This is a genomic window from Paenibacillus terrisolis, assembly GCF_056171975.1.
Window position 1 is genome coordinate 57,672 of sequence record NZ_JBKFGG010000020.1, and the last position, 57,671, is coordinate 115,342.

Annotated in this window: 38 protein-coding genes, 2 pseudogenes and 1 CRISPR repeat array (1 of these 41 only partly in view); of the genes and pseudogenes, 25 read left to right on the top strand and 15 right to left on the bottom strand. The window is 49.7% G+C overall.

Translation table 11 applies throughout. The features are described 5' to 3' along the window. Positions 1-450: 450 nt before the first annotated feature. Positions 451-633: pseudogene (locus tag ACI48K_RS16660) on the bottom strand (IS110 family RNA-guided transposase); the annotation flags it as partial. A 547-nt stretch (positions 634-1,180) separates the two neighbouring features. Here ACI48K_RS16660 and ACI48K_RS16665 point away from each other — a divergent pair. The 6 genes from ACI48K_RS16665 to ACI48K_RS16690 all read left to right on the top strand — a co-directional run bounded on the left by ACI48K_RS16665 (position 1,181) and on the right by ACI48K_RS16690 (position 9,115). Next, entirely contained in the window at positions 1,181-2,875 is a 1,695-nt protein-coding gene (locus ACI48K_RS16665) for a sensor histidine kinase (protein ID WP_475028741.1), read from the top strand. Next, a complete protein-coding gene (locus tag ACI48K_RS16670; RefSeq protein ID WP_475028742.1) occupies positions 2,859-4,022 on the top strand; it encodes a response regulator transcription factor in 1,164 nt (387 codons plus the stop codon). Before ACI48K_RS16665 ends, ACI48K_RS16670 begins: the two co-directional genes overlap by 17 nt. Positions 4,023-4,184: 162 nt before the next feature. Then, complete coding sequence (locus ACI48K_RS16675) at positions 4,185-5,504, top strand: ABC transporter substrate-binding protein (protein WP_475028743.1); 1,320 nt, start codon at positions 4,185-4,187, stop codon at positions 5,502-5,504. Positions 5,505-5,535: 31 nt separating this feature from the next. After that, entirely contained in the window at positions 5,536-6,483 is a 948-nt protein-coding gene (locus ACI48K_RS16680) for a carbohydrate ABC transporter permease (protein ID WP_475028744.1), read from the top strand. Positions 6,484-6,501: 18 nt separating this feature from the next. Further along, positions 6,502-7,314 carry a carbohydrate ABC transporter permease gene (locus tag ACI48K_RS16685; protein WP_475028745.1) on the top strand — a complete coding sequence of 271 codons (813 nt, stop codon included), beginning with the start codon at positions 6,502-6,504 and terminating at the stop codon, positions 7,312-7,314. Between the two features lie 73 nt (positions 7,315-7,387). Then, a complete protein-coding gene (locus tag ACI48K_RS16690) occupies positions 7,388-9,115 on the top strand; it encodes an MGH1-like glycoside hydrolase domain-containing protein (RefSeq protein WP_475028746.1) in 1,728 nt (575 codons plus the stop codon). Positions 9,116-9,195: 80 nt separating this feature from the next. Here the strand turns inward: ACI48K_RS16690 and ACI48K_RS16695 are convergent, their stop codons facing one another. Beyond that, complete coding sequence (locus ACI48K_RS16695) at positions 9,196-9,561, bottom strand: GIY-YIG nuclease family protein (protein WP_475028747.1); 366 nt, start codon at positions 9,559-9,561, stop codon at positions 9,196-9,198. A gap of 42 nt (positions 9,562-9,603) precedes the next feature. Beyond that, positions 9,604-10,083: a DUF6530 family protein gene (locus tag ACI48K_RS16700; protein WP_475028748.1), complete on the bottom strand. Its 480-nt coding sequence runs from the start codon at positions 10,081-10,083 to the stop codon at positions 9,604-9,606. A 241-nt stretch (positions 10,084-10,324) separates the two neighbouring features. Between ACI48K_RS16700 and ACI48K_RS16705 the strand changes: the two genes are divergently transcribed. The 5 genes from ACI48K_RS16705 to ACI48K_RS16725 all read left to right on the top strand — a co-directional run bounded on the left by ACI48K_RS16705 (position 10,325) and on the right by ACI48K_RS16725 (position 17,410). Further along, positions 10,325-13,021, top strand: coding sequence for a beta propeller repeat protein (locus tag ACI48K_RS16705; RefSeq protein ID WP_475028749.1), 2,697 nt, complete (start codon positions 10,325-10,327; stop codon positions 13,019-13,021). A gap of 74 nt (positions 13,022-13,095) precedes the next feature. After that, positions 13,096-13,938, top strand: a complete 843-nt coding sequence (locus tag ACI48K_RS16710; RefSeq protein WP_475028750.1) for an aldo/keto reductase — start codon at positions 13,096-13,098, stop codon at positions 13,936-13,938. A 1,072-nt stretch (positions 13,939-15,010) separates the two neighbouring features. Continuing rightward, entirely contained in the window at positions 15,011-15,862 is an 852-nt protein-coding gene (locus tag ACI48K_RS16715) for an AraC family transcriptional regulator (protein WP_475028751.1), read from the top strand. 145 nt (positions 15,863-16,007) lie between these two features. After that, positions 16,008-16,583, top strand: a complete 576-nt coding sequence (locus ACI48K_RS16720) for a GNAT family N-acetyltransferase (protein WP_475028752.1) — start codon at positions 16,008-16,010, stop codon at positions 16,581-16,583. A 347-nt stretch (positions 16,584-16,930) separates the two neighbouring features. After that, entirely contained in the window at positions 16,931-17,410 is a 480-nt protein-coding gene (locus tag ACI48K_RS16725) for a carboxymuconolactone decarboxylase family protein (protein WP_475028753.1), read from the top strand. A gap of 187 nt (positions 17,411-17,597) precedes the next feature. Here the strand turns inward: ACI48K_RS16725 and sigJ are convergent, their stop codons facing one another. Further along, positions 17,598-18,458 carry an RNA polymerase sigma factor SigJ gene (gene sigJ, locus ACI48K_RS16730; RefSeq protein WP_475028754.1) on the bottom strand — a complete coding sequence of 287 codons (861 nt, stop codon included), beginning with the start codon at positions 18,456-18,458 and terminating at the stop codon, positions 17,598-17,600. Between the two features lie 328 nt (positions 18,459-18,786). On the opposite strand from sigJ, the gene ACI48K_RS16735 reads away from it, so the two are divergent. From ACI48K_RS16735 to ACI48K_RS16755, 5 genes are all read left to right on the top strand, one after another. Beyond that, the gene (locus ACI48K_RS16735; RefSeq protein WP_475028755.1) at positions 18,787-19,317 is read left to right on the top strand and encodes an RNA polymerase sigma factor; all 531 of its coding nucleotides are present in this window, start codon (positions 18,787-18,789) and stop codon (positions 19,315-19,317) included. After that, the gene (locus tag ACI48K_RS16740) at positions 19,304-20,047 is read left to right on the top strand and encodes a hypothetical protein (protein WP_475028756.1); all 744 of its coding nucleotides are present in this window, start codon (positions 19,304-19,306) and stop codon (positions 20,045-20,047) included. Before ACI48K_RS16735 ends, ACI48K_RS16740 begins: the two co-directional genes overlap by 14 nt. A gap of 329 nt (positions 20,048-20,376) precedes the next feature. Next, positions 20,377-21,294 carry an ArsR/SmtB family transcription factor gene (locus ACI48K_RS16745; protein WP_475028757.1) on the top strand — a complete coding sequence of 306 codons (918 nt, stop codon included), beginning with the start codon at positions 20,377-20,379 and terminating at the stop codon, positions 21,292-21,294. A 213-nt stretch (positions 21,295-21,507) separates the two neighbouring features. Then, positions 21,508-22,572: a glycoside hydrolase family 130 protein gene (locus tag ACI48K_RS16750; protein ID WP_475028816.1), complete on the top strand. Its 1,065-nt coding sequence runs from the start codon at positions 21,508-21,510 to the stop codon at positions 22,570-22,572. Between the two features lie 16 nt (positions 22,573-22,588). Then, positions 22,589-24,385, top strand: coding sequence for a glycoside hydrolase family 2 protein (locus ACI48K_RS16755; RefSeq protein WP_475028758.1), 1,797 nt, complete (start codon positions 22,589-22,591; stop codon positions 24,383-24,385). Positions 24,386-24,466: 81 nt separating this feature from the next. On the opposite strand, the gene ACI48K_RS16760 is transcribed toward ACI48K_RS16755, so the two are convergent. Beyond that, positions 24,467-27,049, bottom strand: a complete 2,583-nt coding sequence (locus ACI48K_RS16760) for an MGH1-like glycoside hydrolase domain-containing protein (protein ID WP_475028759.1) — start codon at positions 27,047-27,049, stop codon at positions 24,467-24,469. A gap of 498 nt (positions 27,050-27,547) precedes the next feature. Here ACI48K_RS16760 and ACI48K_RS16765 point away from each other — a divergent pair, with 498 nt between their 5' ends. From ACI48K_RS16765 to ACI48K_RS16785, 5 genes are all read left to right on the top strand, one after another. Further along, positions 27,548-28,498, top strand: a complete 951-nt coding sequence (locus ACI48K_RS16765) for an ABC transporter permease (protein WP_475028760.1) — start codon at positions 27,548-27,550, stop codon at positions 28,496-28,498. An 18-nt stretch (positions 28,499-28,516) separates the two neighbouring features. Continuing rightward, a complete protein-coding gene (locus ACI48K_RS16770; RefSeq protein WP_475028817.1) occupies positions 28,517-29,386 on the top strand; it encodes a carbohydrate ABC transporter permease in 870 nt (289 codons plus the stop codon). A gap of 111 nt (positions 29,387-29,497) precedes the next feature. Further along, complete coding sequence (locus ACI48K_RS16775; RefSeq protein WP_475028761.1) at positions 29,498-31,063, top strand: extracellular solute-binding protein; 1,566 nt, start codon at positions 29,498-29,500, stop codon at positions 31,061-31,063. 110 nt (positions 31,064-31,173) lie between these two features. After that, a complete protein-coding gene (locus ACI48K_RS16780) occupies positions 31,174-32,610 on the top strand; it encodes a response regulator transcription factor (protein ID WP_475028762.1) in 1,437 nt (478 codons plus the stop codon). Between the two features lie 49 nt (positions 32,611-32,659). Further along, complete coding sequence (locus ACI48K_RS16785; RefSeq protein ID WP_475028763.1) at positions 32,660-34,444, top strand: sensor histidine kinase; 1,785 nt, start codon at positions 32,660-32,662, stop codon at positions 34,442-34,444. Positions 34,445-34,550: 106 nt separating this feature from the next. On the opposite strand, the gene ACI48K_RS16790 is transcribed toward ACI48K_RS16785, so the two are convergent. Beyond that, entirely contained in the window at positions 34,551-35,669 is a 1,119-nt protein-coding gene (locus ACI48K_RS16790) for a DUF4303 domain-containing protein (protein ID WP_475028764.1), read from the bottom strand. A 150-nt stretch (positions 35,670-35,819) separates the two neighbouring features. On the opposite strand from ACI48K_RS16790, the gene ACI48K_RS16795 reads away from it, so the two are divergent. Continuing rightward, positions 35,820-36,851: a hypothetical protein gene (locus tag ACI48K_RS16795; RefSeq protein WP_475028765.1), complete on the top strand. Its 1,032-nt coding sequence runs from the start codon at positions 35,820-35,822 to the stop codon at positions 36,849-36,851. Between the two features lie 334 nt (positions 36,852-37,185). After that, a complete protein-coding gene (locus ACI48K_RS16800) occupies positions 37,186-38,427 on the top strand; it encodes an MFS transporter (RefSeq protein ID WP_475028766.1) in 1,242 nt (413 codons plus the stop codon). Positions 38,428-38,495: 68 nt separating this feature from the next. Here ACI48K_RS16800 and ACI48K_RS16805 read toward each other — a convergent pair whose 3' ends face one another. Continuing rightward, positions 38,496-39,635 carry a stalk domain-containing protein gene (locus tag ACI48K_RS16805; protein ID WP_475028767.1) on the bottom strand — a complete coding sequence of 380 codons (1,140 nt, stop codon included), beginning with the start codon at positions 39,633-39,635 and terminating at the stop codon, positions 38,496-38,498. A gap of 677 nt (positions 39,636-40,312) precedes the next feature. Beyond that, a pseudogene (locus ACI48K_RS16810) lies at positions 40,313-41,061 on the bottom strand (hypothetical protein). Between the two features lie 254 nt (positions 41,062-41,315). Between ACI48K_RS16810 and ACI48K_RS16815 the strand changes: the two are divergent. Then, positions 41,316-42,398 (top strand): ComEC/Rec2 family competence protein, encoded by a 1,083-nt coding sequence (locus ACI48K_RS16815; RefSeq protein ID WP_475028768.1) that lies wholly within the window; start codon positions 41,316-41,318, stop codon positions 42,396-42,398. Between the two features lie 120 nt (positions 42,399-42,518). Here the strand turns inward: ACI48K_RS16815 and ACI48K_RS16820 are convergent, their stop codons facing one another. The 7 genes from ACI48K_RS16820 to ACI48K_RS16850 all read right to left on the bottom strand — a co-directional run bounded on the left by ACI48K_RS16820 (position 42,519) and on the right by ACI48K_RS16850 (position 54,530). After that, entirely contained in the window at positions 42,519-45,080 is a 2,562-nt protein-coding gene (locus ACI48K_RS16820) for a carbohydrate-binding protein (protein WP_475028769.1), read from the bottom strand. Between the two features lie 393 nt (positions 45,081-45,473). Further along, positions 45,474-47,846 (bottom strand): glycoside hydrolase family 31 protein, encoded by a 2,373-nt coding sequence (locus tag ACI48K_RS16825; protein ID WP_475028770.1) that lies wholly within the window; start codon positions 47,844-47,846, stop codon positions 45,474-45,476. Between the two features lie 9 nt (positions 47,847-47,855). Beyond that, positions 47,856-48,710, bottom strand: coding sequence for a carbohydrate ABC transporter permease (locus tag ACI48K_RS16830; RefSeq protein WP_475028771.1), 855 nt, complete (start codon positions 48,708-48,710; stop codon positions 47,856-47,858). After that, positions 48,707-49,591, bottom strand: a complete 885-nt coding sequence (locus ACI48K_RS16835) for a carbohydrate ABC transporter permease (RefSeq protein ID WP_475028772.1) — start codon at positions 49,589-49,591, stop codon at positions 48,707-48,709. Before ACI48K_RS16835 ends, ACI48K_RS16830 begins: the two co-directional genes overlap by 4 nt. A gap of 67 nt (positions 49,592-49,658) precedes the next feature. Beyond that, positions 49,659-50,963: an ABC transporter substrate-binding protein gene (locus ACI48K_RS16840; protein ID WP_475028773.1), complete on the bottom strand. Its 1,305-nt coding sequence runs from the start codon at positions 50,961-50,963 to the stop codon at positions 49,659-49,661. 112 nt (positions 50,964-51,075) lie between these two features. Continuing rightward, entirely contained in the window at positions 51,076-52,722 is a 1,647-nt protein-coding gene (locus ACI48K_RS16845) for a response regulator (protein ID WP_475028774.1), read from the bottom strand. Beyond that, a complete protein-coding gene (locus tag ACI48K_RS16850) occupies positions 52,719-54,530 on the bottom strand; it encodes a cache domain-containing sensor histidine kinase (protein ID WP_475028775.1) in 1,812 nt (603 codons plus the stop codon). The genes ACI48K_RS16845 and ACI48K_RS16850 overlap by 4 nt, the downstream gene beginning before the upstream one ends. A 457-nt stretch (positions 54,531-54,987) precedes the next feature. After that, positions 54,988-56,558: direct repeats of the CRISPR family, unit length 32 nt; unit sequence GTCGCACCCCACGCGGGTGCGTGGATTGAAAT. 314 nt (positions 56,559-56,872) lie between these two features. Here ACI48K_RS16850 and cas3 point away from each other — a divergent pair. Next, positions 56,873-57,671, top strand: partial view of a CRISPR-associated helicase Cas3' gene (cas3, locus tag ACI48K_RS16855; protein WP_475028776.1) — the beginning only. Its footprint extends 1,640 nt past the window's final position; 799 of the gene's 2,439 nt are visible here — the first part of the coding sequence; its start codon is at positions 56,873-56,875; its stop codon lies off the right edge, out of view.

A 57,671-nucleotide genomic window follows, 5' to 3' on the forward strand; every position in this document is an offset into this window, starting at 1 on the left:
CCCGGTCAGCCGGAGTGAACTCGACACTCAGGATGAGCTGTTCGTGCCCAGTTGGGTTCGAGACGGTCGGTTCGGGCTTGGCATACTTTGCTTTTGCTGAATGGGCCGTCCTGGCCTGGAATCAACAATAAACGGCGATTTCTCGAATAGCGGTATAAAATGGCCTTATTTCACTCCCAAAGCGCATTTCCCTGAAAATAGCGGTGCAAAAGGGTCTTATTTTCGGCAAAGGTCCAAAACCAAGGGAAAAAGGAACCCTTCTGAAGAAATAAGGCCATAAAACGGCGCTATTCATTCAGAATGAGGTATCTCCATTTGAAATAAGGCCATAAAACCAGCTAATACTTGTCAAGCTACCCGTTGTTGGAATGCGACAGGTTAATTGATATACTATTTTATAGGTATGGCAAATAACCTTCATTGGCGTGAAGGTTATGGAAAAATACGTGTTTAGGCTTTGTAGGGTTGGCTTTTACTAAGGATAGCGTATACGTGATGGAGAAGCTTGTTGGCGCAAGCGATTACGGCTACCTTGTAGGGCTTGCCCTCTTTTCTTTTCTTGTCATAGTAATCACGTATTCTGCCATTTGTACTTCGTCGGATCCCGCACTGCACCGCTAAATACAAAGACCGCTATTTTAAGTGTCGGAGGGATGCGGTGTTTGGGGATGCCGTTGCCCGGAGCAGGCCATTTGTTCTGACGCAAATCCTTGAAGTCGATCCGGTATCTGGCAGCGTTCTGGTAGAGGGTGCTCCAAACGTCATCTATGATGACTTTTGGGGCACCCTCTTTTACTTTCCAGCAACAAAGATCAGGAAATATTTGGCCTAGTTCTGAATCTATCGTTTCCATCGCTTTATAATTCGATATTGTATAATTGGATTTAGATAGAGACAGATTAATCCGGGCTTATCAATACCAGAAAGCCATCGTCAACCGGTCGTCGAATCGAACACCATTCCCCTTTGCACCGGACAAATTGGAGACTTATTAGACCTCCGACCCGGCAAATCCAACAGATTGACCCCATTTCCAACACGTTCGCGAGTCTGCCGAAGGAACCGAATCCTCTACACTTGAGATAGAGAGAACGGTAGACACTTTACTGCATGCCTTAAATTGGGGGGACAGCCAAGAATGAAAGGTTTATTGCTCGGGTGGCTAAGACGGAGATTCCAAATGCCATACAGAAGCTTACGCTTCAAGCTGATGGTTTTTTTCCTTCTTGTGGCCATTATTCCGCTGCTTTCGTTGGGGTTTCTATCCTATCGTTCATCATCCAGCCTGGTGCATTACCAATTCGGCAAATACGGACAATATGCGGTTACGCAGATGCAAAGCCAGGTCGATGCGCAGCTGAACCAAATGAAAGTCACGGCGGAAAGCATTTATTCGTACTTGCTGGACCCGAGGAAAAGCGTCATTTCCGAGGAAGTGCCGCGGACGTATGCGCAGATCCAGGAGAAGAACGATTTTGAGGATTTTTTGAAAGCGCTTAAGACAGACGATTACACCAGAATCTATATTATCACGCAATCGGGCTATTATTATGGCGACAATGATCTGTACATGAGTGTGCTGGAGCGGGAAAGCTGGTGGGAACAGTTCTCTTCCGTCCGTACCGACGAATACTGGATCGGCATGCACCCGGCAACCTATTACAAGGAAGGTTCGAAAAACGCCGGCGAGGACGTGATCGGGCTGATCGTGCCGATTCGCAATCAACAAGGACCGCTGGAGAACGCGCGTATTCTGATCGAGATGAAGGCGAACAAAATCTATAATTTGTTTCATCTGCTGGAGCGCGATACGAACGCCCATGTCACGATCTGCGGCAATTCCAGCCAACCGATCTATGAGACGCGCGATCATTTCACGCTCCATGCGGACGATGTGATCTGGACGAGCCCGCTCAAGACGAACGACTGGACGATTGAGGCGAGGTTGTCTTATCAACAATTTTATCGATCCACGGCGGTTATCCGTTCCTATACGGTCGTCGGCTTGGCGGGGGCGGTCCTGTTGGCGATGCTGCTGGCTTACTGGCTGTCCTCACGGCTTACCGGCCGAATCAAGCGTTTGAAAAATTTGATGCACAAGGCTGGAGCCGGTCAATTGGATGCGCGGTTCACCATCGATTCCGACGATGAACTGGGCGTGCTGGGCAGAAGCTTCAACAACATGCTCGAGCAAATCCAGTCGCTGCTGGACGAAGTGGCGCGGACCGAGAGGCAGAAGAAAGAGGCGGAGCTTAGGGCCATGCATTACCAGATCAATCCGCATTTACTGTTCAACACGCTGAACTCGATTCAATGGAAGGCGAAGCTGCAGGGTAATGAAGAGATCAGGCAGATGCTGTATCACTTGACGGTGGTGCTGGAGGGCAATTTGGATCTTTCGCAGGAACTGGTGACGGTGGAGCAGGAATTGAATCGGATCGACCACTTCTTGAGCATTCAGCGCATCCGCTACGGGGAAGTGTTCGCTTACGACCAGGATATCGATGAGCGGGCGATTCATTGCCTCATACCGCGCATGAGTCTGCAGCCGTTATTCGAGAATATATTTTTCCACGGCTTCGAGGACGGCGTCGGCCGTATCGCCCTGCGGCTTAAGGCGGAGTGCGAGTGCCTGCGGCTGACGCTGGAGGACGACGGACGTGGGATCGATGAAGCGAGGCTCCGAATGCTCTTGCAAGCGGAAGCGCCGAAGACCATCCGGGGAGGTCTCGGGCTCTATAACGTCGATCAGAAATTCAAGCTGCATTTCGGGCCGGCTTTTGGTCTTCGAATAGAATCGGCGAAAGGCAAGGGTACAACAATCACGTTCATGTGGCCTAGAAGAGAGGAGACAGAGGATGGACGCGCCCATTAAAGTGTTGATTGCCGACGACGAGGCGATCGTGCGCAAGGGATTACGAATGACGGTGAATTGGTCGGACTACGGAATGGAGGTGGTGGCCGACGTGCCGAACGGGTTGAAGGCCTGGGAGGTATTCGAGGAGCATAAACCTCAGGTGGTCATCACGGATATCGTCATGCCGGAGCTGGACGGCATTGAGCTGACCGAACGGATCAAGCGGACGGAGCCCAATACGAAAATATTGCTGTTAAGCTGCCACCGGGATTTCGAATACGCGCAGCAAGGCATCAAGCTGGGCGTCTCCGGCTATTTAGTGAAGACGGCTTTTGAAGATGCGGAACTGGATCTGTATTTGAGCGAATTCCGGCGAGAGATTCACGCCCAGAGATCGGCTGCCGGGACTGAAGCGGCGGACGGCGCGCGATTCAACGCATTGTTCAGCTCCTGGCTTTACGGCGCAGAAAATGAATTTGCGGACGAGCTGCGGCAGCGCTGGAGCGCAGATTGGAGCTGGATGGGCCAAGGGGTTCGCTTGTATGTCATTCAAGTGGCGAAGGGTTTTGACGAGCTGCTTGCTTCCCTGGAACGGCTGAAGCCGGGTGTAGTGATTCCCGTCAGCCGGGAACGCTGCTACGTAGCGGCGTCTGCGGCCTTGCGGCCCAAGCTGGATATGGTCTTGCTTGAGCGCAAGAGCGCGATGCCCACGCTGTGCGTCCACAAGAGCGCGTCGATCGACCATCCCGCAGCCTGGATGGAGGCGGCGTTTGAGCTGCATCACAAGGTGGAGCTTGAGCGCAAGTACGGAATCGAAGCCGAGAGTTGGCCCGCCCCGCTGCTTCACGCAGTTCGTCTAGTGGCGGACAATCTGAAATACCCGTGGTCGGTCACCGAGGTGGCCGAGCGGGTCGGCTTAAGCCGCAGCCACTTCAGTACGCTGTTCAAGAAGGTCTCGGGCGAGAACTTTATCGATTTTCTGTATCGGCTGCGGTTGGAGTTGGCGTGCGAGCTGCTTTGCCATACGACGATGACGCTGCAGGAGATCGGGGAGCAGATCGGCATGTGCGACGGCAAGTATTTCAGCAAATGGTTCAAGCGCAGCAACGGAATGACGCCGAGTCAATACCGCAGCCGACAAAAGGACGAATCGCGGCCAACGTAGCGACCCCTGTCTGCCGGCTGTGCCCGCAATCGGACAAACAAACCCCTAATGACGGACGACCGTCGGTGTTGAATCGCTTACATTGCCTCTACAATAAGGTTGTAAGCGGTTCACATTCATTACATCCGCTTGCACTCATTAATTAAATAGGGGGAATACAGCATGAAGAAAAGCGCCATCGTGCTGACCGTCATGCTCCTGCTGTCCATGCTTGCGTTAAGCGCGTGCGGCTCGAGCGGCAACGGCAGTTCGGGCAATAGCGGAGGGAATGCGGCTGTCGGCGAAGACAACGGGCAGCAGACCGCGGACAGCGGCAACGGCGGCTCAGGGGAGCCGGTTACCATTCGTTTCGCCACATGGGATACGGGCCAGTCTCTGCAGTTCGAACAGGACGTCGCGAAGCAATTCGAGCAAGAGCATCCGGGTATCAAAGTGCAGGTCGAACCTTACGGCGACGGATTTGACCAGAAGATGTCGGCCGGCTTCGGCGCAGGCGATCCGCCGGATGTCATGTATATGTATAACTTTCCGACCTATCAAAATTCATTGGAACCGCTGGACAGCTATATCGAGAAAGATGCGGATCTGAACATCGACGATTTCTACCCCGGACTGCTGAACTATGACCGAATCGACGGGGCGACGTACGGCTTGCCGGTCGGATTTACGACAAGAGTCGTTTTTTACAACAAGAAGCTGTTCGACGAAGCCGGCGTTGCGTATCCCCAAGATGGCTGGACATGGGATGATCTGAAGCAGATGGCGATCAAATTGACCGATAAGAGCAAGAAGCAGTACGGTATCGGCATGCGCGCCAGCGTCGACGCGTATGGGCTGCAAGGCACGGTATGGAGCAACGGCGGCAGCTATGTCAGCGATGACGGCAAGCAGATCGAAGGTTACATGAACGGCAAGGAGACGGTACAAGCGCTGCAGGCGCAGGGCGATGCCATCAAGGACGGCTACGGCGTACTGGTCGGCGGCAAAAACCAGCAAAGCGGCGACGATATTTTCAAAGCCGGCAAAATTGCGATGTGGGAAACGGGACTTTGGCCTTTGCAAGGGTTTAAGGACGCAAACCTGGACTTTGGGACGGTCGTAACGCCGGCGTTCGGCGACAAGCCGCTCAAAGGGGTCATCAACGAATCCGCTATCTCGATCGCCAAGGACTCCAAGCATAAGCAAGAGGCTTGGGAATTCGTGAAGTTCTTCGTATCGCCGGAATCGATCAAAATTCGCACGGCGGACCTTCCCGTCCGCATCAGCACCGCGAAAGAGATGCAGCTGTCGGACGATCCGCTGTACAAACCGTTCTACACGATGTTGGATCGCTCGACCAACACCCCGGCATTTCTGCTGAATCCGAAATGGGATCAGATCGATAGCAATCTGGCGACGGCGGTCGAAGCGATCATGCTCGGCAACAAGGCTCAGGATATGCTGGATCGGGCCGTCAAGGACTCCGAGAAATACTTGAAATAATTAACTTTTCTCACGGAAGGGACGGACAGAGATGAATTCTACCGTTAATGCCCATTATCCGTTTGTGAAAAGGCGCAAGAAGATCAAGTGGGGTAGGGTTGCGCCCTACCTCTTTATCTTTCCTTGGCTGTTCGGCCTGTTTGCCTTTACACTCGGACCATTGCTTTTTTCGTTGGTCATCAGTTTTTTTGATTGGCCGATTGTCGGCCGGACGCATTTTATCGGATTGGGCAACTATATCGAAATGTTCACCGCCGACCCATTGTTTTGGACTTCCCTGGAAGTGACGCTCAAATTCGCCGCTTTGTTTGTCCCCCTCAATCTGATCATTGCGCTTGGACTGGCGATGCTGCTGCATCATAATCGGCGGGGCAAGGCGTTTTTTCGCACGGTGTTTTATTTGCCTTCGGTGATTTCCGGCGTAGCGCTGGCGATGATCTGGGCCTGGGTGTACAGCGGCGAATACGGCATTCTGAATTATTTCCTGTCGCTGCTCGGCATTCAGGGGCCGGACTGGCTGAACAGTGCGTTCTGGGCGCCGGTTGCGATTGTGATCGCAGGCCTCTGGGGACAGGGAACGATGATGCTGATTTTCCTGGCGGGGCTGAAGAACATTCCTCAGGAATTGTTCGAAGCCGCCGCGATCGACGGCGCCGGTTCGGTGCGCAAGTTCTTTCGTATTACGCTGCCGATGCTTAGTCCGACGCTGCTGTTCAATTTGATTACGACGATCATTTCGGCGTTCCAGCAGCTGACGCTGGCGCTTGTGCTTACCGGAGGCGGACCGCTGCACAAGACTTATTTTTACGCCATGTATACGTACGAGAACGCCTTCAAATTTTCGCGGATGGGCTATTCTTCCGCCAATGCCTGGTTTATGTTCATGATCGTGCTCGTATTGACGCTGCTGGTATTCAAGTCGTCCTCCGCGTGGGTTTACTATGAAGGCGAAGTGAAGAAAAGCAACAAAGGCGCTTAGAAAGAGGGGGAGAACCAGATGCGCAGATGCTTGAATTACCTCTTATTGGCTGTATTCTCGATTTTGTTCCTGGCGCCGTTCTTCTGGATGGTAACGACAGCGTTGAAGGCGACCGACGAGCTTTATTTATTCCCGCCCAAATGGATTCCGTCGACGCTGCACTTCGAAAATTTCATCGATGCCTGGAGAGCGCAGCCGTTTCATATTTATTTGAAAAACTCCTTGATGGTCACCGGCATGACATTGCTCGGCCAACTGATCTCTTCGTCTCTGGCCGCTTACGGCTTCGCCCGTTTCCGATTTAAAGGCAAGGACTTTCTGTTTATCCTGCTGCTGGCGACGATGATGATTCCATGGGAAGTGACGATGATTCCCCTGTATATGGAATTCAACTCCCTCGGCTGGATTAATACGTTGAAAACATTGATTGTGCCGTCGTGGTTCGGCGCGCCGTTCTTTATCTTTCTGATGCGACAGTTTATTATGACCATTCCGCTTGAACTGGAAGAGGCCGCGCGCATTGACGGGGCGAACCGGCTGCAGATTTTCACCCGATTAATCATTCCATTGATGGCGCCGGCACTCATTCTGGTTGGCGTCTTCCAATTCTTGAACAGCTGGAACGATTATCTGGGGCCGCTCATCTTCTTAAACGACCAAAGCAACTATACGCTGACGCTGGGCCTCGCCTTGTTCAGGGGCGTATACGGCGTGGACATGAGGGGCGTCATGGCGGTCACGGCGTTGATCTGCCTGCCGCCGCTGGCGATCTTCTTCGCGGCGCAGCGTCATATCGTAGGCGGTATCGCGAGTACCGGCATTAAAGGCTGACGGAATAATCAGAAAATAAGCCGGCGGATGATCCGAATTCCGTCGGCGGAACTCGGAGAGGATGTTGACTTTGGTGGAATTCAGCTTGGATGGCCAGGCATTCAGTACCTATGGCGCGTACACGGCGTTTTCATATCCTTTTGATAAATATAGCGCTTATAGGAATAAGGTTTGCTTGCGCATTTTGTACGGGAGCTTCGCCGATCAGGAGCATTATCCGATCTTGCTGCTTGATGAGCAAGGGAAGCAAGTATCGTATCAAGCGATCGGTACGCCGGCGGATTGCCGGTTGATCGGACAAGATGAAGAGTTGAGGTTTTGTTATCAGAATGCCAGAACGATTCATTTTAACGGCAATTGCGGCGTGCAGATCGACAAAGAAAAGCTGACGCAGTATGATCGCATCATCTATCACAAGGACCATATGTGGGAATTTGCCGGCGACACTTCTTCTTTAATGGTGATCGTCGGTAAGGGTACGGTCCGGAACGATTCCGTCTGGAATCGCCAAGGCATCGGACAGGAGCGATATGCGTTCCAATTATACCCGGACGATTCGGGGGAGCTTGATTTTCAACTCGTGCAATTCGATATCACGTTCCATCCGCAGCCTTATCGGGATTATCAACAAAATGTGCAGGCGAAAAGAGAAGAATTCGACCGGTTCGCATCCCAAATGCCTCGTGTCCCGGAACAATATGCGGAGCTTGCGAAATTGGCCCTTTACATCAATTGGTCCGGGGTGGTTGAGCCCGAAGGCTACGTCAAGGTTCCGGCCATGCTCATGACCAAGTCCTATATGAACTTTATCTGGAGCTGGGACTATGCTTTCAATGCTTTGGCCATGTGCGAAGGCTGGGAGGAGCTTGCCTATGACCAGTTTTTGGCGATGGCTCATGTTCAGGACGAGGACGGTGCTTACCCGGATTGCTTTCACGCCCGCAAAATCATCAGGGGGTTCGTAAAACCCCCCGTTCAAGGCTTCATACTGGAACGTATGATGAGGCATGCGGCCCCGACGGAAGAGGTATTGCGAGAACTGTACCGTTCCGTCTCGAAGCTTACCGGCTGGTGGCTCGGCTATCGAGGCGGTGCCGACGGGATTCCGCTCTATTATCACGGTAATGATTCGGGGTGGGATAATGGAACGGTGTTTGCCGAAGGCATCCCGGTCCAATCGCCCGATCTTTGCACTTGGTTGATCCTGCAAATGGATTTCCTGAAGCAGACGGCCCTGAAGCTGAATGAGCCGGAAGAAGCTGCGGACTGGGAGCAAAAAGCCGCCGGTCTGTTGTCAAAGATGCTGGCGACGCTCGTCGATCAAGATAACCTGATTGCCCGAAAAGTTCCGGAGAACACAATCGTCGGCACAACCAGCCTTATGCTGTATATTCCTCTGCTGCTGGGCGACAGACTGCCGAATCCATTGCGTGAGCATATGCTTGCTTCCTTGCTGGAGCTCAATCGCTTCCGAACGGCAAACGGGTATGCTTCCGAAGCGCTGGACAGCGAATTCTTTCAAGAAGACGGCTACTGGAGAGGCGCGGTCTGGCCTCCTTTGGCCTACATTGTATCGGAAATTTTGCGAAGAAACGGATATGAACAAGAAGCCCGGGAAAATGCTGAGATCTTCTGCAAGGTCTGCTCCGCGTCCGGGTTCGCCGAGAACTACAGCGCTTTGAACGGCCGAGCCTTGCGGGATACCGGTTACACCTGGTCGACAAGCGTTTTCTTGATTTTCCTGCGCGATTATTTAAGTCCTGCCGGACAGACGCAGGTCGAGAGCGCCCGGGAATTGTAGCTACAAAATCACTAAACCCGCCAATTTTTCAATTGACGGGTTTCTTAATCTCTAATTCCTTCCTTTTTTTGTCTGCAAAATCAATTTAAATCCTTAGGAGGCTTATTATATCCCGTATCACCGTAGGGTTGTAACTTTTCCAGCCAAGCCTTCAGAAGCTGCTTCTGCTCCCAGCGCATATCGGTCACCTTGCCGGCTTCCTTCTGCTGCAGCACCTCATAGGCAAATGCATCGGCTCCGAACTCTTTCCAGTCTTTCTGCAGTTGAGTGTTTACGAATCTCCCCTCATCTAACTGCATCTTCAGGGTGAACCATTTGTTTTTCAAATTCGGATAGCTGTCGATGAAGATTTTGCCGTTGATTGTGTTCTTGATTTGAGCAACGCCCATATAAGTCTTGATCTGCTTGTAATCCTCAAGAAGTTCCTTCCGCCGATTTTTCTCCATGTTTATTCCTCCTCTTGGCCAATGAAACGATTGAAAAACATTTTAATACCCCATATCTTTTAATACTTTTGATAACGTGCGCAGTCGTTCGCTAATCATCTCATCGTCGTTGCTCAGGGCTTGGCTGAACAGCTTAATATCTTCATTGATTCTTTCATTGTCGGTACATATCGCCACAGTCATGGCATTCCCTTGCAGGCCAACCCGCTCGATGACAGGCTCCTGAGGGTTATATAGATGCTCATATCTGTATGCCTCGCGAAAATGCTCTAAAGACCGGCAAATCAGAATGGACAAATCAAGAACGCGATGGAGAGGCAGCTCCTCCGATTGCCTTGACCATTTTTCTCCCGTGTATCTCCATACCTTGGCGGAAATATCGACTTTGCCTCTATCGTTCCACTGGGCCAACCCTAAAGAAAGGCCTTTTGCGTCCGTATTCCCGGCAAGTCGCCCATCAACCTGCTCATAATTTTCCGACACGACAACAGGTTTATGTTTTAAGGTAGTAGGTATTTTCATTTTTTCTTCCCTCATTCCATTTACTGAATTACTAATTTACTAAATTACTGCTTGATTTTATCTTCGTTTTCATCGTTAGTCAACTCGTTTTTCCCGTTTTGTTGACGGCACAAACATAGTGAAAAGAATTATATAGACCACAGCACGCGATTTGGTATAATTACCCTACTATTTTTAGCTGCATACATACATAAGAGGGCCGTTTTACAAGCAAGTATCAAACATATGGAGTTGATGATTTTTGGGAAAAAAAGGTTTGGCATTATTGTTCATCTGCGCGCTTCTGCTTCCTTGGCCGGTGGCCGGAGGCTCCAAGGCGGCAGCGGCGGCTAGCTCCATCCAGTGGTATAAAGCCGCGCAATCCTCCGAGTCCAATAACCTCTACGATGTCGTTGTCAACGATAACCGTACATATGTAGCGGTAGGGCAGGAAGGGACCATTCTGACTTCAGCCGAAGGGAGAACATGGCAGTCGACGCTTCCGCAAGGGACGGAGAATTATTATACCGTCGCCACAAACGGTACGGGGTTTGTCGCCGGGGGCAGCAAGGGGGCAATTCGGGTCTCCAAGGACGGCTATACCTGGACAAACGGAAAGCTGAACCGTTCCTACACTTTAAGCGAACTGGTCTCAGTTGATAATCAGAAACGGGAGAATAAAGATTATACGATTAATTGGAAAAGCGCGCTGCCTTCCTCTGCTCTATTCGTTGACAGCGTCATTTGGGACGGCAAGCGGTTCGTGGCGATCGGAGATTGGACGCTGAGCACCGGCACCCGCAAAGCGGGGAGCAAGAGCGAGAAGGCGTCGGCCACTTTGAGTGAGCGGGTCATCATGACCTCTACTGACGGCAGCACCTGGAGCATGCGCCTGGTTGATGCTTCTTTGGGCAAAAAAATTATTTTCGACGGGAAAAAATATATGATCTTGGCCGACCGCGCCTTATACCAGTCGACGGACCTTGTTACCTGGAAAGAGATTGTTCCGGCCGGACTCCGCAAACGAACGGCAGCAGGGCTGGAGGATATTGTCTATGCCAACGGCACCTATACGGCGATCGCTTGGGACGGCAACGTAAGCATGTACACCGGGGTAATCTATACTTCCCAGGATGGCGTGGATTGGACGGAGGTTATCAACAACAAAGAACTGGGATGGGAGGATAATGCGGAATCTCAGGCACAGTACGGCAAATCACCGGGTTTTTCGGGGCTTATAATGAACAGTATCATATGGGATGGAAAGCAGTATTGGATCGCGGGGTATCGCGGGCTGGTGCTGCGCTCCGACGATGGCAAGCAATGGGAGCGATGGTCGGATGCCTATGAATTCTTTCAACCGTTCTCTGGTGAAGATGAAGCCGGCGAGAAGGCGAACATCAACAAAATCCTCTTTGACGGCAAACAATATATTGAAGTCGGCAATCGCGGAACGATTATTGTCTCCGACACGATGAAGAATGCCGAGGTCGTCCGGCAGCGGCTGGGAATGGATGTGGAATACCTGGTCCATGACGGAGGTTCCCGATATATGGCTGCAGGCGATAGCGGAGACATTCTGGAATCCCAGAACGGCTATGACTGGAAGCCCGTAGAAATAAATGAAGCCTATGAGTATTTATGGGAAGGAGCAGCCGCAGGGAAAGGCACGGTTCTGCTGCTTGCCGGAGAGAACATTGGGGCGGTGATCAGCGGAGACAAAGACTATTTTTATTCGCCGAGCCCGGGCGTTTGGGAAAAGAAGGAATTCCCGGTGAAAGTGGAAATCTGTTATGGCATATCCTATCAAGCCGGAAAATTCTATGTCAATACCTATGACGGGTACATGACTTCGACGGATGGACTAAGCTGGAGCAAGCTGGTCCCATATAAGCCGCGGATGGAGAAGATCATCCGAAACGGCAATATGTTCATTGGCATTTCGGCAAATGGGGAAACCCCAGACGGAGCCAAAGAGCATATTTCATGGCAACAGGTGTACACTTCAACGGATGGATTGACCTGGAAGAAGGCGGTCCTTGAGGACGGAAAAGTGAAATACCGTTTCACGGCGGAGGATGTGCTGTGGGACGGAAAACAGTTCATCACCGTCGCCGGTCATGCATACTCAACCAATCTGACCTATGAAAAGAACAAAGGCGTCGTCGCCACTTCCACAAACGGGGTGCAGTGGAAGATGAAGCAGGACCGCAGCGAATACATTCCAAGCATAGCCGCGAACGGCAACCAATATGTGGCGAAAGGCCCGAAGGGGCTTTATGTGTCCGGCGACGGGATTAAATTTACGTTAACCGGAAGCGCAAGCGTAAGCGGCAAGGGAATTATTTCGGTCCTGTGGGACGGGGGAAAATTCATTGCCGGGGGTAACGGCGGGCTGATCCTGGTGTCGAAGAAGCCGCCGGGCGCGGCGCAGCCATGGAAAGAAGAAACCACGCCGTTCGCCATAAAATATGATCCTGAGCATCCGATCGAAGCTGGAAAGACTCCGGAGCAACAGGCTGCCCAGCAGGCTGCTGAGGTGTTCGAGAAGGAAGCCCCTCCGCGAATCGCCGCAGTTGAAGAGATCGGGAAGCAGTTCGGCTACGACACGTCGGATGAAGAAAGAGCCGATGGCTGGTATTGTTCCCTGTCGACCACGGAAAGCATTGAATATGCGACGTACCCGACCGGAGATTTTCGCAATAAGCTGGAGATTCCGGTATATTTCAACGGGATTGATACCAAACAGCTGAAAGCGGCCAGCCAGATTATTGCGCGGCATACCGGAGCCTCGGCGGATGAAGTTAATTCTATGCTGCAGTCGGTTCTGAACGGCAAGCAATCCGTGACGCAAACGGTCACCATCGGCGGCGTCGCCATTAACTATACGCTGAACTCAAAGCCAATAACGACCGATGAAGGTCCGGAACTGATGGGGGATTTGACCATTCAGTATTAAGTAACTGACACCCACTTTGCTTAAACGGCTCAGCTATGCTATTTTCTAATTAAAATGCAGAGGAGGTTGTTTACTTGAATCAGTCTATTCCCGAAAAGCTGTTGAACGATGGTTTGAAAGTCCCCGCCATTGGATTCGGTACTGGCGGTTTTAGAGGTGCAGACGGGGTAAAGGTGATCGCCAGCGCGATCGATGCAGGATATCGTCTGATTGATACGGCATTCAACTATGAGAATGAGGGGGCTGTCGGACAGGCTGTCCGTCAGAGCTCCGTGGCGAGAGAAGAACTGCTCATCTGTTCCAAACTTCCGGGGCGTCGGCATGCTTATCAGGAAGCCATTGTAACGATTGAAGAATCGTTATATAGAGCGGGGCTGGATTATTACGATCTATACCTGATTCATTGGCCTAACCCCAAAATCGATTTATACGTGGAAGCTTGGCAGGCGATGATTGAAGCGAAGAAGCGGGGTTATATCCGTTCCATCGGGGTCTGCAACTTCCTGCCGGAGTATAACGAGCGTTTGGTCCGGGAGACCGGGGTAGCGCCAAGCATGAATCAAGTTGAGCTTCATCCCTATTTTGATCAAGAGCATCAGCGTGCGAAAGATGCCGAACTCGGCATCATTACGGAATCGTGGAGCCCTCTGGGCCGAGGTCACAGCATGCTGAAGGATGAGAAGATTGGCGAAATTGCCGCGGCTCATGGGAAGACCATCACGCAAACGATTTTGCGTTGGCACATCCAGCTTGGAGCGCTTCCGATCCCGAAGGCTACTTCTTTGAAGCACCAGACCGAGAATTTGGATATTTTCGATTTCGAATTGACGGAAGAGGAAATGAAGGCCATCTCGGCGTTCAGCAGCGAGAACGGACGCTTATGGGGACAGGATCCAAGAACGCATGAAGAATTATAATACGCCAGGCGCCGCTGGTTTTGGACAGGGGTTTTACCTGCGCCTCCATATGGAATAAGGCGAAAGACACCTTTAAGGTGTCTTTTTCATTTCCGTAAAGAAGAGGCTGTCTCAAAAGTAAATGGACTCATTTGTGAACCGCTTGCATAACTGAAAAAGGAGTCAATTTTGATTCTATTGCCGCTTTCTTAAGCAAATGACAGGCAAGTGAAAGCGATCCGATCTTGAGGTTTGCTTTCGACAAGCCTCAAGGCAGAAAACACAGGAATCCTCGCTTGCCCTTGATGCACGGAGCACAGGTATGCGGGCGACTGCGAGACCCGCCAAGCGAAGCGCTGGGTCGCGAGCGGCCGCGCCTCGCCGGCGGGCCGGTCAGCTGGCGCGAGCTTGGCTTTAAGGACGAGTTGCTTGTATGCAGCTGGCGTGCACCCCATCTGTTCCGGGATTGACATACTTGACGGCCTGGCCTTGGAATAAACAATAAACGGCAAACGACGATTTTGCGAATAGAGGTACCAAACGGCCTTATTTCACTCCGAAACGGCATTTTCCATAAAATAGCGGTGTAAAATGGTCTTATTTTCGGTAAAACGGCTAAAATCGAGGGGAAAAGGAGCTCTTCTGAAGAAATAAGGCCCCCAAAAGGCGCTATTTTTCGCGAGAAGGGGCCACCAGTGGAGATAGGGCCTTAAAATACCGCTATTTTAAATGGCAGAACTGGCGAGGAGGAACGGTCGCCCGTCTCCCATAAGCTGAAGAACCGAAAGGGGTTGCCCCAAGCTTGTCCCAAGCGTGTGTCCCCAAAATCATCGTAGATGACAGAAGTACACCCTCCTTTTGCCTTTAAATTGAGACGAGAAATATTTCAAGAATGATTTTCGGGTAGAAACCCAGGAATGCATCACATCGTCGACAATAACTTCTTTTAATTCCCAATTCCTGCTAGTACAATAGGCCTGTATGCTTTTTGTTACTTAGCTATTAAAAGAATTACCTTGCAATTTTTGTGCACGGATTGCAAGGCTTTATTTTTCGCCATGTTTTATATTGAGTGTCGAGAGGATGTAGTGGAATGGATTGGGTTTCAAGAATGAATGAGGCGATCAATTATATCGAAGATCATATTACCGAAGAAATCGCTTATTCGGAAATAGCTAAAGCCGCGTGTTACTCGGCATATCATTTTCAGCGTATGTTTTCTTTTATTACCGAGGTTTCATTGTCGGAGTATATTAGACGGCGCCGCCTCACTTTAGCGGCCTTTGAGCTTCAGAATAGCGGTATAAAAGTAATTGATCTCGCACTCAAATATGGCTACGATTCGCCGGAGGCCTTTGCGCGTGCTTTTCAGAATTTGCACGGGACAACTCCAACTGCCGCACGCCAAGCGGGCACGAAACTTAAAGCCTTCCCCCGAATGTCCTTTCAACTCTCGATTATAGGGGTTGTGGAAATGAACTACAGGATTGAAGAAGTTGATCCGTTTACGATCGTAGGAATCAAGAACCGTATCAACACCGAACATGCCTTTGAAATGGTGCCCCCCATATGGCGTGCTGCAAGAGAGAAGGGGGTTTTTGAGCAGCTATGGGAAATTCGGAATGAAGACCATAAGGTCAGAGGGATTTTAGGTGTCTGTGCCAATGGAGAGTTCGGCAAAAATGAAGAATTTGACTACATTCTAGGGATTACTTCTGACCGGTTCCCCCCGGAAGGCATGGTGAAAATGGACTTTCCGAAAGCAACATGGGCGGTTTTTGAGGCGCCTGGATCTCCAAATCAAATTCAGGACATATGGAAACGACTCTACACAGAGTGGGTCCCCGTTTCTTCGTATGATCTTGCTAATCTACCGGCAATTGAATGCTACCTGCCTATAGAGGAAGATAAGAATGAACTATGGGTACCGGTTGTTAAGAGATAAACGAATTTAGCAAATCAAAGAAATCCGGGAACAACAGCGATCGAAAGAAGATTTCTCACGGCTGCCATTATACGCATTCAATCTTTAGTTCAACTTATATAGCTAACGATTGCCTGCCAAATGGTAATTAAGGAAGGTGGAACTATTGAATATTCATACCGTTTTTGGTCAATTTCCTGTAATCCAATCCGAAACCATAGTACTTAAAAAAGTGGCAGAAACCCACCTGGAAGGCGTCTTTGAAATCTATAACAATGACCGGGTATTTGAATACTGCGGAATTATTCCTAAGCATAATAAAGAAACCGTAATGAACATGATTGGACATTTTGAGCGGGATTTCAATAAAAAAACCAGGGTCAAATGGGGAATATTTCTCCAAGCAGAAGAGGAGAAGCTTGTTGGAATCATTGAGGCTGTTGATTTTAATCAGAAAGTTGATATGGTCACAATAGGGTATTTCCTGGCCGAATCCTACTGGGGAAAGGGAATTGCAACTCAAGCCGTAGACCTGCTTCTGCGATATTTATTTGAAGAAGTAAACGTGAATCGAATACAAGCGGAAGTAATGCCCGCAAATCATGCCTCCCAAAAAGTGTTGTTGAAAAATGGCTTCCTCAAAGAGGGTACCTTGCGACAAGCGTCTTTATGGTCTGGCAAGGGAATAGTAGATCTCCAAATTTACAGTATCTTAAGGGCGGAATATCATCCCGAAAATTAATAATTGTTTTTTTCAAAGGCCATCCATTCACACGGGGTGGTCTTTTTATATAACTAGCCGTTACAAACAACGCGGAGAACCGCTCCCAATGTCACGGATTGATAAGCATCGTCGTTATATGTATGAAACGCAAAGCGGATAGAGCGGGCATCACGCTGTGCGCTTTCAAACGATAACCATAACATGCGTGATTGAACTCGAATCATTCATGTCAACTCATTCGCGTCACAAAAAGAATCGCATCGTCGTTATATTTACGGATCGCAATGAACACGGGAGGTGGAGTTAAGCTAGAATATTGTTTTTGAAATCATAAACTTCCATTCGAAAAGTGAGGTAGAGAAGATATGGCACAACGTATAAACTACATGCAGCAATCCCCGGAATTTTTCAAAAAAATGATGGAACTGAGCAATGCCGAAAAGGACAGTTCCATTGAAGAGAAGGTTCTTGATCTCGTTCACATCAGAGCTTCGCAAATGAACGGCTGCGGTTTTTGCCTGGATATGCATGTCAAACAGGCCAAAATCAATGGCGAAAGCGAACTGCGTCTTTACCACATCCCGATTTGGCGCGAATCCACGCTGTTTAGTCCGCGCGAACGGGCTGCGCTGGCATGGACCGAGGTTTTGACCAAGCTGCCGGAGCATGGCGTACCCGATGAAATTTATGACCGCGTTCGCGGGCAATTGTCCGAGAAAGAAATTTCGGATCTCACCTTCTCCATCATGACGATCAATGCCTGGAACCGTATTAATATCGCTCTCAAAAGCGTACCGGGTTCTGCCGACGCCGCATTCGGATTGACGAAAGCCGGCCTGAGCTAAGCGACTGTAAAAGCAGATGAAGCGGGTTTTGTTTTTTGTAGAGAATATGACAATCTTGCCTGTCTAACGGGTTACCCAACGCGTTTCAACGATTGGCTCGTTCAGTCGCAAGGCTGATTTCTGTAAAAGGTCGGCGCTATAAACAGAAGCACAAAGAACCTGCCAAGGGTCTTTGTGTTTCGTTTTTTTATCCCGCATATTTTAACTTGTCCGGATTTCTGACAATATAAATGTTGCGGATTCGATTCTCTTCCACATGAACAATCCCGACGGTATGGATCCCTTCGCCGGATCGAAGAACAAACGCAGGTTGTCCGTTCATCCGAACGACCTCGATCAGAACTCCATCGACCGTCGATGCATAGCGCAATGGGCCAAGCAGGAACTGCGCAACCAATTCTCTTGTAGAGATCGGTTCGGCAACGGCCGAGACTTTGCCTCCGCCATCGGACACAAGCACGACTTCCTGATCCAGAATGGATAAGATCTGGTCGAGGTTGCCTTGTTTAAGGGCGCTCAGGAAGCCTTGGACAAGCTCGGGGGTGGCTGCTTCCGAAAGAACAAGCTGTTCTTCTTCGGGAATCCCCATTTTCGCGCTGGCCCGACTGAATATTTTGCGACAGTTCACTTCGCTCTTCTCCACGAGCTCGGCAATTTCATGATATTCGAAGCCAAGCGCTTCCCGAAGCACGAATACGATGCGTTCCGTCGGCGACAGCCGTTCAAGCAGAACCAGCATCGCATAGGATAGCTGATCGTCAAGGACGACCGCATCCATCGCATCGTCATTCATGCTGTGCAAGGGCTCCGGCAGCCATTCTCCATAATATTGCTCCCGTTTTTTGCGTGCCGATTTGTGCAAATCCCGACAACGGTTCGTCACCATTTTACACAGATAAGCTTTAGGTTCCGTCAGCTTCTCCGGCGGGATATCGGCGACTTTCAGAAAAACATCCTGTACGACATCCTCCGCGTCCGCAACGGATCCGGTCAGCTGATAGGCGAGCTTAAAGAGCAGCCCTTTATACTTCTGATACAGCTCCTTCATATCTTCACGTCCAATCGGTTTCCCGTATATTAAGCCTATTGCCAAATAAGCCTTAGAAATAAAACGAGGTAAGGTGTAATCCCGTGACATTCCTTAATTCCAAATTTTACAAGGGCGCCCCACAGTTGTCCAACATATTCGGGCCTTTTAATGAGCTTTGTTCCTTCGTTCCCCTTAATGATTTGCCCAAAGGGATTGAAGTTATGCAAACCTGAAAAGACACTCTCAGTGTCTTTTTTGTTTGCTACAATAAGGACGCTGAAAAGGTGAACCAATATAGATGGTGAATTGTCTATATGATTGAGGTGAGAACGTGAACGAGGGATATATGCAACCCATCGTCGATATGGATCCGGGTAAGCTGGAAGAGCTTATGAATACGTTTGGACGGGATATTTGGAATTTTGCTTACTCATTGACAAAAAATCGCAGCATGGCGGATGACATTACTCAAGATGTGTTTCTGCAGGCTTATCAGCATTTCACCACGTTCAGGGGAGAAGCTTCCCTAAAAACATGGCTGCTGAAGATTACGCGAAACATCAGCTACAACTACCGGAAGTCGGCGTTTTTTCGCAAAGTGCTGTTGGTGGATGTCGTCATGTCAAAGGGAAATGACGATTCGGCGGAGCAATCCTTTCTGGAGAACGAGGCGGCGAACGAGGTCTGGAGGCAATTATTGAGTTTGCCGGCCAAATACCGGGAGGTTTTGCTGCTGCAAGCCAAATATGAGCTGTCCATAACCGAAATCGCGCAAGTCCTTCAGATTCCCGAGGGAACGGTGAAGTCGAGATTGTTCGCGGCCCGCAAGAAAATGTCCGTCTTATTGAAGGAGGGGTATCACTATGAAACCGTCTGATCCGGCATGGTATGAAGCGCTGCAGGGGAATCCGCTTCGTTCGGAAGGGTTTTCGGATGAGCTGAAAGCAAGCGTCAGAAACCAAGTTCTTGCCTCCGCCGCCCGCAGGAAGAGTTCGGGACTTTTTCGTTTTTCGGTAGCGGGGTTTGGTGTGTTATGCTTGGCGGTCGTCCTTCTGTTCATGACCAACTCTTTGGGATATGTTCAGGAGAAACTCGGCCGCGGCGAGGCGGGTCCGCCTGTCTTGGACAGCTTTTGGCAGGATGCCGTCAGTACAAATAACCCGCATAACGAGATCTTGCTGAAACAAGAAGTTGGGGACGATGTGATGCTGGTGTTTAGCCGTTGGTTATCCGAATATCAAGGATTTCGGAGCATTGTGCTGCAGGTCGACGAATTTGCGAAGGATTCGAATTCGAATCAATGGGAACCAAAGCAGCAGGCCACCTCCAGTTTTGGGGACCCCCACCAGGAAAAATCGGAGGAAAAACTGCTCAGCGGCAGATTTGTGCTGGATGATATCTCTATTTTTGTCGGAGTCACGACGGATTCGGAGGTTCGCGAGGTCCGGGTCGTTGACGATCAGAATCAAACGTACCAAGGGAAATTGCTTAATCACAAAGACGGATATACGTATTGGTTCGTTAATATGCCGTCAAAGAAAGGGAACTACAGGGTCGAGGGACTGGATGAAGATGGCAACATCATATCGAGTAATGTTTATCGATAAGGCCTGGAGGGGCTCAATCGGCAACAAAAGATACTGGCGTAAACTGTCAGTATCTTTTTTCGCTAAGGGGGCCAACTCATGCCTCATATGTGTGATCTTTTTTCATAGGGTCTCTTCAAATATGTAGAGTAGGGTAAAAGAGTAAGAGAGCAGCCCATTCTCGGGTGAGGATGAGGCTGCTTTTTCCGTCCCATCCATCTTCAGCCCGATCAATAGGGCCAGGGAGGGCACGACTAACAAATGGGTATGGGCTCGAATAATATCATGATTAATTGAAGTGGATATGGTATTATATCAATAAAAATCGTAATAAAAGGATGATGGGTAGAATGAGAATCTTGCAACTCTCTTATGATAAAGCGATGGACGTGATCAAGGCTTTGGCAAACGAGCATCGTATGCGAATTATGCAAATGCTGAATGACGGGCCACTTAACGTGAACGAAATCGCAGAAAAACTCGATCTCCCTTTTTCGACCACGGCGGTGAACGTCAAAAAACTGGAGGACGCCGGGTTGATTACGACGGAAATGGTTCCGGGAAGAGGCAGCCAAAAGATCAGTTCCAGCAGGTACGAAAGAATTATCGTGGACTTGTATTCGGAACAGCCGGCTAAAGAAGACAGCGTGAGTATCGAAATGCCGATCGGCGATTACGTGGACTGCGAAGTGGAGCCGACCTGCGGCCTGCTGAGCGCCGAGAAAATCCTGGGACTGCAGGACGATCCGAGAAGCTTCTATGAACCCGAGCGTAAAGCCACCCAATTGTTATGGTTCAGAGCGGGACATGTCGAGTACAGATTCCCGAACCGGATCCCTTATGGGAAGGAATGCAAAGGGCTCGAAATCTCCGCGGAAATCTGTTCGGAAGCTCCTTATTCCAAATTGGACTGGCCGTCGGATATCACCCTTTGGATCAATAACGTGGAAATCGGAACCTGGACTTCTCCCGGCGATTTCGGCAATCAAAGAGGGTTCCTCACCCCGACCTGGTGGGAAACCCACAATACCCAGTACGGGTTGTTAAAGCGGTGGAGAATCAACGATACCGGATCTTATATCGACGGGACCCGAGTATCGGATATAAACATCGAAGAGCTGAAGCTATCGAAAAAGCCTTATATTTCCGTAAAAATCGGAGTAAAGAAAGACGCACTGAATAAAGGCGGCATGAACTTGTTCGGCAAGAAATTCGGCAATTACGAGCAGGATATTATTATGAAAATCCAATACGGAAATACGAATTGATCGAGAAATATATGTACAAAAATAGTTGTTATAAAACAATAAATAATGTTATAATTAGTGCGTCGAAGGGATTTTTTTAAACGCGATTCATGTAAGCGCAATTATTGTTGGTAAGTGAACGACGGGTACGCAAGTCAACAATAAGAAAGATTCGGGGCTTCGCCTTAACGGCGAGGCCTCGCATTTCAAGAGAGAGGAAGATGACCGATGTTTATGGATTCTTCGATGGTCCCACTGCGTTCGGCGCCGGTTGTACAGCGCTATTCCGGTAATCCTGTTCTAGCCCCGCATCAGGTACCCTACGGTCCGGCCATGGTGTTTAATGCCGGCGTGGCCAAATACGAAGGCCGCTATGTGATGGTGTTCCGAAACGATTACGGCGATGCTTCGATCGAGCAGGTGGCGCCGGGCCATACAACCAATTTAGGCCTGGCGTTCAGCCGAGACGGCATTCATTGGGACGTGCAGCCCAAGCCTTGCTGGCAATGGCACGACGAGGAAGTCAGCCGCGTGTATGATCCCAGGTTGACCGTTATAAACGGCAAGGTGTACGTATGCTTCGCCGTGGACACCCGCCACGGCGTGCGCGGAGGTATCGCGTCGACGGAAGACTTCGAGACGTTTAACGTTCTTTCCTTGAGTGCGCCGGATAACCGCAACATGGTGCTGTTCCCCGAAAAGGTGAATGATCACTATGTCCGATTGGAGCGGCCGATGCCCGTCTACTCGCGGGGCGGGCGCGACCGGTTCGATATCTGGCTGTCGTCGTCCCCGGACTTGATCTACTGGGGACAATCCTCCCTGGTAGTCGGCGTTGAGGACGTCGGCTTCGCCAATGACAAGATCGGGCCGGGAGCCCCGCCCATCCGCACGAAGCATGGCTGGCTGACGACTTTCCACACGGTCGACATTGATCCGCAGCGTGGCAAGAATGGCTGGGAAGCAGCCTGGACCAAGCGGTACAGTGCCGGCATCATGTTGCTTGACGCGGACGATCCAAGACGGGTTGTCGGGATGTATCACGAGCCGTTGCTGGCGCCCGAAGCTCCTTACGAGACGTCAGGCGGCTTTCGCAATGATGTTATATTCCCTGGCGGCATGATCTTGGAAGACAATGGCGAAGTCAAAATCTACTACGGAGCCGCCGATACCGTAGAATGCCTGGCTACTGCGCATGTAGACGATTTGGTCCGGCTCTGTCTGGAAGGAAGCAAGCGAAGTAACGGTATTAAAGGATACGAAACCGCATCAGTCACAACATTACATGGTAGCCAATGAAAGGTTGGATCAAGACATGCGTAGAGTAGAATACCCTCGGCCGCAATTCGTCAGAAGCGAGTGGCAGAATCTGAACGGCCCGTGGCAGTTCGCGTTTGACGACGACAACAAGGGCGTCAAGGAAAAATGGTATGAAAATGATCGGCAGTGGGATCGAACGATCGAGGTTCCTTTTGCCTATCAATCCCAATTAAGCGGTATCGGGGATGCTGGTTTTCACGATCATGTATGGTATAAACGGAATTTTTCGGTTCCGAAAGACTGGGCCCATCAACAGATTCTCCTTCATTTCGGAGCGGTGGATTACAGATGCTGGGTTTATGTGAACGGGAAAATGGCCGTCTTCCACGAGGGAGGCCACACTTCATTTTCAGTGGATATTACGGAATTTTTGACGGGAGACCAGGAGGTCGTTGCCGTACATGTCGAAGACCCCTCGACGGATGAAACCATCCCGCGAGGCAAGCAATTCTGGCAAGAAAAGTCGGCAGGGATCTGGTATACAAGAACGACAGGGATATGGCAAACTGTCTGGCTGGAACCCGTTCACACCGATCATATCGGGGGCGTTCGCTTTGTTCCTGATGTCGATCAGGGAAACGTCATGGTAGAGGTCGATTTGGCGGGCGATGCCGTGGGCGGGGAGCTGGAAATGGCCTTCTTTTTCAAAAACGAGTTGATCGCCAAGGACTGCCTGGATGTTCTTGAGCCATATGTGCAGAGAGCGGTTCAGCTCTACAATAAAAAGATATTCAGACAAGGATTCCACGGCGACAGTTGGAACTGGTCCCCGGAACACCCGAATTTGATCGAGGTTCGCTTGACGCTGAAGAAAGCGGGTCAAACGCTGGATCAGGTTGACTCCTACTTCGGCATGAGGAAGGTTCATCAAGAGAACGGCATGATCTATCTCAACAATCGGCCTTATTATCAGAAGCTGGTCCTGGATCAGGGGTATTGGCCCGAAGGATTGTTGACCGCACCGGAGGATAACGATTTTGTTCAGGACATCAATATGGCGAAAGAGATGGGCTTCAACGGCTGCCGCAAGCATCAAAAAGTCGAAGATCCGCGGTTCTTGTATTGGGCCGATCGATTGGGCTTCATCGTCTGGGGCGAATGCGCGGCCGCGACATACTATTCGCATGAGGCCGTGTCCCGGTCCACGAGGGAATGGCTGGAAATCGTCGAACGGGATTTCAATCATCCGTCCATTCTGACTTGGGTTCCGCTCAATGAAAGCTGGGGCGTTCCCAATATTGCTGATAACCGCCAGCAGCAGCAATATTCGCAGGCACTGTACCACTTGATCCATTCGCTCGATCCGACAAGACTGGTCGTTTCCAACGACGGTTGGGAGCATACAGTCACCGATATTTGCGCCCTGCACGATTATTCTCACGGGAATAAGAGCGAACCTGACAAGCAGGAAGCATTCCTCAAGAACAACGCAACGCTGGAAGCGATATTGGGCTTCACATCTGCCGCCAGAAAGCCTTATGCAAACGGGTTCGAATACCGGGGAGAGCCGATTCTACTGACGGAGATTGGCGGGATTTCCTTCCAAAATTTGGACGAGGATAGCTGGGGCTATACGACGGTTCAGGATGGGCAGGAGTTTTTGGAGGAGTATGGAAGACTCATTTCAGCCATATACAAATCGCAGGCCATCTTCGGATTTTGCTACACACAGCTGACGGATGTAGAGCAGGAGACCAACGGTTTATTGACTTACGATCGAAAGTGGAAAATAGAGCCGGAGAAAATCAAGGCCATCAACGACCAATGGCATGATATTATCGTGAGAAATTAGACAGTAATATAGTTAGGCTGCTTAAAAGGCATGAACCCGGTATTGTACTGGACTCATGCCTTTTAGTTGTGATCCCCCGCATCAAATGGTTTCAACACATAACTCGCCGCTTGTCGAGCCGGTCAACTGTATATCAAGCGTTCCATCGGTTACTAAAACCGCCTTAACCGGCACACCGTTCCAGGTCGCCCGGTAATCTCGCCCTGCTTTCATACACACGAGTACGTTATGAGGGCGGTCCACAGCTCCGAAATAACGAAGTTTGGCAGACATGGTCGTATATTCCGCATGGAACGCGGAGTGCTCAATCCAGACGTCATAGCCACAGGTCAGATTGCCCGGGCGGTAATACGCCGCAAACCAATTAAGCACGGGAGCCGAAAGTCCGCCAAAATGATGCCACCCGGCCCCTCGCCCGGATTGCACAATAAAGTGTTCGTAGCAGTTATAGGTGCTTTCCGTCTCCTTCTTCCACAACTCCAGGGCTGTGCTGGCGATTCTGTGTGCAAGACTGCTTTCTCCGGAACCGAGCAACGCCTTCCAGTAAAACCACTGATGAGCCATCCAGACAGCTCCGTTCCAATACCCGTCCTTTTTGTAATATGCTGCGGATTGGTCTACCGTCGTTAAGCCGATTGGCGTCCAAAGCCGTTGACTATCGCCCATATATGAAACCATCCGCTGTTCCTGCTCAAGAGTGCAGATTCCGGCTACCAACGGATACAAGCCATCAAGACCCATATTGTAATTTTGTCCGCTTGGCGAATGGCAAAGTAACCCGGTTGGCAGGCCTGTATCATCATGAAGCACATAACCGAAGTAACCGCTCTTTTCGTCCCATGCATAACGTTGTATGGCGCTGCTCATCGTTGCAATATGATCTTCATACTCCGCTATATCATTCTCCAAACCGCCAATCGCGGTTGCTGCCATTTTTAATATTTTGGCAATACGGATGGCATGACATGTGTTCAAAACAGGCGCTGCCTGCTCCGTCAGCCTACTGCGATGAACTTCAACCTGAGCAGGGTAATCGTCCCAACCTCCGGAATTATAGAAGTAGTCCCAAGTTTTTAACAAGCCCGAAGAAAGTGCAGCTGTCGTAGACCCTCCGGCTTTACCTGCATAGAACAGATAATACTGCCTCAGCTTTGGGTAGAAATAGTTCAATAGTTCTTTCGATTGCGTCTTGTTCCATAGCTCCAAAAACAGATAGTGCTGTACAGGAACCATACTGCCATGATGAATAAATGCCGCATGTGGATCACCAGGCTCTGTTATGTAAGCATTCAAGCATTCAATGGCCCTCTCCTTATCAAGCTCTGCTAACCCGATACCGATAAAACCGGAATCCCACGTATACAGACTGTCCCACCAACGACCAGGTGTATTGTGTCGAATATACGACCTTCTCGTGTAGACCGGGTAGACAACATTCATCGCAAGCGTTGCCTCCATCAGTTGTTGACTGAAGCGGTAACGCTCACCCGACGGATTGTATACAACGGCATTGGCCGGTTTGGCAGAGAAACATGCATCGTCAAATGAGTCTAGTGATGAATTGAATGCATGCAGTAGACGATTCACCTCTTCCTGACTACCGCAGCAGACTAAACCGTGAATGACCTTGCTCGATTGTGGAACAAGCGAAATCGGCCTCATATACACGTTGGTATAATGCCCTTCGCCTTTGCCCTTAAAGACGGATTGTACATGATCATGAACGTTATGGCGCATGGTTCGGTCAAGCTCGTCACAGTAAAACTCTCTGAGTTCATAATCGTTGAACGTCCACGATATTCCGTAATAATGTTCTATTCCTTCGTATTTCAGCAGTAAGGTGTTCGGCAGAGGCCCTGGAAGTATGTGCGGATACGCGTTAAGAGGCTGCTCAGGGAAGCGCACTTGATCTTGAGGCGCTTGATTCATTAGGACGAAACCGTCGAGCTCGGCAAGCTCTCCCTGGGTATCCGACAAGCATTCAAACACGATCTCGTACTCACCGGCCTGCAGTTCGCCTATGTCGATTGCAGCTATTGCGGTTGTTCCGGTACCTGCGAGTTGCAAGCGTCTCGAGGTCGGCCCGCTGAAGCAAAGTTCGAGACGGATTCCTTCCTTCAATCGATAACGCAGCAACAACTCCGCCTGTAACAGCGACTCCTTCAAATGAACTTTGTATGTGGCTCGGTCTCCCCTGTCTCTACCGAACATGAGAGCAGATCCTCCAACAAGACCTTGACCTCTTTGTTCGCCACGATAAAAACCATCGTATACAAGATGATCCGCAGGCCGCGGATTTGCATAATTCAAAGCCACGTAATCGAGAGCGTCTGTCCATACCGCTCCTTGAGGTAATTCAGGCAATGCCTCCCGCAGCAACTCCCCATGTCCACTAATCTGCGGAAAATGGATGGACGCCATGTTGTGAAGCACCACGTTCATCTTGTCGTCAGTTCTATTCGAGAATTCACAGCGAATCACACGAGCATTTTCGGACAAAGTGGTCCTAGCAAACGAAATATCGGCATATACACGATCCTTCCATTCCAATTCATGCCGATGCGTGTACCAGCTTAAATCCGGCGCCGCTTCCCATGGGTGGTATCCAGATTCCCACATGACATTCGGGACGTCTACTTTTCTTCTGTAAAATCCCGGGATCACACTTAGGTCAAACCTCCACCCCCGATTGGGATCCGCGATATGAGATATTCCGATATATTGTTTCCCGTAGGGTCCCCACAGAGGCAACCCCTTCAAGTCGTGTATACCAGATAGATGCTCCATCCCTAATATCTCCCCTCAAGGCCATTTCGGTAGCTACTGTGTAAGAAAATACCTATGGACTTTTTTAATTAACAGCGTTTTCATAAAAGCCGGGGCAAACACCCCCGACAGAATGTATGACCTAAGATAGCACGCTATTTTCAAAATTTCAACAAAAAAAGCGGCTACCTTAGCCGCATTATTGAGGGAAGTGTAAAAGGGAAAAAAGTCATCCTCATGACCCAATTATCCTTTTAATTTATTACCAAATTCATTTGTAATAGTACATTTCATTAATTGGCGCTGAAAATATAATTAACTGTATGGGATATCCTTAATAGATGCAGCACAAACTATTCCACTAGCGGATATTTTTCTAAAAAAGGGATGATATAAATGAAAGCGGTTTTAGGCAGCAATAGAGACAATGTCAAAATATACAGGAAAAATGGTATCGTATATACCCTAAAAAGAGATGGTCTATTATATTTGCTCTTACTGTTGCCAATCGCGTATATAGTCATTTTTAAATATGCTCCAATATATGGCGTATTGATGGCTTTTCAGAATTATAACATGTTTGAGGGAATTAAAGGGAGCGAGTGGGTTGGGCTTGACGTCTTCAAATACATTTTTACACAAGATAGTTTTTACCGCGCGCTTAGAAATACCCTGGTTCTAAACTTTCTGGACTTGATAGCGGGTTTCCCGGCTCCCATCATACTAGCCATTTTGTTGAATGAACTCAGACAAAGAAGATTTAAAAAAGTAGCGCAAACGGTTCTGTATCTACCGCACTTCTTATCCTGGGTCATTATTGGAGGTATGGTCTACCTGATATTTGCTTCAGGAGGCATGGCAAATGATTTCTTATCCAGTCTTGGTTTTGATAAGATTGATTTTCTGTCTGAGAAAACAAGTTGGCTGACCATGTATATAAGTATTGGGGTATGGCAAAGTGTAGGATGGGGTACCATCTTATATTTAGCGGCAATGACCGGAATAAATAAGGATTTGTATGAGGCTGCAGATATGGATGGTTGCAGCAGGCTTCGCAAAATATGGCACATTACTTTGCCTGGAATTAAGTCTACCATTGTTATTTTGCTTATCTTGCAAATTGGAAGGATGGTCTCGATCGGGTTTGATCGGCCGTATGTTTTGGGCAATTCATTGGTGACTGACTACTCCGATGTAATCAGCACCTATGTATATAGGATTGGGATTGGGGCTGGGGATTTTTCGCAGGCAACAGCTGTTGGACTATTTCAATCCGTTGTAGGGGTGATACTTTTAGTGACAGCTAATTTTATTTCCGAAAAAATTGGCGAGCAGGGAATCTGGTAAGGAGTGAGTTGATTGAATGTGAAGAAGAAAAAAACGAATCTAGTAGATGTACTGATTATATTATTTATTACCGCAGTATCAATCACCTGTTTGATTCCATTCTTTCATATGATTGCGCTTTCTTTAAGCTCCAATAATGCAGTTATTTCTCAAAAGGTTGCTCTTTGGCCGGTAGGCTTCACATTGAAAACCTATAAAACGATCTTAAGCGATGTACAAATGCTTTATACACTTGGCTATAGTATTGTGCTTACTATTTTCTATACAGTAGTTTGTATGTTTTTAACCGTATGCGCAGCGTATCCGCTTACCAAAAAAAGATTAAAGGGAAGAAGCTTCTTTTTAACCGCTATGGTATTTACCATGTATTTTAGTGGAGGTATGATACCTAGCTATATTCTTGTAAAAAACCTGCACATGATGAATACGGTATGGAGCTTAATTTTACCGGGTGCTTTGAGTGTTTTCAATATGATCATATTAAAAACCTTTATTTCAGCACTTCCGGAAGACTTGGAGGAAGCGGCGGCTATAGATGGTTGTAATGAGTTGGGGATACTTTTACGGATTATTCTTCCGCTGTCTTTGCCTTCTATAGCAACTTTAAGCCTCTTTTACGCGGTTGAAAGATGGAATGGTTTTCAGGATGCACTTTTTTATATAACAGATAAGAACTTGTATCCGATGCAGTTAAAACTGTACCAAATCATAACCGTCAATCAACAGTTAGATGCCCAGCAAGGTGAAGGGGGCAGTGCCGCCAATATTGTTCCCGAGGCAATGAAGGCTGCAAGTGTCATGTTTGCAACACTTCCTATATTGCTTGTTTACCCTAAACTTCAAAAATATTTTGTTGATGGCGCAATGACAGGCGCAATTAAGGGCTGACCCGATTTATTTCAATCAGGGAGGTGATCATTTTTCTGTGGACACCGAGGGTGTACCAATACCAAGCGGGATGAGTTTTTGAGTTGACTAAGTAAAAGGGAGAGGTCAAAAATGAAACTTAAAAAATCGATGGCTTTATTACTGGGTTCGCTGTTATTAACAAGTGCATTGGCAGGATGCGGAAGCAGCGATAAAAAAGATAGCGAGCCAGCGGCATCTGGAACGACTTCAGGTCCCCCGACTACACTAACGGTTGAAGTATTTGACAGAGGCTTACAGGGGCAACCGGATTTGAACAATAATACTTGGACCAGGTATGTCAATGAGAATTTTGGGAAGCCGAACAATGCTATTGTGAAATTTGTTTCGGTGCCCCGGTCGCAGGAAATTGACAAACTCAATGTATTAATGGCAGCAGGAGAGGCGCCTGATCTTTCATTTACTTATGACACCAACACCGTATCGAGATACGCTAGTACGAATGGCCTTTATGAATTGGATGATTTGTTAGATAAATATGGTAAGAATCTAACAGATTATCTGGGGGAAAAGGTTCTGTCTTATGGAAAGTTTAATGGGAAACAGGTGGCGATCCCTTCTAAACGGATTTCGCTGGCCTGGAATGGCTTGTATATCAGAAAAGATTGGCTGGATAAATTGGGAATGCCTCTTCCTACTACCACGGATGAATTGGAAAAAACGTTAATTGCCTTCAAAGATAAAAATCCGGGAGGCGTAGATGGTGTTATTCCTTGGGGATTGGCAGAAACCGGTATGAATTATAATATTGGGAATTTATTGCAATCCTTCTGGAAGGAACAGACAGAGGAAGAGTTCGTAACAACTCCGGACTGGCTAAAACCCGGAAATAAGGATGCGTATAAATTCCTCAACAAACTCTATAATGAAGGGTTAATCAGCCCTGATTTTGCTTTAGACAAAACTGCCCAGCAAGCGGATGCTGACGTTACAAACGGTAAAGTTGGATTCTTCAGTTCAAACTGGGATTATCCGTTAAGACAAAATATCGCTGATCCCTTAAAAGAGAATGTGCCTGAAGCAAACTTTGTTCCTCTTGATACCTTTAAGAATTACGAAGGAAAATACAAAAAAATTGCTTACAATGAAAATGGAGTGAGTGTCATTATCCCTAAGAGCAGTAAAAATGCAGAGTTGGCCATTAAATACTTGAACTGGATGGCCAATCCTGATGTATTATTCTTCCTGGAATTTGGAGAGGAAGGGGTTAATCACAAGATGGTTAATGGTATTCCCCAGACTATTAATCAAACCGGGGACAATATGCAACCTAGCGGCCTCAATCTTGACTATACGCTGGTAGTAAATGGTCCGGAGCTTGGCGACGAGGAGAAGAATATCAAGGCATTGGCTTCTTCGCTTCCGGGCTACGAAGATAAAGCAGAGCAATCATACAAAATTAATACTACGGACACTTACACAGGTTTCTTCTTTGATACGCCCATTCAGTCCGATATCAAATATAGTAAAACACTTGGGGATCTGAACAAGCAGATGGTGGATAGACTAATTGTCTGCAAGCCTTCAGATTTCGACAGTTTGTATGATAAGCTGACTGACGAGTATATGGCCGCAGGCGGGCAGGCTGTTATGGATGAAAAAGCGAAAGTCTATGAGGCGATGCAAGCCAATAAATAGTAAAAGTAATACTCATATAAGCCGATGACTTGTCATCGGCTTATATGAGGTAAAATGAGAGTAAAGGTATTCGTATTATTGTCGGAGTAAGCCATCAAGGGGGGACTTTCATGTATAGTGTGGTTATTGTAGATGATGAACCGTGGGCGATAAAAGGGATAAGGAATGCATTTAACTGGGAAAAATACGGGTTCGAAATAACAGGCCAATTTACAAGCAGCCATAAGGCTTATGAGTTTATATGCGAGGAGTGTCCTGATCTGGTTTTTATAGATATAAGGATGCCTGAAATTTCCGGTCTTGACCTCATTAGGATGACAAAAGAAAAAGGCTTAGATGTTGAGTTTGTAATTGTAAGCGGTTTCGCAGAGTTCGCTTACGCGCAGGAGGCTATAAGGTATGGGGCGTTGGATTATTTCCTAAAGCCCATAGAAATTGACATGGCAGATCCATTAATAAAAAAGCTGACATTGTATTTTTCAAAAAAGGGAAGCAATAGAAATAACCTTCTCCTAGAGGCCCTAACCTCAACGGATAAAAGTGAATTAAAACGACTAACTCAACTTTTTGATCATTCATCGGACTATTACTTTCGCGTACTTATTATTTATTCAAATAGTGAGAAAAAAGATTATCCCGACACAACGCTTTTCGATATGAAAAATACATTGAAAATTGAATTTGGATCAAGAAAGACATTATATATTCTCCGAAGTCAAAAAAGAACCGATTTGGATCATCAATTTGATTGTGCAGATTTCAACTGCGCAGATATAAAAACAGTAGGAATCAGCAGCATTTCCGATAACTATGAAAGTATTGCCAAGCTTATCAAGGAATCGGATATCGCAGCGTCAAAAATATTCTTAAGTGAAGAAAAAGGCATATTCGAATATGAACAAAAACTTGATTTGGTTAAACCGTTTATCGATGGAATTTCTTCTATGCTGCAAGAGAAAAAGTTTGAAGAGATGAATGACATCATGAAAAGACTCATGTATTTCTTCAAACAAAATCATTTAGGCATGGGGGAGGTCGTGTATTTATGGAATCAAGTGGTCAGTGTTTTGGTTAGCACCTATTATGAAGAGCTGAGGTACATGGAACTTGATTTCCTCAATTACTCAGAACTAAAAGAACGCTTTGAAAACTTTGAGTCCTTATGCAGTTTTTTATATGACATTTTTCTATACATTAAGCAACTGAACAGCCAGTCCATAATTGAAGGTGATATAAACTCTTATTTTGCCCAAATGATTAAATACATCGACAATCATTTTCAGAACAAACTATATCTTAAAGATTTATCCATGAAATTTTTTATAAACCAAGTATATTGTTGTCAACTTTTCAAAAAAAATCTTGGTAAAACCTTTTCGGAGTATGTCACTGAGCTGAGGATAAAAAAAGCTTGCGAGCTATTGAAAAATACGGATTTGTCCATTGAGGAAATTGCAATAAAAACAGGATATATGGATTACTATTATTTCAATAAAGTATTCAAGAAACAATGCGGGATAACTCCCACTAAATTCAGAAAAAGTTGATGATCTGGAATAGGACAGTTTTTGTTTGCACAGGATTGGAGTGGGGAATTTGCAGATAAGCAAACTGAAACTTAAACATCAAATATTACTTATCTTTTTGTTTTCGATTACTATTTTTACAATAATGGAGTTCTATTTCTATTCCAGCTTTTATGATCTAACTCAGAAAAGAGCGGCTAATTATGGAAATAGAATGATAGAACAAACACGTCAAAAGATAGATTCTGTCTTTAACGATATAAAAGTCAGTACAAACATCGTGGTTAATAATAGAATGATTCAAGAATTTACCATTGCTAATGACGATTACAAGCGAGATTTTGATATAGGACCTCATGTCATTGATCTAATGGAAAACATGAGCTCCTTTAATTCTTATGTGAATGGAATTGTTATAAATGACAATCATGGAAGACGAGTTTACAGTTTAGCTTCTGCAAACAGCGATATATTTTTTAAACATCAGTATGATGAATTTATCAAGACATATAAAGATGATAGTAAGCCTGCGGACAAAGGGAAATTTACAAACATATTATATGATGAAAGAACAGAAAATGAATATTTCTTTTATATAGCACCCATTATTGAATCCATTGGCGGGGAACATTTTTCTCAAGAAACAGGCTATTGTTCAGTAATGATTAACACCGAAAGGATACAAGAACTTGTTAAAAATACCGAACTGACGCCTAAGTCTGCATTGTACATTCTAAACAGCCGAAATGAGGTCATTGCATCAAACAATGCAAATTTCCGTGGCATTTTATTCAAGGATATCCTTTCAGCAGAAAGAAACAGTTTAACCATAAATGGGGAAGACGTAATCGTCCAAGAAAAAGATTTGGAGCAGGCGGACGGATGGCGTATCGTAAGTATTATTCCGGTGCATGAATTAACAACGGACATGAATGATATTAAAAAAATGAGTATTATAGTAGGAATTGGCATAATTATAAGCATGATGATTATGGGGTATTTTTTCTTAAATAATCTGACGCGGCCTGTCATGGGTCTTGTGGCGGATATGAGAAAGGTTGGTAAAAGAGACGAGAGATTTAGGGTGAAGGTACGCTCAACCAATGAAATTGGCGTTTTGGCCTATTCTATAAATAGCATGATTGACAAAATAGAAGAGATGACAGGAGATATGTTTAATACGCAAGCTAGATTATATGAGGCAGAGCTGAGCAAAAAGCAGGCTGAATTTTCAGCCTTACAAAGTCAAATCAACCCCCATTTTCTTTATAATACATTAAATTGCATAAGCAGTATCGGACTTGAATACGGCAGCAAGGAAATCGCACAAATCACTTCATGTATGTCAAAGATCTTTCGATATAGCATTAAAGAAGACGAACTTGTTTTGATCAGTGATGAAATTCAATGCATTCAGGCATATATGAAAATTATCTCTATTAGATATGAAAACAAGTTTTCGATGGAAGTAAAGGTAGATGAAACACTATTGGAAATGAAAACACCAAAAATGATATTGCAACCCATTGTTGAAAATTCAGTATATCATGGACTTGAAAGCATTGACGCAGGAGGACATCTTCGTGTAATCGGCAATATAGATGCGAACGGAGATGTATGTTTCCAAATATCGGATTCCGGAAAAGGGATAGATACAGATGAGCTTAAAAGGATTAAAGAAAAACTGAATATGGAATATTCGGAGAGAATGAAAAACAGTGATGTGGGGAAAAGTATCGGTCTTTCCAATATCAATAACAGGATCAAGCTGCTGTTTGGAGAAGATTATGGGGTAACGATAGAAAGTCAGCTTGGTTATGGAACCACAGTGACTGTTAAAATCCCAAAAATATAAAACAGCCGCCATATTTGCGGATTGTTCCTAGGGAAATACGACAAAAGGACACGAACCTTTATGGGTTAGTGTCCTTTCTTTGAACTTGGCGCCATATCACCATACTTCAAACTTCGGATGCCGAGAGATCATATAACTCTCGGGCCGCGTTTAGCAGATCTTCGGACTTTTCTGCAAACATATCGGACAGCCGCGAGCAGAAATGCTTTTGTTCCGGGGTTAATCCTCCCGCAAAGTGCAAAGCTTCGATGTAGCAGTAAATGAATGTGAAATGATCTGGCTCCAGTTCCGCAGTATTCGCCAAGCTGTTCAGCCGCTTCAAGCATTCCTCCGCCAAAGCGTTTCCCCAATACGCCAGCTTCTGAAAAACGGCATACTCCGATCTGTCCAGCGTAAAGGGAAGTCCTAATTGATAACTATTTAAAAAAGTATCCTGCATGGAATCCAAGGCCTTATCAACCGTTAAATAGCGATCCTGGGCCAACCATTCTTGAAACTGTCCGTCTTTCTCCTCTAAGTCGGGAAAAAGCTCATAGAGCGCATTTTGATGAATGGTTTTTCGCAGGGTTAAGCTTCGGTTGAGAAAATCATGATCCGTCGAGGCAAAGGCCACAAAGTTTTCAGTAGAGTTTAGTGCATCGAATGCTTGCTCGGCATGCAGTTCTAGGACTGCTTCCAGGATCAGAGCATAGTAGCCCGAGTCGATAATCCCTGCTTCGAACGCGATAATGGGATTGTCATTTGGCGCGAGCAGTACCTCATCTCTTTCGTAAGACGGACAGTCTGCGAATTTTTCCAAACCGTCGATTAACCTGCCGTACTTCCCCATATGTTGGTACCAAAACCGGAAGCCGAAGTTTCCAAGATTATATTTCAGTGAAATTTTATCCGCGTCATCCTCATAGTGAGAAGAGCTCGCTTGACGTTTCTTTTCGAACCGCTCAAGGGTATTTAGATATACATATATCGATTTATATTCATCTACATAGAGACTGAACGCATAGACTTCATGATTATCAGGACTGTTGGCAAAAGACTGAATGATTTCCTTGCATCCGTTTACCAACGCACGCACAAAGTCTTTTGCATAAATCGTCTCCACGTCTTTCGGCGGTTCAAGGTTGAATCTTATAATACCTTCCTCGCACAGGATGTAGTATCCTTTTTTATAGATCGGTGTCTTTCCGTCAAGCAGTCTGCCCAGCATGGAGTAAAACGTATTCAATAGACTTGCCTCCTGTCGGATAAATTTGTATCATATCAGCAGCTGTAAGATATATACATTCTACGTTGACAGCTTGCTTCCTTTTAGATGTACTGATCCTGTTTGCGGTAACCGGGCTTCTCTTAACCTTGACAAAGGGGTGCATATACCATGGCGCTGGAAGTTGCAACGTCCTATCCATTGGACGCTCTCAATTTTTTGAATGTGCTGACGCGGGACGATTTTTATGTGAAGCGGCATGAGGCCGACTACCATCGGTTTCAAGCTTTCCATACGGAGCAAAATCAGCGGCTGATGGCCGAGCTTGTTCGAGTCCAGGGCGGCACCATGTTGAGTCCCTACTTGACTCTGGCAGTCTCGTCGGTTCCGGATTTCGATACGTTGGAATTGACCGATTTGCTGGGATCTACCGAACGGCTGCGGCGCTATTTCAGCCAAACGACATATTTCGACGAAGAAGAATGGGAGCGGAAGAAATCGCTGTTTGCGTTCGCTCTCGAAATTATTGATCAGTTGGAACAAATCGGCTTTAAAGAAGATTGGCATGAGGAAAAGCTGCCTCTCCTGAGGGGCAAGGGAGAGGAATTTGCCGGGTTTGCCGCCCGGTATTCGATCTTTGAAGAGATTCAAAGGATGCTCGGGCCTTTAAACCGGGTTGACCGGATCAAGTTGTATTTATGCCGTTACGCCGCTCCCCATGGCATCAAAATTGTCGGCCCCCGCTACATTTCCGACGTTTCGTACCGAATGGAGACGACTCTGGGCATCGCCATCCACGAGATGTTTCATCCGCCTTATGAGGTGGGCGAGTTGAACGGTTCTTTTGAGAGGCTGAAGGTGGAACCGGCGCTGGTCCGGGCTTTTGAGAAGCAAAAGGACCGGTTCGGCTACAGCACGATCGAGGGGTTCATCGAAGAAAATGTGGTCGAAGCCATGGCCATGTACATATGTTATAAGATAGGACTTGAAAAAGAGCCCTACGCGTATTTGCAAAAGCATGATGAGGGTTCGCATGTCTTGTCCGTTCTTTTGCTAAACCGTTTGCAGGACCGCGAGAAAGACGGCGGCGTTCCTTTCCGGGATTATTTCAACGACTTTCTGCTGGACTTCCCCTATGGGGAAATGCAGGATCGGCTGGACCGGATTTTAGCGCGATCCGATGAGCGGAACGGAGGCAATTGACAAACCGGAAATCGGCGTGTTAGCATATGCACGTATTTTGAATGAGAAGGAGGTCAGCTTAGCTATGCATTCCGTTCGATTGAGATAGGACCGGCAATAAAAAAGCGGATTTTTTTCCATAGGTTTATGGGCTTTTTTGTCGTGCTTATTTCATGAATGGGACTCAACATAGATAAGTTGAAGGTGGCGCAGGGTTGTATTAGCCATGCCTTTATTCTTCTATGCCTTTTCGTTGGTATGCAGACTTAAAGTCCGTCATGTGGACTTAAGGCCTGCATTTTTTATTGCCTAAACATCAATAAGAAGCCAATAAAAATGCAGAGGAGATCGAAATATGAAATTACAAATAACGAATTGGAAGCGCAGCTTCTTCACGATATGGGCGGGTCAGGCCGTATCCATCATGACCAGCGCCATTCTGCAAATGGCGATTGTCTGGTATCTGACCGAAAAAACGGGCTCGGCCATGGTGCTCTCGATGGCTACCTTGGTCGGGTTCCTGCCGCAAGCGATCGGCGGACCTTTGATCGGCGTGTGGGTGGACCGTTTAAGCCGCAAAAAAGTGTTGATCCTGGCCGATCTGGTGGTAGCTCTGGCGGCCGCATCGCTGGCTATCGTTGCTTTTTATAGGGAACTGCCCGTTTGGGTAGTCATGATCGTATTGTTCATACGCAGCATCGGCACGGCGTTTCATTCCACCGCGCTGAACGCGACAACGCCCATGATCGTACCGGAGGAGTTCCTGGTCAAATCCGCCGGATACAGTCAATCGGTTCAATCGATCAGCTACATGGTCAGTCCGGCTATGGCCGCGCTGCTGTATTCTGTGTGGGATCTCAATGCCGTGATTGCCATTGACGTTGCGGGAGCGCTGATTGCCTGTTCCATGGTTGCGATGGTAGCGATCCCGAAACCGGAAGCTAGGGGAAGCTCGGAGCAGCAAAGCGGTTTTGCGGAAGAACTGGCCGCAGGATACCATGCGCTTCGGCAGCATAAAGGCTTGGTGGCCTTGCTCTGGGTCGGGGGATTATTCATTTTTGCTTTCATGCCGATTAACGCGCTGTTTCCTTTGATGACGATGGGGTATTTCGGAGGAAACATGAAGCATGCTTCCGCGGCGGAAATGGTGTTTGCCATCGGGATGCTGGGAGGAGGGCTGCTGCTTGGCAAATGGGGCGGCTTCAAGAACCGGACTTGGACCATCGTCGCCTCCGTTTCTCTCATGGGGCTAGCGTTAATCTTGGCCGGAATGCTGCCGGCAAGCGGCTTTCTCGTTTTCTTGATATGCTGCGCCTTGATGGGTTTCTCCGGTCCTTTCTACAATGGAGTGCAGGTGTCGCTGTTTCAGGAAAAAATCGAAGCGGAGTACCTGGGCAGAGTGTTCGGCTTGTTCGGGAGCGTGATGTCCGTGGCCATGCCGCTGGGTCTGGTGATTTCAGGGATTTTTGCCGACCGGATCGGCGTCAATGGGTGGTTCCTGCTGTCGGGCGTATTGATTGCGGGAGTAGCGGGGTTATGCCTGATCATTCCGGCCATTCGGAATCTGGATCGGTCTGCAGGTGAAGAAGCCGAATAATGGGAAAAACAAATCCACGGCCTTGCGGGCCGTGGGTTTGTTATGTCCGGAGAATTACTGCGGCAGTTTTAGTTCTTTGATTCGCTCTCTGTCTCAATCGTCACCAAACGATTTGCCGCATCCCAAGTCACATTGGCGTCAAACGATTCCGAGATAAAGCGTAAAGGCACGAAGACGTCATGGCCGACGAGAGTGGGGGCAGCCTGCAGTTTGCGCTTTTGGCCGTTTACTTTTGCAACGGAGTTGTCCAATTGAAGGATGATCTGCGTTCCTTTATTCTGGCTTGTAATTGTCTTTGTCTTCCCATCCCATTTGACATCCATGTCCATTTGCTCAAAAAGCGGTCTTAATTGAACCAGTATCGCCCCATTTTCCAGCAAAGGAGGTTGGTTAAAAGATACAGGCCGATCATCCAGCCATACTTGAATCGAATCGTTTTTCGCTGGCGTTGCCCCTTCGGAGCCGTCTACGGCAACGCCTCTTTGTTTTAATTGTTCTATGACGGAGGCCGCTTGCTTGTTCAGAGGGTTGCCCTCCAGCATAACCGCTTTTAAATTCGGCAGTTCCAGCAAGGCGTCAAGATTGGAAATATGGTTATGCCCCAAATAGAGGGTTTCCAGCGTTGGAATATCGCGAAGCGGAGAAATGTCCGCCACCTGATTATTCGTGATATCCAGCCAAGTAAGCGGAAGTCCCTTAAGGGGAGAAATATCTTTAATCCGGTTATGGTCCATGAGAAGGTCGGTCAAGCTGTGAAGATCGGATAACGGCTGGATATTCTCGATTTGATTCCCGCCGATGACGAGTTGGGATAAATGGGTCAACGAACGCAGCGGCTCGATATCGGCAACCTGATTCTCTTCAATGGCGAGGAAATCGATTTTGATTAATCCGGAAATCGGCTTGATGTCGGAGATATTATGACCTGGAAGTAAGAGTCCTCGAATATTGACGGCGTACTGAAGTCCTTCGAGACTGTTTATCGGTTCAGTCAGATCCTCGGGATATAACGAAGTCAACTTCAGCAGATCGGACTCATTGATAGGCTTGTCGTCAAGCTTCAACTCTGCCCTGATCGCCGCATCCAGACTGGCATCCTGGATGACGACTTCATCTGCCAGAGCATTTTGGGGCAGTGTCATCTGCATTGCGGCCAAAACGGTCAGAAGAAGAATAGCAGCAGCCATACGATACCTTTTATGTAACAACGATAGAACACTCCTTTAATATGTAAGATTAATTGAATTATAATATATTCTTTCTATTCATAGGTATGCGATTTGGGATACAAGAGCAACCGTGCATTCGTTGCCGAGCTGGTCCGCACTGCGCGGGAGCGGCGGGCGCTGAATGGGGCAGTCCTGGACTGGATTCAACAATAAACGGCAAACGGTGATTCCTCGAACTCGAATGATTTCACGAACTCGACTGATTTCACGAACTCGAGTGATTTTACGAACTCGAGTGATTCCTCGAACGATTCTCGAATAGCGGCCTAAAATGGCCTTATTTCACTCCGAAACCTCATTTTCTTGAAAATAGCGGTACAAAACGGCCTTATTTTCGGGAAAACGTTCAAAACCAAGGGGGGAAGGGGCTCTTCCGAAGAAATAAGGCCATAAAACGGCGCTATTTATTCAAAATGAGGACTCTCCCGTGGAATAAGGCCCCAAAAGGGCGCTATTCTAGGCGTCTGAGGGATGCGGCGTATTGGGATGGACCGGTGTACCTGAGCCGTTCATTTGTTTTGACGCAAATCCTCGAAGTTGATCCGGTATCGGGCAGCGATTTGTTAGGGGTTCTCAAAAGCCATTAGAGATGACTTCTGGGAACCCCTCTTTTTCGCGAATCGCTGCCGATAACAACGGAAATTAACATTCTTCTATTACTGCGACAGCAAGCCGAATTGGGGCTCCGTGCGGAGATAATAATTGCCCCGGACTTCTGCGGCCCAGTTGGCGAAGACTTCCCGCCACTGCACGCTGCTGAAGAATTCATCGACCGTTTGGTTCTCGGAATCCCATTCCACGAAGATGTTCAGCGGAGCAATGCCGCCGGCCCAGATGCCGCTATTCGTGTCGGTACCCCGTTCACGCACCAGCAGGATCGGGAGACCGAATTAAACGCCATGGAAGGCTCGATCTGCAAAAACACGGAACCTTGCCAAAACGGCGTTGTGGTCGGGATCTGGCCCGCGTTGGCGCCGACGATTTGCACGAGGAAGCGGCGGAAATTGATCGCCAGCAGCCCGTAGCTGGAGATGACCAGACGGCGGATATTGGTCAGGATGGTCTCCGGATATTGCTCGCTTTCCGGCAGGGTGCGGGGAAACAGCAAGGCTCCTTCGATTTCGAGAATCAGCCGGTCGAAGAATTGCTGCTGCAGCTCGTTTAACGTATTCGTCGTACTCAGGAAGATCGGAATTCGGAAGGCGCGATCGACGCATTCCTCGAAGGAGGCGGAGGCTTTCACGGCAGCGGGGATTTTGCCGATGATCGTCGATTTGCTTGCAAGGCTTGAGGTGGAAACCTGTTGGCCGCTTACGGCGGGGAATTTTTTAACCGCGTTGACGGGGGGAAGACTTTTTAGCGGAAATTGTTTGGTTGTTCCGGTCTTTGCTTTCACATCGCTCATCGTTATGACTCCTTAATTGGGCAAAATTCAAAACTCACCCCAGTTTATGTGCGTTCGCCCATTCGTGACACAGACGATAGAGTTCGAGAATCTGCCACCTGTTTCCATAGATTCATATTTACATAATAAGTTAAATATGTTATTGTTTGAGTGAATTGATAGATGAAACATTTCCTGGAATTTCATAAAAATCGTATGTATTGGTGCGCGCCATTTACATAAAAATGAATGATATTATCTTAAAGGAGATAATCATGATGAAGAGAACTAAAAAACTATCCATTTTGGCTTTTGCCTTTGTATTAGTTTTTACGGTTTTCAACGGCTCGGCTCTTGCCGCAAGTACGAGTGATACCAACATTTATGCCAATTTTGCCAAGGTAGGACAAGCGGACAGCATATTGCTGGAACAGGGTCAGCATTATATTCTTGTTGACACCGGTACCCACGGTACAAGTTCAACAGTAACCAATATGCTGAAGGCTCGAGGTGCAACGAAGCTTGAAGCCCTGGTCATTACCCATTACGATGGCGATCATGTTGGAGCCCTTAATGACGTTGTAGATTATCTTGCTTCAATAAACAACAATCAGGTTACGGGAAATATTGGCACGGTTTACGGACGTCTTTATGGTTCGACGGAGCTAACCAAAATCCGAGATTGGGATAATAATGGTTTCTATGAGAATTATATCAATTTCATTAATACAATCATAAGAATAAGCGGTTCCAGTATAGCGCCATTATCGATAGCGGCTAGTCCATCCACTGTGGCGTCAACCGGAAAGAGAGTACATGATGAAGGAACACTTTGGCAGTTCCCGAATCGGGACAATCCGGCTTTTGATTTCGGCAATGCGAAGATGAGATTTAAAAACCAAACAAAGTCTTATGTTAATGACCATACCATAGCCGATCCCGCAGATTTGGCCAAACAAGTGAATAATGATTCCTTGGTGTTTAGAATTGCAACGACAGGCACAAAAGCAAGTCTGTTGTTTCTTGGAGATGTGCAGGATCTTGCGGTTGCCGATTTAGTTAAAGACAACGGTACTTATCCGATCGGCAGCGATGTTTTAAAACTGGGGCATCATGGATATCAGGGGAGTACCTCGGAAGCTCTGTTGAAATTGTATCGCCTCCAATATTCCGTGATGACGGTGGCCAGCCAAGCTGATGCGTTACAAAGGATGCAAATCATCATAGACAGAAAAGACAATGTAGTAAAGTCGGATTTTGGCAAATTGCTTTACACGGGCACTACTGCATCATCTTACGGCACCATTACTGTAAATAGCGCCGGCACCATTTCGCAAACGGGGCTAGGCGCGCTTTAGCAGCAAAGCATAAGAAGTTGTGTTCGCCACTAAGACGACAACAAAGATACCCGCAGACGGGACGCTTTTGTTCAAAGCGACCGATCTGCGGGTATTGTTGTTTCTTCCGGTAAATTTCCGTTACCGCGTTAATTCAATTTGGTCCAAATTGATTAGTCCATTGTCGCCTGCATCGAATTTGTAGGTGATCGTATTGCTGCCCGTTTGGAGATTCAGGCTTTCCGTTTTGGTTCCCCAAACGTCCCAGTTGGCCAGAGCCGGCAGCGAGGTTTGTTTTATCTTCACCCCGTTGACGTAGATGCTCACCGTTCTGGTGATGCCGGAGCCGTTCGCATACCGAAGGGTTGTATTGTATGCACCGCCTGCAGGAACGTTGACCGTGAACTCGGTGGACGCCCCGCCGCCTTCATACCCGGCGACAAAGCCGGTGCCCAAGTAGTCGGCGTGGTCGGTCATTACTTTGGCTCCGCCGGACAGGCTCGCGTATTCGGCCTGATAAATATAGGAAGCCGGAGCCGAGGATGTGGCAAAATCGAGCCAGTTGATGTTAAAGCCGCCGTTTGGCATGTACAGGCGCAGGACCTGGTAGCCCGCTTGCAGGCCGACGGTTTGGCTTACCGTCGTATACGTCTGCCAGCCGCTTGTATTCGGCACGTTGATCGTGGCTAGTACGGATCCGGCACCGTCCTTAAGCTGGATTTTGCCGGTCGCATTCGGGCTGGCTACCCGGACGGAGAACGTGTAAGCGCCGGTGTTTTGCACCTGCACGCCGTAGTCCATCCACTCGTTGTTGTCGATGAATCCGACGTTTTGTCCGCCGCCGTTATCGCCGGTGGTTTCAGTCTCGACGCCGAACATGCCAATGTAATCCTCGGCTTCGATTCGTCCGGGGATGATGCTGCCGGAGGTTAACGGAGGTCCTAGCGTGATCTTGTCGAGATTGACCGGTCCGCTGTCCCCGGCGTCGAAGCTATAGGCAATCGTATTGCTGCCGGCTTGAAGCCGCAGCGTCTCCGTTTGCGTTCCCCAGCTGTCCCAGCCGCTCAGCGCGGCCAGCGGGGTTTGCTTGATTTTGACGCCGTTGACGTAGATGCTCAGGGCTTTGGCCGGACCCGATCCATTGGCGTACCGCAGCTCCACGTCATAATTGGCGAGGCTTGGAGCCTGTACGGTGAACTGCGTGGAGGCTCCCTGGAATTCGTATCCGGCCACGAACCCGCTGCCCGTATATCCGGTATGGTCGGTCATTACCTTGGCCCCGCCCGACAGCAGCGCCTGTTCGGCCTGGTATTCGTTGGTCGGCTCGCCGATGCCGCTTGAAGGTGTGAGCTCAATCTTGTAGGCGTTGGCGGCATACGTCCAGGGGATCGAAAACTGGATCGACTGGTTCTGAACCGCCGCGTCCAAAGACAACGTCACGGAAGGCGCGGTAACAGGATCCGAGTTGCCGATTTGCGAAACCGTGACATGAACCCTGCCGTTGCCGCCGACAAGATAGGCTGCCGAGTCGAAGTGGTCGATACTGACGTCTACATTGCCGATATATCCGCCTGTATTGCCCAGGAGGATCAACGCGGTCTGCTTCGCGGCGTCTTTGCTGGCTACGCCGTCGATTCTGGACGACGGAACGGTGGCGACCAGCGTGCCCGTCATATCGGCATAGGTTTTGTAGGTCCACCATTGTCCTTTGGTTGCCGAGTCCGGGGTCAGGGTGTCGTCAAGCAGCCCGTAATTGCAGCAGTGATCCCAAATCGCGTGGTTGGCGCCCAGCACGTCGGCCTTCTCCAGCCGGGCGAGATACCAGGCGGTGTAGCCGGAGTTTTGCTCCGCCTGCCAAATGTATTCGCCGATCGTAAAGCCGTCGATGGAGGTGATGTTTTTTGCGCTCAGCAGATTTCTGGCGGTTTGCACGTCGGCGACCGGATCGGCGCTGAAATGCCAGTCGAGAATGTCCGGAAGCACGTTGTTGGCCTTGGCGTAGTCAAGCCAGGCGCTGAGCTGGTTCGCGTTGAAGCCGCCGTAGCCGGGGCCGACGATCACCGCGTTCGGATCGAGCGACCGGATGAGCTGCACGCTTCTTTTCCACATTTCCGAATACTGCGCGGTAGATCTGGGCCAGAAATAAGCGCCGTCCGGCTCGTTCCAGATGTCGTAGCGGGCGTTCGTCATGTTGTTGGCTATTTTGTCCTGTACCAGTTGGGTCAAAAATTGTTCCCAGGAGGTCCAATTGCCGTTGTCGCCCGGAAAAATCGGCTGGTTGTTGTCCGGAATCGTCCGGCCGTCGGAGCCCCAGATGTCGCTCACCAGAATCTGATAGCTGGCGCCAAGCGCGTTCACCCGGTTGTATTGATCCTTAACCGAGTTGAAGCGGGGCAGGTAGCCGTTGTAGCCGCCCACCGCCCAGGCGCCGCCGGGAAGCCCCGCGCCGCCGCCGCGGAACAGCTTGGGCTTCAGGTCCGAGAGCAGCGTCCCCGCAGGCGCGCTGCCGTCCTGACTGAGCCCATAGAGAAATCCGGTGCCCCGGTAGGTCGGGGCACCAAGCGTCTGGCCGAGGTCGATGGTCACGGCCTCGCTCGCGGCATGCGCCGGGACCGGCAAGCTGAGCAGCGGAAGCGTCAGCGCCGCCGCCAGAACGGCGGAGAGCAGCCCCCGCCAGGTGTTGCGGGTAAATCCTGTCATCATTGATCACTCCTTCAAAGAGAATGGCATTTATACCTGAAATGCGTTGCCTCGGGTTCCCCGATCGGCTGATGGGAAGGCATGGTACCTGGGGAATTACCTGCAAATGTGCAGGCTTTTTCCCGCTTCAGCTTTTTAATGAGGAAATAACTGCAATAATACAGTTAATCTCCCAGCTTCCCCCTCATCAAGGCCGAAAAGATGAAAAATACCTGTAGATTTGCAGGTTTTATCATGCTTCGGGTTCCCGGGGCAAGAAATGCCTGCATAATTGCAGGTATGCATCTAAGGCCAGTGTGGACCTGTGGTGCCAAAGAGGGCAGAATCATGATGTAAATTCATTGATGCCGCACAAAGCGTGACGCGTAAACGGGATTGGTTGCTTTCCCGGTTTCATCAACCGCGAATGGAACGCTGCACGGTGGCTGCGGAAACTTCCATGGTGCGCATCGTGCCGGTCTGCGGATCGTAGACGGACACGGCGTGAAGCTTCGCGTCCTCGCCATTCCCACCGTACACAACGAACTCCAGCTCGTTCCAATCCATGAACGCCGTCGACAACGCCGGTTTGGCGTGCGGGATCACCGCGCCGCCGCGAATGAGCATAATGATGCGCAACGTACCTGCCGCAATCTTGTGCCAGCGCCCGCCTTCGTAACGTTTGCCGTTTTGGTAGTCGAACCACTCGCCCGGCGGCAGATAGACCTGGCGCTCCTCAGTGTCTTCGAAGAGAGGTGCTACGAGCAAATCTGCGCCGAACATATATTGATCTTCGATCATCCAGGAGCCGGGATCGTCCGGAAACTCGAAGAACAGCGCCCGCATCAGTGGATGCCCCGAGTCCGAGCAGAGCTTGGCCTGAGTGTACACGTACGGCATCAGGGCGTATTTCAGCTTGACGGTCTCGCGGAACAGCGCCTGAAACTCCTCGCCGTAACCCCACGGCTCCGTCGGCGGCGCCCCGTGGCAGCGGCTGTGCGAGGTGAGCATGCCGAACGCCAGCCAGCGGCCGTACAGCTCTTCCGGTGTGCTGTGCACGAAGCCGCCGATGTCGTGGCTCCAGAACGGGAAGCCGGACAAGCCCAGAGATAGGCCGGCCCGCAGGGTGGAGGCCATCGCGCTGTCCGTGTTTTCGGCGTCCCCGCCCCAATGAAGCGGATAACGCTGGCTGCCGGCCCAGGCGCTGCGAGCCCAGATGATCGACTCGCCGTTCACCCGCTCGGTGATTTCGGCGGCCGCCTTGTTGTACCGCAGCGGGTACAGGTTATGCTCGTGGAATCCGCTCCGCCCCGAAGCATACATGCCGCCGAGCGGTGCCGCTTCGCCGAAGTCGACCTTGATCGCGCCGACGCCAAGCTTCAGCAGCCCCGCCAGCTTTTCCTGGTACCAGGCCACCGCTTCGGGATTGCTGAAATCGAGGATCGCGTCTTCGGTCGGCAGGCTGCCGTCCGGCATACGGACCGCGAAGCCCCGCTCCAGGATTTCGGCGTACAACGAATTGTTCGGCGTAAAATACGGTAGCTGCCACAATGAAATCCGGTAGCCCTGCTCCTTCAGATCGGCGATCATCGCGCCCGGATCATCGAACCGGCTGGACGAAAACTCGTAGTTGCAGCGCCAGTCGGTCTCAAACCAGCCGGTGTCGAGATGGATGACGTCGCAGGGAATGTCCAGCTCCCGCAGCTTGGCTGCGACCTCCCGGGCTTCCGCCTCCGAGCTGTAGGTGATCCGGCTCATCCAGAGCCCAAACGACCACAGCGGCGGCAGCGGACTGCGCCCGGTCAGGCGGGTGTATTCGCTTAAAATCTCCTTCGGCGAGCCGAGGAAAATGAACAGATCCAGCTCTTCCTCGCCGGTGTAGATCGTATTGGTGTCGTCGTATGTCGCCCCGAAATCGAAGGTCAGCGGCGCGGAGGTATGCACGAACATCCCATAACCTTCATTGCTCATGAAGAAGGGGATCGGTTTGTACATTTTGCCCGTCTGCACGCCCAAAGCGTCCGTGGTGAACAAGTCCAGCCGCTGGCCGCGCTTGTTGAGCCGCGTAAACGATTCGCCGCCGCCGAACAACTTCTCGCCGGGCCTCAGCAGGAAGCTGGCCGCCAAATGGTGGCTCATATCCGCCGAGCTGCGCGTGAACGAGAAGGGCAGGCCGTTCGTGTTCAGCAGCGAGGAGCAGTCCTTGAAATGGCGGGTTTCGGTCAAAATACGGCCGGACGCGTCGCGGAACACGATTTTCCAGGGATCGCGCACCACGGTGACCGAGCCGGCCGGCCCGGAATAGACGATTTCTCCGCCGTTGTCCTGGCGGCTCGGGAAGGCTGGCGGATCGCTCTCCGCCACGCCTTCCGCCAGCATCAGGGAAGGGGCGTCCGAAATGTTCGAAGCATCCGCAGCGCTCGCAGCAGGGCCAGAAGCCCCCGAAGTCCCGGCAGCCCCCGTCTTCCCCCGCCGTCCCAAGCCCGGATTCCGGGTGCTCACGCGCAGCCGGATCGTCCGTTCGCTAATAAACTCCAGCCGGAACGGCGTTTCCGGCGACTCCCGGTATTCCTCCGGGAACTCCCAGGCGGACGCCTCCGTGAACGGGTAATCGATTTGATTGAAGGAGAGTCTTGGCTTGCGCAGATATCTTTTCCACTCCAAGGTTCCTGCCGCCTCTGCCGAATCAAACGAAGTCGCATGCGACGGGAAAAAGTAGTTGTCCGCAAGCCCCGCAAACTCCGCTTCCATACTGACGGGCTGATTCAGTCCTTTTGATTTGATTTCCATGGGTCCATCCTATCCTTTCACGGCGCCGTTCGTCAGACCGCTGACGATATAGCGCTGCACAAAAATGAATAACAAAGCGACAGGGAGCATGCTCACCGTGCCGAAGGCCATCGTGTTGTTCCAGGACGTGCTCTGGAAGCCGAGGAAGTTGTAAATGCCCGCCGTGATCGGCCGCAGCGATTCTTTGCCGATGAACGTCATGCCGTAGATCAGGTCGCCCCAGGCGAACAGGAACGAGAAGACCATAGCCACCACCACGCCCGGAATCGCGATCGGCAGCATAATGCGCAGAAAGGTCGAAAACGTGCCGCAGCCGTCGATTTTGGCGGATTCCTCCAGCTCTTTGGGCAGGGTGGCGAAATACGTGCGCAGGATGACGACCGAGAACGGAATGCCCGCTGTGGCGTTGGCCAGAATCGTGCTCCAATAGTTCGGGCCGATCAGGCCGATGTTTTTGAACAGGACGAACAGCGGCGTGAGCAGCAGGGAAGCCGGCAGCATTTGCGTCACCAGGAACACCAGGATAAAAGCGTGGCGGCCGCGGAACTTGAAACGGGCCACGCCGTAAGCCGCAGGGATCGACAGCACCGTGGAGACAAGCAAAGCCCCGACCGCGATAAACAAGCTGTTGCGGAACCCGTTCCAGATGTCAAAAGAAGATCCCGACAACTGCTCCGTATAAGATTTAAGCTGCCAGGTGTGCGGGAACCAGGTTTGCGGAGCACGGAAGATTTCCCCCTCCGTTTTGAACGAGGTCACCACCAGCCAGTACAGCGGGAACAGGAACAGCAGCACCAGAAGGATACTCACCAGCGGCAGCAGCCAAGGGGAGGATTTTTTTAGCGTTTTGGCGATGGCGTTCATAGTTGTTCCTCCTTGTTCAGCAGCTTCAAGTAAAAGATTCCGACGATCAGGAGCAGCACGAACATGACGTTCGATACAGCCGCGCCCTGACTGTACTTAAACTGGTCAAACGACATCTTGTAGGCGAAGGTGGACATCATTTGCGTCGCGTTGACCGGACCGCCGTTCGTGATGATCAGCACGATGTCGAACACTTTAAACGTGTAGATGAACCCGAGCACCAGCAAAGACAGGATGGACGGTTTGAGCAGCGGAAGGGTAATTTTGAAAAAACGCTGCGGCGCCGCGGCCCCGTCAATCGCCGCGCTTTCGTAGATGTCCCGCGGAATGGTGGTCAGCCCCGTCGTCAGCAGAATCATGTTGAACGGGATGCCGATCCACGTGTTGGCGAGGATCAGGGTGAACATCGCGGTTCCCGAAGTGACCAGCCATTCGACCGGACTTGCGACGAGATGCAGGCGCAGCAAGAAGTCATTGACGATGCCGCCCGTGCTGAACATGAATTTGAACATCATGGCTGTGATCGTCGCCGGCAGCAGCCAGCTGATCATAACCAGCCCGCGCAGCCGCTGCGAGAAGCGGAACTGCAGGTTGAACAGCAGCGCCATCGCGAGGCCGAACACGAACTGGAGCACCAGGCAGGCCACGGTGAACACCAGCGTATTGATCAGCACCTGCTGCAGCGTGCCTTCCTGAAACAATTCCTTGTAGTTGTCGAACCCGACGAACGGCTGATGTCCTTTGGATAAATTCATGACGTTGACGTCAAACAGGCTCAGCCGGATGTTGTCGATGATCGGATATCCGACGAAAAAGATCATGTATAACAGCGCCGGAAGCACAAACAAATATCCGGCGAGTCGTCCTTTGGACCGGCTCATGCGTCTCTCCACTCCTTCCAGTAAAAGTGGAGTACCGATTTGAAATCCGAGTACTCCACCGACTTGTTTATTTTTCGCTCATGATTTTATCGATCTTCGCTTGTGCCTCATTGGCGGCATCCTCCGGCGAGGTGCTGAGCGTCAGCGTTTTGCTGAGCGCTTCGGAGATGGCGCTGGAGATTTCCGGCCATTTCGGATGCGGGCCGCGCGGCTGAGCGTATTCCATGTTTTCGGCGAATACCTTGAGCTGCGGGTTATCCGTCCAGTATGGATCGCTGGCCACGTCTTTGCGGGCCGGGAAGTAACCGAAGTCTTGGGCGAATTTCTTGCTGACTTCCGGAGTAGCTACGTATTTGACGAATTCCACGGCTTCGTCGACGTTTTTGCCGTCGATGACACCGAGATTTTCGCCCCCGAGTACGGATGCGAACTGCTTATCCTTCGGCACGAAGGCGATGCCGAATTTCATGTCGGGCGCCGTTTTGGTCAGGTCGGGAATTTGCCAAGGGCCGTTGATCATCATGGCCAGATTGCCGGCGGCAAACTGTTTCATGACGTCGGACTGCGTCCAGTTGATGACTTCCTTGCTCATGGAGCCGTCTTTGATCAGGTCGGCGAGAATGCCGTATGCTCTGGCTCCGTCGCCGGCCACATGGTCAAAGGTAGCACCGGTGGACATCAGCCACGGCAGGAATTGGAACGTGCCTTCTTCGCTTTGCGGAGCGGCGAGCCCGAGGCCTTTGACATTGCCTTTGGTCAGCGCTTTGGCGGCGGTGCGCAGCTCATCCCAGGTTTGCGGAGGCTGAACGCCGGCGTCGGCGAGCATTTTTTCGTTGTAATAGAGGGCCAGGTTGTTGCTTCCGAGCGGGATCCCGTATTGCTTCCCGTCGTAAGAGGCCGATTTCCACGGGCCTTCGTAATATTGGTCTTTATCCGGCCAGTCGGCCAGCTTGTCGGTGATGTCCGCGAACAATCCCATCGCGGCGTAAGCGGCGTGGTCCGGGTTATCGATGATGACGATGTCCGGCAGATCCGACGCGGTCAAGCCGACGGAAAGACGTTTCTTGAAGTCGGCGAAAGGAATGTAGACCGGATCGACTTCGATGTTCGGATGCTCTTTCGTAAAGCCGTCCGTCATTGATTTGACGATATCAAACTGCGCTTTGCCTTCGTAATAGAACCATAAGGTCAGCTTCTTCTGGGCTTCGTCTTTCGTCTGATTCCCCGAAGCATTGGACGAATCCGTTCCGCCACCGTTCCCGTTCGTTCCCCCCGCGTTCGCATTGTTGTTCGAGCCGCCGCAGGCTGAAAGCGCTAACGAAAGGATCAGCAGCAAGGACATAAGCATGAGACTGGTTTTAGTTCGCTTCACTTCGTTTCCCCCTTGAGCTATGATTGTCGACACCCTTAGTGTAGAAGAATGAAAACGCTTTTAAAATTCTAAACCTTTAAGAAAGGTGGAGAATGTTAAGGTGAGTTTGGAGTCACTCCTTGTGGATCATCCGCTGGTACTCCGCCGGGGAGAGCCCGGTCACTTCCTTGAACACGCGCGAAAAATACTTCGGATCGGGATACCCGGCCAGCTTGGCGATCTCGAACATTTTGCGCTCCGTCGTCTGCAGCAGCTTTTTGGCGTGGGAGATCCGGGTTTGCTTGAGGTACGCGGAAAAATGGTTGCCCACCTCCTTGGCGAACATCGCACTGAGATATTCCGGCGTAATGTGCAGCGCGGAGGCCGTTTCCTCCAGAGTAACCCCTTCCTGGAAACGGTCGTGCACGATTTTGAGCGCCTTTTGTACGATTAAGCTGTACGCGGGCTGTTCCTGCCGCTGTCCGATGTCGGCGATATCCCGCAGAATCCGCTCCAGCGCGGCTCTTAGCTCGTGTCGCGTTTGTGATTCAAGCACCGGCTGCAGCCAGGCCTTCTGGAGGCGAAACACCCATTCGTCCCCGTAGGTTTCGCCGATCATCTGCAGCGCCGAAGTCGCCAGCCGCACCGTGCCGTCCAAAATATGCTGCGGATCGTAACATCCCGCATAGCAAAACTCCAGCCACTCGGCAAAATACCGCTCCAGCCGCTCCGGTTCGTAGGCGGAGACGGCTTTTTTCACTTTATTCTCCAGCGCGTGGGGGAAGAGGAGCTTGGCAGGGGGAAAGGACTGGGCCGATGCGGGAATCTGGCGCTTAGATCCTATGTCGGCTCCGGCTTCCGTTCCGGTCACCCCAGCCCCGCCGATGCTCTCGTCCTCCGCGATATGCAGGACTTCCGCCTGTTCATCGATGGAGATGAACCACTTGCGGGCCGCGATGAGTTGATCGAAACCCGCTTTGAGCCGTTCCAGCTCAGGCACTTTGACAGTGCTGACGGCGGCGTGGGGCGCGGTTTGGCGTACGAGCGGCGTCAGTTCAAGGTCGATAAACCGCGCGAGCTCGTCATCCGTGCCGGGTCGGCCGGATTGAAGCAGCAGGGCCAGGCAGGCTTCCTGTGGGACGGCAAACGCGAAATGACGGTGGAGCACTTCGGCATGGTTAAGACGCTGGGTAAGCTTGGCTTTGAGCTGCGGCAGCACTTCCTTGTCGCCCGGCCGGCCCACATAAAAGGTCGCCAGCCGGAACGCGGCGCCCGGCTCAAACCCGGCGGCTTGCTCCAGCAGCGGCGCCAGCACGGCCGGATCGGCCTGACTCACCGTCACGGCCTGCTGCAAAAAATGCTCCAGCCGCGCCGCCGCCGTTCCCTGCGGCACGCCCGAGATTTGCTGCAGCCGCAGCTCCTGCTCCGCTTTTTCCAGCGTGAGCTGCAAATCCTCGGCCGTGATCGGTTTTTCCAGGAACTCCAGAACGCCGAGGCCGAGCGCTTTTTTGGCATATTCGTATTGGGAGAAGCCGGTCAGAATGACGGTCTGATGCCGGTGCCCCCGGCGCTTCAAATCGTCCAGCATGTCGATGCCGCTGAATTCCGGCATTTTGATGTCCGTAATGACGAGATCCGGGCTCGTCGCTTCGATGAGAGCCAGTCCTTTCGCCCCGTCATCGGCGTCGCCGACGACCTCATAAGGCGCGCCGATCCGCCCGATCAGCTTGATAATCCCGTCCCTGGTGTTGTCTTCGTCTTCAATCACTACGATTCTCATAGCTGTTTTTCGTCTCCTCTCCAAATGGCGGGCATAATCATCCGGACTTCGGTGCCGGCTCCCTCATGGCTTTCAATCGTACACGACGCCTCGTCTCCATAATACATCCGCAGCCGGTCGAGTACGTTGCGGATGCCGATTCCGCTAAGATTGTCGGGGTTTTCTTTAAGAATGGCCGCCAGCGTAGCCTCGTCCATGCCGCAGCCGTTGTCCCGGATCACCCATTCCAGCCGCTGATCTGGGGAAGAGGTTCCTTGAGGCGGCGCGGATCTTCCGCTGTCCGCCGGTCCTTGCAGCAAACGGATGCCGATCCGCAGCTCGCCGCCTTGTTTGACGCCGGCGAAGCCGTGAATGATGGCATTTTCGATAAACGGCTGCAAAATCAGCTTGGGAATCAAGCAATCCAGCGCGCGGTCATCCCGCTCGACGGTGCAGGAGAAGGAGGACCGGAAGCGGTGCTGCTGCAGGAAAATATACCGGTCCATCCACTGCAGCTCCTCCCGGACAGCCACGCGTTTATTGCTGTCCTTGATGCTGTAACGCAGAATCTGCGCCAGCCCTTTCAGCATTTGGCTGATCTGGTGTTCTTCTTTTTCAATGGCCAGCCAGTTGATCGAGTCCAGCGAGTTGTACAGGAAGTGGGGGTTGATCTGCGCTTCCAGGGCGCGTATTTCCGCTTCCCTGCGCTTTTCGCCGGTCTCCTTGACCTCATGCATCAGCTCGTTGATCGTGTTCATCATCTTGTTGAAGTTGAACGCGATCGTCGAAATTTCGTCCCGGGCCGACTCGTCCACATGTGCGGTCAGCGTGCCGAGACTGGCGTTGCGCATGGCTTTGACCACCCGGCGGATGGAGTTCGAGAGCCGGCTCGAGAAATAAAAGATCAGCACCGCCGCCGCCAGCAGAGCCGCGATGCCGACCGTAAGCGTCAGCCGCCGCATGGCGTACATTTCGCGGAACAGCTTTTTCTGGTCGATCAGGTTATAGATGGTCCACCCGCTGTTCGGGTTAACGTAGGTGTTGCTGATGGTGGACTTGGTCAAAATATCGCCCACGCGTTTGCCGATGCTGCTTTTATCCGGCGAAGAAATAATCGTCCCCTGGTTGTCCGCAAGAAAATTGCGGTTATCGATCTGCCCGGCCGACTCGCCGCCCGGCTCCGAAACGTTGATGGCTTTCGCCAGCACCGACTCGTAAACCGTAATCACGGCCACGCCCATACTGTCCAGGCTGATCGCATTGTAGTCCGTTAGCTTGCGGGCCAAGTGGAAGCCGTACTGCTCGCTGGAGTTGATCGAGTACATCTTTTCCGGAATCGTCATGATGCTGCCGGTCTTATTCGCCACGGCGTTCTTGTACAGCGGAAGCTCCTTGACATTCGGCACCCGCGTCCACAGATTGTCGTACGGCGACCCGGTCTGCCGGTCATAACTGATCAGCGTCCCGTTACTCGCAAAAATCGCGACGCTGCGAATCCCACCCTTGGCGTACGAGTAGGAGGCGAGCATGTTGATCAGCTTGCGCTTGTTCAGCTCCACATTTTCCGTCGGATGGTTAATCTCCCCGAGCAGCCGCACGACGTCGTCGTTGGTGATGATCTGATACAGCAGATCCTCATACGCCTGCAGCGAAGTGTCCAGATTCTTCGACGTCTGCACCAGATTCGCCTCCACCAGCACATCCGTCTTCCGCTTCATCGCGTCGCTGGACACATAATAACTGACCATCTGCACCACCAGCACCGGCAGCAAGCTCACCAGCATGGCCAAAATCAACTTATTCCGATAATTAAACCGCCATTTTGTCATAAGTGCGCCTTCTTTGTTGAGTGATTTGGGAACGGTTACAAGAGGGAGTAGCACCGAGAGAGTGAAGTCGAAAACCAATTATATTCTATTTCACATTTAAATATGGGAGGGGGGAGATGTAAAGTGGAGGAGAAAATATTCAGTAGGTAATTTATTGAAAAGTAATTATAATTAGTATTTATAGAGCCAATTGTTTATACAACCTAATTTAAAACCTCAGGATTTATATTAAAAAAGTAATAATATTTTGTTGCATAACTATTATTTATTGAGAAGCTCTAAATTATGGTGCGAATATGAAGTGAACATGATTTTACTAGGGGATTCGCACCTGTATTATTTACTTTATTTTTATATTTTTCATAAATTATCTATATTTTTTATGCTACTCGTCTTAATTTATTGTCAATTTTTACAAATAATTTAATGATTTTCATTTTTCTGTATGAAAATCGCTGTCGCACCCCACGCGGGTGCGTGGATTGAAATTTTTAAGCGAACTTTGAGTAAACTTCTCCCACGGGAGGTCGCACCCCACGCGGGTGCGTGGATTGAAATTAAAAATCAGGTTGTGAAAGAACATGACGACCACGTCGCACCCCACGCGGGTGCGTGGATTGAAATTTGATTATGATACAATTACGAAAAAATATGAACGTCGCACCCCACGCGGGTGCGTGGATTGAAATTATCCATCCGGAGAGATCAATCACAGGAAGCGAAGTCGCACCCCACGCGGGTGCGTGGATTGAAATTTTAAACGCGCCCTCAAGCTGCGAGTCCCAGACGTCGCACCCCACGCGGGTGCGTGGATTGAAATTGGGATGCTTTGCCTACAAATTTTGTAAAGAATTGTCGCACCCCACGCGGGTGCGTGGATTGAAATGTAAATCGTTATTCAAGATAAAAAAGTTGCGAAAATGTCGCACCCCACGCGGGTGCGTGGATTGAAATATTTCAACGCCTAAGCGTTTAGTACATTCCGACTCGTCGCACCCCACGCGGGTGCGTGGATTGAAATGTAAATCGTTATTCAAGATAAAAAAGTTGCGAAAATGTCGCACCCCACGCGGGTGCGTGGATTGAAATATTTCAACGCCTAAGCGTTTAGTACATTCCGACTCGTCGCACCCCACGCGGGTGCGTGGATTGAAATCCATTCCGGGTACATCTTGCGCCAATACTCTTGGTCGCACCCCACGCGGGTGCGTGGATTGAAATGCTTGCAGCCGATCTTCTGTCGTTTGCTCTGCGGTCGCACCCCACGCGGGTGCGTGGATTGAAATATCGTAAAATTCAGAGTCGCATAGGAAACCATAAAGTCGCACCCCACGCGGGTGCGTGGATTGAAATTGTGTATCTCCGCCGTCATGGACAAAGAACATCGAGTCGCACCCCACGCGGGTGCGTGGATTGAAAGGGCGAGTTGACTCATCCCAAATGCGGCGGCATTCTCCTGTCGCACCCCACGCGGGTGCGTGGATTGAAAGGGCGAGTTGACTCATCCCAAATGCGGCGGCATTCTCCTGTCGCACCCCACGCGGGTGCGTGGATTGAAATACGAATTATCCGGTAAAGGGTGCTTATAAAATTACGTCGCACCCCACGCGGGTGCGTGGATTGAAATCCTATGTGTCGAGCGTGCAAAACCTCGATACCAGTCGCACCCCACGCGGGTGCGTGGATTGAAATTTCGAGTTGACTCATCCCAAATGCGGCGGCATTTTCCTGTCGCACCCCACGCGGGTGCGTGGATTGAAATGCAAAAGTCGTCACTACAGCCAAATATATAGTGCGTCGCACCCCACGCGGGTGCGTGGATTGAAATAGGAAGAATCTTCCCGTCTGCCGGTCATGGCCAGTCGCACCCCACGCGGGTGCGTGGATTGAAATGACAATCGACAGAAACCGCCAAATAATTGGTACGATCGTCGCACCCCACGCGGGTGCGTGGATTGAAATAGTACCGGTAGCGGCAGCCAATCTCCCCAGCCGGGTCGCACCCCACGCGGGTGCGTGGGGTGAAATGCTGGCGGCATAGCGCAAACACACAAGGCGTTCGTCGTCACGCAGGCACATGGAGCAGTCATTTGCACAGCAATATTGTCTCGTCGCCCCCACAAAGGTGTAAGTTTATCTTAATGCTCTATGAAAAGGGGAGTATTTTATTTTTTTCCTTGATTTCAAATTTGGTGATCAGAAATAAAAATAGAATATTGTAGAATTTTGGGAGGAAAGAAGGATAGGTCTGGAGAAATAAAAAGATAGTTCAAAAGGAATATTATAACAATTTCATTAAAGTAGTCACTTAAACAAATTATCGCTGATAAGAGGTGTATACATTGGAATACATCGCCCATATTCGTGAAAGCGACGGACAGAATCAATCACTTGAAGCACACTTGTTAGGGGTTAAGAAACTCGCAGAGACTTTTGGCTCAAAGATTGGAATAGCGCATATTTCAGGTCTGGCAGGGCTGCTTCATGACATGGGGAAGTTCACGAAGGCATTTTTTGATTATCTTATCGAAGCGGTAAGTCATCCGGATTCCCCACCAAAACGTGGCAGTGTAGACCATTCCACAGCAGGTGGACGACTCCTTTATAACGAGTACCATACCGGTAAAATCAACCCGGAAAAAGGAATTTTAGCCGAAATAATAGGCAACGCGATCATATCTCATCATTCCTATTTGCACGATTTTCTGAATCCGGATTTGGAATCGCCATATTTACGACGGGTCTGGGATAAAGACGATATTGTGGACTATGACCTAAGTGTGCAATTATTTTATGAACAGGTGATGAATAAACAAGATTTTCAACAATATGTGGATCAGGCTGTGCAGGAACTGCGCCAGTTCCGGGATACCCCATCTTCTTTCAGTACGGAAACAAAATATATGTTTTTAACGAAATTTGTGTTCAGTGCACTGATCGATGCCGATCGCACTGATACTCGGCGATTTGAAGACAAGATCGAAGCTGAAGAGGAGGAGACTCCTCCTGCCGAGGAGCTTTTTCAAAGCTATTACGATAAGCTAATGGCCGAGATACAGTCATTGGCTAATGGGACTGGCTCCCATTCCTCTATTAACCGATTAAGAAGCGAAATGTCGGAACAGTGCGGTCAGTTCGCGT

Bases quoted from the DNA above. Each gene is read 5' to 3' on its own strand.
- ACI48K_RS16740 (WP_475028756.1), top strand. From the start codon at position 19,304: ATGAAACCGTCTGATCCGGCATGGTATGAAGCGCTGCAGGGGAATCCG.
- ACI48K_RS16815 (WP_475028768.1), top strand. From the start codon at position 41,316: ATGATGAAGAGAACTAAAAAACTATCCATTTTGGCTTTTGCCTTTGTA.
- ACI48K_RS16665 (WP_475028741.1), top strand. From the start codon at position 1,181: ATGCCATACAGAAGCTTACGCTTCAAGCTGATGGTTTTTTTCCTTCTT.
- ACI48K_RS16755 (WP_475028758.1), top strand. From the start codon at position 22,589: ATGCGTAGAGTAGAATACCCTCGGCCGCAATTCGTCAGAAGCGAGTGG.
- ACI48K_RS16825 (WP_475028770.1), bottom strand. From the start codon at position 47,846: ATGGAAATCAAATCAAAAGGACTGAATCAGCCCGTCAGTATGGAAGCG.
- ACI48K_RS16735 (WP_475028755.1), top strand. From the start codon at position 18,787: ATGCAACCCATCGTCGATATGGATCCGGGTAAGCTGGAAGAGCTTATG.
- ACI48K_RS16695 (WP_475028747.1), bottom strand. From the start codon at position 9,561: ATGGAGAAAAATCGGCGGAAGGAACTTCTTGAGGATTACAAGCAGATC.
- ACI48K_RS16745 (WP_475028757.1), top strand. From the start codon at position 20,377: ATGAGAATCTTGCAACTCTCTTATGATAAAGCGATGGACGTGATCAAG.
- ACI48K_RS16795 (WP_475028765.1), top strand. From the start codon at position 35,820: ATGGCGCTGGAAGTTGCAACGTCCTATCCATTGGACGCTCTCAATTTT.
- ACI48K_RS16820 (WP_475028769.1), bottom strand. From the start codon at position 45,080: ATGATGACAGGATTTACCCGCAACACCTGGCGGGGGCTGCTCTCCGCC.
- ACI48K_RS16845 (WP_475028774.1), bottom strand. From the start codon at position 52,722: ATGAGAATCGTAGTGATTGAAGACGAAGACAACACCAGGGACGGGATT.
- ACI48K_RS16830 (WP_475028771.1), bottom strand. From the start codon at position 48,710: ATGAACGCCATCGCCAAAACGCTAAAAAAATCCTCCCCTTGGCTGCTG.
- sigJ (WP_475028754.1), bottom strand. From the start codon at position 18,458: ATGAAGGAGCTGTATCAGAAGTATAAAGGGCTGCTCTTTAAGCTCGCC.
- ACI48K_RS16670 (WP_475028742.1), top strand. From the start codon at position 2,859: ATGGACGCGCCCATTAAAGTGTTGATTGCCGACGACGAGGCGATCGTG.
- ACI48K_RS16680 (WP_475028744.1), top strand. From the start codon at position 5,536: ATGAATTCTACCGTTAATGCCCATTATCCGTTTGTGAAAAGGCGCAAG.
- ACI48K_RS16685 (WP_475028745.1), top strand. From the start codon at position 6,502: ATGCGCAGATGCTTGAATTACCTCTTATTGGCTGTATTCTCGATTTTG.
- ACI48K_RS16675 (WP_475028743.1), top strand. From the start codon at position 4,185: ATGAAGAAAAGCGCCATCGTGCTGACCGTCATGCTCCTGCTGTCCATG.
- ACI48K_RS16750 (WP_475028816.1), top strand. From the start codon at position 21,508: ATGGATTCTTCGATGGTCCCACTGCGTTCGGCGCCGGTTGTACAGCGC.
- ACI48K_RS16715 (WP_475028751.1), top strand. From the start codon at position 15,011: ATGGATTGGGTTTCAAGAATGAATGAGGCGATCAATTATATCGAAGAT.
- ACI48K_RS16800 (WP_475028766.1), top strand. From the start codon at position 37,186: ATGAAATTACAAATAACGAATTGGAAGCGCAGCTTCTTCACGATATGG.
- ACI48K_RS16700 (WP_475028748.1), bottom strand. From the start codon at position 10,083: ATGAAAATACCTACTACCTTAAAACATAAACCTGTTGTCGTGTCGGAA.
- ACI48K_RS16725 (WP_475028753.1), top strand. From the start codon at position 16,931: ATGGCACAACGTATAAACTACATGCAGCAATCCCCGGAATTTTTCAAA.
- ACI48K_RS16780 (WP_475028762.1), top strand. From the start codon at position 31,174: ATGTATAGTGTGGTTATTGTAGATGATGAACCGTGGGCGATAAAAGGG.
- ACI48K_RS16765 (WP_475028760.1), top strand. From the start codon at position 27,548: ATGAAAGCGGTTTTAGGCAGCAATAGAGACAATGTCAAAATATACAGG.
- ACI48K_RS16835 (WP_475028772.1), bottom strand. From the start codon at position 49,591: ATGAGCCGGTCCAAAGGACGACTCGCCGGATATTTGTTTGTGCTTCCG.
- ACI48K_RS16775 (WP_475028761.1), top strand. From the start codon at position 29,498: ATGAAACTTAAAAAATCGATGGCTTTATTACTGGGTTCGCTGTTATTA.
- ACI48K_RS16850 (WP_475028775.1), bottom strand. From the start codon at position 54,530: ATGACAAAATGGCGGTTTAATTATCGGAATAAGTTGATTTTGGCCATG.